This window comes from Polyangium mundeleinium, assembly GCF_028369105.1.
GTDB classification, from domain to species: domain Bacteria; phylum Myxococcota_A; class Polyangia; order Polyangiales; family Polyangiaceae; genus Polyangium; species Polyangium mundeleinium.
In genome coordinates this window covers 2,821,285-2,878,955 of record NZ_JAQNDO010000001.1, presented here as the reverse complement: position 1 = coordinate 2,878,955, position 57,671 = coordinate 2,821,285, and the positions used below count along the sequence as shown (strand labels likewise).

The 57,671-nt window shown below is 69.3% G+C and carries 42 protein-coding genes (1 of these 42 running past the window's edge); 26 read left to right on the top strand and 16 right to left on the bottom strand.

The genetic code is table 11. From position 1 onward, the window contains the following. The 5 genes from POL67_RS11720 to POL67_RS11700 all read left to right on the top strand — a co-directional run. Positions 1-2,725: the 3' portion of a beta-propeller domain-containing protein gene (locus tag POL67_RS11720; protein WP_271917350.1), read on the top strand. 479 nt of this gene lie to the left of the window's left edge; only the last 2,725 of its 3,204 coding nucleotides appear in the window; its start codon lies off the left edge, out of view; it ends in the stop codon at positions 2,723-2,725. 157 nt (positions 2,726-2,882) lie between these two features. Further along, positions 2,883-3,356 (top strand): hypothetical protein, encoded by a 474-nt coding sequence (locus POL67_RS11715; protein ID WP_271917349.1) that lies wholly within the window; start codon positions 2,883-2,885, stop codon positions 3,354-3,356. A 94-nt stretch (positions 3,357-3,450) separates the two neighbouring features. Beyond that, the gene (locus tag POL67_RS11710) at positions 3,451-4,941 is read left to right on the top strand and encodes a serine/threonine-protein kinase (RefSeq protein ID WP_271917348.1); all 1,491 of its coding nucleotides are present in this window, start codon (positions 3,451-3,453) and stop codon (positions 4,939-4,941) included. Continuing rightward, on the top strand, positions 4,938-5,972 hold the full coding sequence (locus tag POL67_RS11705; protein WP_271917347.1) for a tetratricopeptide repeat protein: 1,035 nt from the start codon (positions 4,938-4,940) through the stop codon (positions 5,970-5,972). The genes POL67_RS11710 and POL67_RS11705 overlap by 4 nt, the downstream gene beginning before the upstream one ends. Beyond that, positions 5,969-7,132, top strand: coding sequence for a putative metal-binding motif-containing protein (locus POL67_RS11700; RefSeq protein ID WP_271917346.1), 1,164 nt, complete (start codon positions 5,969-5,971; stop codon positions 7,130-7,132). The genes POL67_RS11705 and POL67_RS11700 overlap by 4 nt, the downstream gene beginning before the upstream one ends. On the opposite strand, the gene POL67_RS11695 is transcribed toward POL67_RS11700, so the two are convergent. The 4 genes from POL67_RS11695 to typA are packed head-to-tail and all read right to left on the bottom strand — an operon-like array spanning position 7,133 to position 15,323. Beyond that, positions 7,133-8,620, bottom strand: a complete 1,488-nt coding sequence (locus POL67_RS11695) for an alpha/beta hydrolase (RefSeq protein ID WP_271917345.1) — start codon at positions 8,618-8,620, stop codon at positions 7,133-7,135. 28 nt (positions 8,621-8,648) lie between these two features. Further along, positions 8,649-12,194 (bottom strand): YhaN family protein, encoded by a 3,546-nt coding sequence (locus POL67_RS11690; RefSeq protein WP_271917344.1) that lies wholly within the window; start codon positions 12,192-12,194, stop codon positions 8,649-8,651. Then, positions 12,191-13,438, bottom strand: coding sequence for a metallophosphoesterase family protein (locus tag POL67_RS11685; protein ID WP_271917342.1), 1,248 nt, complete (start codon positions 13,436-13,438; stop codon positions 12,191-12,193). The genes POL67_RS11690 and POL67_RS11685 overlap by 4 nt, the downstream gene beginning before the upstream one ends. Positions 13,439-13,484: 46 nt before the next feature. Then, on the bottom strand, positions 13,485-15,323 hold the full coding sequence (gene typA, locus POL67_RS11680; RefSeq protein WP_271917340.1) for a translational GTPase TypA: 1,839 nt from the start codon (positions 15,321-15,323) through the stop codon (positions 13,485-13,487). Between the two features lie 117 nt (positions 15,324-15,440). Between typA and POL67_RS11675 the strand changes: the two genes are divergently transcribed. The 3 genes from POL67_RS11675 to POL67_RS11665 all read left to right on the top strand — a co-directional run bounded on the left by POL67_RS11675 (position 15,441) and on the right by POL67_RS11665 (position 18,629). Beyond that, positions 15,441-15,887 carry a hotdog fold thioesterase gene (locus POL67_RS11675; RefSeq protein ID WP_271917339.1) on the top strand — a complete coding sequence of 149 codons (447 nt, stop codon included), beginning with the start codon at positions 15,441-15,443 and terminating at the stop codon, positions 15,885-15,887. 52 nt (positions 15,888-15,939) lie between these two features. Further along, positions 15,940-16,809 carry a 3D domain-containing protein gene (locus POL67_RS11670; protein ID WP_271917338.1) on the top strand — a complete coding sequence of 290 codons (870 nt, stop codon included), beginning with the start codon at positions 15,940-15,942 and terminating at the stop codon, positions 16,807-16,809. Positions 16,810-16,928: 119 nt separating this feature from the next. Continuing rightward, positions 16,929-18,629, top strand: a complete 1,701-nt coding sequence (locus POL67_RS11665; protein WP_271917336.1) for a J domain-containing protein — start codon at positions 16,929-16,931, stop codon at positions 18,627-18,629. 24 nt (positions 18,630-18,653) lie between these two features. Here the strand turns inward: POL67_RS11665 and POL67_RS11660 are convergent, their stop codons facing one another. Further along, positions 18,654-19,361: a hypothetical protein gene (locus POL67_RS11660; RefSeq protein ID WP_271917335.1), complete on the bottom strand. Its 708-nt coding sequence runs from the start codon at positions 19,359-19,361 to the stop codon at positions 18,654-18,656. A 125-nt stretch (positions 19,362-19,486) separates the two neighbouring features. Continuing rightward, entirely contained in the window at positions 19,487-21,379 is a 1,893-nt protein-coding gene (locus POL67_RS53540) for a S41 family peptidase (RefSeq protein ID WP_271917334.1), read from the bottom strand. Positions 21,380-21,680: 301 nt separating this feature from the next. On the opposite strand from POL67_RS53540, the gene POL67_RS11650 reads away from it, so the two are divergent. Next, a complete protein-coding gene (locus POL67_RS11650) occupies positions 21,681-22,520 on the top strand; it encodes a sigma-70 family RNA polymerase sigma factor (protein ID WP_271917333.1) in 840 nt (279 codons plus the stop codon). 1,076 nt (positions 22,521-23,596) lie between these two features. On the opposite strand, the gene POL67_RS11645 is transcribed toward POL67_RS11650, so the two are convergent. Then, complete coding sequence (locus POL67_RS11645) at positions 23,597-24,430, bottom strand: MBL fold metallo-hydrolase (RefSeq protein WP_271917332.1); 834 nt, start codon at positions 24,428-24,430, stop codon at positions 23,597-23,599. A 133-nt stretch (positions 24,431-24,563) separates the two neighbouring features. Between POL67_RS11645 and POL67_RS11640 the strand changes: the two genes are divergently transcribed. Both POL67_RS11640 and POL67_RS11635 read left to right on the top strand, forming a co-directional pair. Beyond that, positions 24,564-25,127, top strand: coding sequence for a YdcF family protein (locus POL67_RS11640; RefSeq protein WP_271917331.1), 564 nt, complete (start codon positions 24,564-24,566; stop codon positions 25,125-25,127). Continuing rightward, positions 25,124-27,463 (top strand): peptidylprolyl isomerase, encoded by a 2,340-nt coding sequence (locus POL67_RS11635; RefSeq protein WP_271917330.1) that lies wholly within the window; start codon positions 25,124-25,126, stop codon positions 27,461-27,463. The genes POL67_RS11640 and POL67_RS11635 overlap by 4 nt, the downstream gene beginning before the upstream one ends. A gap of 122 nt (positions 27,464-27,585) precedes the next feature. On the opposite strand, the gene ppk1 is transcribed toward POL67_RS11635, so the two are convergent. Continuing rightward, positions 27,586-29,829: a polyphosphate kinase 1 gene (ppk1, locus tag POL67_RS11630; protein WP_271917328.1), complete on the bottom strand. Its 2,244-nt coding sequence runs from the start codon at positions 29,827-29,829 to the stop codon at positions 27,586-27,588. A gap of 119 nt (positions 29,830-29,948) precedes the next feature. Between ppk1 and panC the strand changes: the two genes are divergently transcribed. The 3 genes from panC to POL67_RS54525 are packed head-to-tail and all read left to right on the top strand — an operon-like array spanning position 29,949 to position 32,958. Then, on the top strand, positions 29,949-30,857 hold the full coding sequence (panC, locus tag POL67_RS11625) for a pantoate--beta-alanine ligase (RefSeq protein ID WP_271917326.1): 909 nt from the start codon (positions 29,949-29,951) through the stop codon (positions 30,855-30,857). Continuing rightward, entirely contained in the window at positions 30,850-31,515 is a 666-nt protein-coding gene (gene tmk / locus POL67_RS11620; RefSeq protein WP_271917325.1) for a dTMP kinase, read from the top strand. The genes panC and tmk overlap by 8 nt, the downstream gene beginning before the upstream one ends. A 30-nt stretch (positions 31,516-31,545) precedes the next feature. Beyond that, a complete protein-coding gene (locus tag POL67_RS54525; RefSeq protein ID WP_271917324.1) occupies positions 31,546-32,958 on the top strand; it encodes a YecA family protein in 1,413 nt (470 codons plus the stop codon). Positions 32,959-32,964: 6 nt separating this feature from the next. Here POL67_RS54525 and POL67_RS11610 read toward each other — a convergent pair whose 3' ends face one another. Next, positions 32,965-33,324 (bottom strand): VOC family protein, encoded by a 360-nt coding sequence (locus POL67_RS11610; protein WP_271917323.1) that lies wholly within the window; start codon positions 33,322-33,324, stop codon positions 32,965-32,967. A gap of 77 nt (positions 33,325-33,401) precedes the next feature. Next, positions 33,402-35,003 carry a choice-of-anchor J domain-containing protein gene (locus POL67_RS11605; protein WP_271917322.1) on the bottom strand — a complete coding sequence of 534 codons (1,602 nt, stop codon included), beginning with the start codon at positions 35,001-35,003 and terminating at the stop codon, positions 33,402-33,404. A gap of 404 nt (positions 35,004-35,407) precedes the next feature. Between POL67_RS11605 and POL67_RS11600 the strand changes: the two genes are divergently transcribed. Continuing rightward, positions 35,408-36,619 (top strand): vWA domain-containing protein, encoded by a 1,212-nt coding sequence (locus POL67_RS11600; protein ID WP_271917321.1) that lies wholly within the window; start codon positions 35,408-35,410, stop codon positions 36,617-36,619. Positions 36,620-36,772: 153 nt separating this feature from the next. Here the strand turns inward: POL67_RS11600 and POL67_RS11595 are convergent, their stop codons facing one another. Then, on the bottom strand, positions 36,773-37,936 hold the full coding sequence (locus POL67_RS11595) for a tetratricopeptide repeat protein (protein ID WP_271917320.1): 1,164 nt from the start codon (positions 37,934-37,936) through the stop codon (positions 36,773-36,775). Positions 37,937-38,163: 227 nt separating this feature from the next. Here POL67_RS11595 and POL67_RS11590 point away from each other — a divergent pair, with 227 nt between their 5' ends. After that, positions 38,164-38,433, top strand: coding sequence for an HP1242/YdcH family protein (locus POL67_RS11590; protein ID WP_271917319.1), 270 nt, complete (start codon positions 38,164-38,166; stop codon positions 38,431-38,433). Between the two features lie 100 nt (positions 38,434-38,533). Here POL67_RS11590 and POL67_RS11585 read toward each other — a convergent pair whose 3' ends face one another. Then, positions 38,534-39,070 (bottom strand): outer membrane protein assembly factor BamD, encoded by a 537-nt coding sequence (locus POL67_RS11585; protein ID WP_271917317.1) that lies wholly within the window; start codon positions 39,068-39,070, stop codon positions 38,534-38,536. A gap of 32 nt (positions 39,071-39,102) precedes the next feature. Further along, positions 39,103-40,446, bottom strand: coding sequence for a metallophosphoesterase (locus POL67_RS11580; RefSeq protein ID WP_271917316.1), 1,344 nt, complete (start codon positions 40,444-40,446; stop codon positions 39,103-39,105). A gap of 159 nt (positions 40,447-40,605) precedes the next feature. Here POL67_RS11580 and POL67_RS11575 point away from each other — a divergent pair, with 159 nt between their 5' ends. Further along, positions 40,606-42,597 carry a serine/threonine protein kinase gene (locus POL67_RS11575; RefSeq protein ID WP_271917314.1) on the top strand — a complete coding sequence of 664 codons (1,992 nt, stop codon included), beginning with the start codon at positions 40,606-40,608 and terminating at the stop codon, positions 42,595-42,597. Positions 42,598-42,624: 27 nt separating this feature from the next. Here POL67_RS11575 and trmB read toward each other — a convergent pair whose 3' ends face one another. Further along, positions 42,625-43,278 (bottom strand): tRNA (guanine(46)-N(7))-methyltransferase TrmB, encoded by a 654-nt coding sequence (gene trmB / locus POL67_RS11570; protein ID WP_271917313.1) that lies wholly within the window; start codon positions 43,276-43,278, stop codon positions 42,625-42,627. Positions 43,279-43,335: 57 nt separating this feature from the next. Between trmB and POL67_RS11565 the strand changes: the two genes are divergently transcribed. Further along, on the top strand, positions 43,336-45,399 hold the full coding sequence (locus POL67_RS11565) for a DUF8728 domain-containing protein (RefSeq protein ID WP_271917312.1): 2,064 nt from the start codon (positions 43,336-43,338) through the stop codon (positions 45,397-45,399). Positions 45,400-45,417: 18 nt separating this feature from the next. On the opposite strand, the gene POL67_RS11560 is transcribed toward POL67_RS11565, so the two are convergent. After that, positions 45,418-46,047 (bottom strand): hypothetical protein, encoded by a 630-nt coding sequence (locus POL67_RS11560; RefSeq protein WP_271917311.1) that lies wholly within the window; start codon positions 46,045-46,047, stop codon positions 45,418-45,420. Between the two features lie 114 nt (positions 46,048-46,161). Here POL67_RS11560 and POL67_RS11555 point away from each other — a divergent pair, with 114 nt between their 5' ends. The 8 genes from POL67_RS11555 (at position 46,162) to POL67_RS53535 (ending at position 56,786) form a co-directional block, all read left to right on the top strand. Continuing rightward, a complete protein-coding gene (locus tag POL67_RS11555; RefSeq protein WP_271917310.1) occupies positions 46,162-47,103 on the top strand; it encodes an aldo/keto reductase in 942 nt (313 codons plus the stop codon). Between the two features lie 36 nt (positions 47,104-47,139). After that, positions 47,140-47,964, top strand: a complete 825-nt coding sequence (locus tag POL67_RS11550; RefSeq protein ID WP_271917309.1) for a 3'(2'),5'-bisphosphate nucleotidase CysQ family protein — start codon at positions 47,140-47,142, stop codon at positions 47,962-47,964. Between the two features lie 12 nt (positions 47,965-47,976). After that, positions 47,977-49,125 (top strand): NAD(P)/FAD-dependent oxidoreductase, encoded by a 1,149-nt coding sequence (locus POL67_RS11545; protein ID WP_271917308.1) that lies wholly within the window; start codon positions 47,977-47,979, stop codon positions 49,123-49,125. Between the two features lie 10 nt (positions 49,126-49,135). After that, the gene (locus POL67_RS11540) at positions 49,136-49,978 is read left to right on the top strand and encodes an SDR family NAD(P)-dependent oxidoreductase (RefSeq protein WP_271917307.1); all 843 of its coding nucleotides are present in this window, start codon (positions 49,136-49,138) and stop codon (positions 49,976-49,978) included. A gap of 243 nt (positions 49,979-50,221) precedes the next feature. After that, a complete protein-coding gene (locus POL67_RS11535; RefSeq protein ID WP_271917306.1) occupies positions 50,222-51,997 on the top strand; it encodes a HEAT repeat domain-containing protein in 1,776 nt (591 codons plus the stop codon). A 158-nt stretch (positions 51,998-52,155) separates the two neighbouring features. Continuing rightward, the gene (locus POL67_RS11530) at positions 52,156-54,096 is read left to right on the top strand and encodes a sigma 54-interacting transcriptional regulator (protein ID WP_271917305.1); all 1,941 of its coding nucleotides are present in this window, start codon (positions 52,156-52,158) and stop codon (positions 54,094-54,096) included. Positions 54,097-54,249: 153 nt separating this feature from the next. Further along, a complete protein-coding gene (locus tag POL67_RS11525; RefSeq protein WP_271917304.1) occupies positions 54,250-54,819 on the top strand; it encodes a hypothetical protein in 570 nt (189 codons plus the stop codon). Further along, complete coding sequence (locus POL67_RS53535; RefSeq protein ID WP_271917303.1) at positions 54,816-56,786, top strand: sulfatase; 1,971 nt, start codon at positions 54,816-54,818, stop codon at positions 56,784-56,786. Before POL67_RS11525 ends, POL67_RS53535 begins: the two co-directional genes overlap by 4 nt. 12 nt (positions 56,787-56,798) lie before the next feature. Here the strand turns inward: POL67_RS53535 and POL67_RS11515 are convergent, their stop codons facing one another. Beyond that, entirely contained in the window at positions 56,799-57,512 is a 714-nt protein-coding gene (locus tag POL67_RS11515; protein ID WP_271917302.1) for a YsnF/AvaK domain-containing protein, read from the bottom strand. Between the last annotated feature and the right edge of the window lie 159 nt (positions 57,513-57,671).

The following is a 57,671-nucleotide window of genomic DNA, read 5'->3' as shown; positions in this document are numbered from 1 at the left end:
CGACAGCACCTCGGGCAGCACCGTCATGCTCGTCGACATCTCGACTCCGTCGAAGCCCGTGGTGCTCTCACAGTACGCCGTGCCGGGCTACATCCAGACGAGCCGTTACGCGAACGGCGCGACGCAGGACGCGCTCTTCGTCGCCTCGAGCTACTATAACTGGTTCATCAACGATCAGGGCTACTGGGAGTGGATCCTCGGCAGCACCGTGAAGAGCTTCGACGTCGGCCAGACGGCCATGACGGAGAAGAGCGAGCTGCCCCTCGGCGGCTACGTCTCGGCCATCCACGCGGAGAACGAGGTGCTCCTCGTGGCGCGCGAGAAGGACTGGTGGTCATCGCACCAGAGCGACGTCGCGGTCATCGACATCTCCGACAACAGCGGCACGATGGTCAAGCGCGACGAGGTGACGGTCAACGGCTACGTCCGGTCGCAATTCCACATGGACTACCGGAACGATCAGCTCCGGATCTTCTCGGGCCCGCAATGGGGCTGGGGCCAGCATAGCTACCTCCAGACGTTCGACGCGACGAACCTCGACAACGTCACGCCGATCGACACGGTGCCCTTCGGCGCGGACATGAACCTCTTCGCCGCGGTCTTCCTCGACGATCGGGCGTTCGCCGTGACGTACCGGAATTACGATCCGTTCCACGCCTTCTCGATCGATCCGAACGGCCACGCCGTGGAGAAGAGCGAGTTCATCGTCTCCGGCTGGAACGACTTCTTCCGGCCCGCGTTCGACAACACGCGCCTCGTCGGCATCGGTGTCGACGATCAGAACGGCCGCAAGCTCGCCGTCAGCCTCTACAACATCACGGACCTCGAAAACCCGAACCCGCTGGTCGCGCGTGAAGAGGTGCAGGGCGAGGACCACGGCTGGAACTGGTCCGAGGCGAACTGGGATCACCGCGCGTTCAGCGTGCTCCACAACGCGGTGAACGTGACGGCGCCGACGGGCGAGACCGAGACGGGCCTCGTGCTCCTGCCCTTCGCCGGCTACAAGTACGTGAACGGCTCCTATTCGTACGAGTCCGCCGTCCAGATCTTCACGTTCTCGCCGACGACGATCACGCGTCGCGGCCTCATGGACCATCCGGATTCGGTCCGCCGCACGTTCAAGCTCGACGCGACGAACGGGGCGAACCTGTCCGAGACGCAGCTCCGCATCTGGGATCAATCGAACCTCGACGCGCCCGAGAAGGTCGGCGAGCTCGGCGTGGCGCCGGATTACACGAAGGTCTGGGTGTACGACAATTACCGCGCGCGCCTGCGCGGCCCGGACAGCGACGATTACTGGTACTGGTACGATCAGAACGCGAAGGCGAAGATCGACATCATCCGGAACAACGAGCCCGTCGACACCGGCACGCCCGTGGCGACGATCGAGGTCCCGGCGAACGCGAGTTACTACCAGGTGGACGATCTGCTCGTCGCCGTCCATGGCAAGTGGGCCACCTGGCCGACCTTCGAGACGACCATCGAGGTCTGGGACCTCTCGAACCCGAAGAAGCCGGCCAAGGCGGGTCAGCTCGTCACGACGGAGCTGCCGTCCAATTACTACTACTACGGCGACTATTACGGTAGCGGCAACGTCGTCGGGAAGAAGTCGCTCGGGTTCGTCGAGACAAGCACCGTCCAGAGCGACCCAGTCGCGATGGAATATTGCTATGCGTACACGTACTACTGGTCGACGTCCTGCAGGGGCCAGGAGGGCTGCACGTACTTCACGGGCTCGCGCGACTGCCGGACGATCAACGGCCAGGCCGAGTACTGCAGCGGTGGCTTCGCGCAGTGCACCGATCACGCGAACGCGGAGACGACCTGCGTCCCGGCCGACTGGTCACAGGTAGAGGCACAGCAGCAGGGCTACTCGTATTGCTACGGGACCGAGTACGAGGCGGCGCTCTTCCGCACGAAGGCGCAGCTCAAGCTCGTGAATCTCTCGAACCCCAACCACCCGACGCTCCTCGCGCCGATCAACCTGACGCCCGGGCAGGACGAGGAGTTCGTCGCGGCGAGCGGACACGACGACGACATCTACGTCACCATCAAGAAACCGGCGTCCGTGCCCGGCGACGCGCGCACCTACGCGCGGTACTTCCTGAAGCAGATCGACCTGAAGAAGCCCGCGCAGCCGAAGGTCGAAGCCGGAATCAACGTGCCCGGCACGCTCCTCTCGAAGGACGGCTCGACGATCTTCACGCGGGACCCCGTCTGGGGCCAACAGGACATCATCGAGACCGCCGTCTCGAAGCTGAAGCTCCAGGGCAACAAGGCCGAACTCGAGAACAAGCACCATTTCGCGGACCGGTCCGTGAACGCGCTGTTCATCGACAAAGGTGGCAGGCCAGTCGTGTCGCACAACCTCGTGTGGGAGCCCTACAGCTACTACACGAGCCAGAATGACCGGTTCAGCATCCTCAAGCCGAAGAGCGGCAACAACAATACGTTCCAGGTCCTGTCGAACGTGAAGCGCCCGGCTGGCGCGAGCTTGATCAGCGTCGCCGAGCGCCGCGCGTTCTTCTCGCTGAACAGCGGCGTTCTCATGGCGGATCTGGACGATCCGACGACGCCGACGTCCACGGCATTCTTCCCGGGTCAGAACTGGTACTTCAGCGTCACGCCGGTCATCGACGACGACGAGGTGCTGATCCCGGCGGGTCGTTACGGCGTGCACGAGGCCGATCTCGACACGTACAACCTGCTGACGACCGGCAATTAATCCGTCCCGCCCAATACGGCGCTCGCGAGCCCGAAAGGGTTCGCGAGCGTCCCCCCCCACCGGGCGCCCCCCGGAGGCACCCCGACGTTGACACCCCCTGCCCCGTGGCCCCATGATGCGCCGCGACGCACTCCCCCATCCGTGCGTCAGGAATTGTATGAGCAAACGCAAAGAGCTGTCGTACAAATGGGTCATCATCGGCGGCGGCGTCATCATCTCGCTCTACTTCGTGATGCGCCTCCTGCTGCTCGGCGGGGTCGAGACCTCGATCGTCGCGAGCTTTGGCCCCGAGAAGGGCGGCCTCGTCCTCGCCGGCATCGTGGCGTTCGTCTCGTACTTCGTCGGCGGCATCCTCATCGGCATCTTCAGCCCCGGTGAGACGGTCAAGGAGCCCGCCCTCGCGACGTTCATGGCGATCCTGCCGAACGCCATGCACACGGTCCTCTGGCACCTCCAGTACAGCTATCCGCTCGGCGGCGCCCTGATCGGCCTCGCGACCACGTTCGTCATCGGCATCCTCATGGCCGTCGCAGGCGCATGGATCGGCGAGAAGGTCCAGGGCCGGACTGTCGAAAAGCTGCGCGAGGATGGCGAGCTCCCGCCGCCGAAACCCTCGAACGACAGCAACTGAGCGGCGCCTCTCGCTCCTCCCTCCATTTTCCCTTCACACCCCCTCACGACGCTCGCGATCCACGAACGAATCTCGTGGTATCCTGGGTCCCATCGTGACCGTCATCGCCGAGGGACAGCTCATCGCCGGCAAAATCCGCCTCGAGCGCCCGCTCGCACGGGGCGGCATGGGCGCGGTGTGGATCGCCCACCACCTCAAGCTCGACCGGGCCGTCGCCGTGAAGTTCATGGAGCCGGCCCTCGCCGCCTCCGAGACCGCGCGCGCCCGCTTCGAACGAGAAGCGCGCGCCGCCGCGCAAATCCAGAGCGCGCACGTCGTCGAGGTGCACGACTACGGTGTCGAGGGCGACACGCCCTACATCGTGATGGAGCTGCTCCGCGGCGAAGACCTCGCCGCGCGCCTGGACAAACGCGGCAAGCTCGACCTCGCCGAGGCCATCCGCATCACGCAACCGATCACCAAGGCCCTCCGCCGCGCGCACGAGCTCGGCCTCGTCCACCGCGACCTCAAGCCCGGCAACGTCTTCCTCGCCCGTCAAGACGATGACGAGACCATCAAGCTGCTCGACTTCGGCATCGCGAAGGCCGTGTCGCCGGGCACGCCGCAGTCGGGCGACGTCACGCGATCGGGCAACCTCGTCGGCTCGCCGCTCTACATGAGCCCCGAGCAGATCCGCAAATCCAAGGAGGTCGATCACCGCAGCGATCTCTGGTCGCTCGGCGTGATCCTCTACCAGATGCTCACGGGCAGGACGCCCTTCGTCGAGGACGAGGTCGGCGCGGTGCTCGTGGCGATCTGCACCGATCCGATCGCGAAGCCCTCGACGCTCGCGCCGGAGCTCGGCCCCGAAGTCGATCGCTTCTTCGACCGCGCCCTCGCCCGTGATCCGGCGCAACGCTTCCAGAGCTCGCGTGAGCTCTTCGAAGCCCTCGAAGCGCTCACCACGACGAAGCCCGCCTCCGAGGGGAAGGTCGCCGCCAACGCGAAGCCCGACCCGAACGCCGCGCTCGATGCGACCGCCGAGCTTTCGAGCCCGTCGCCGCGCCGCACCGAGAAGAACACCACCGTCGCGCTCGCCGAGACGATGGCCGCGCCCGAGGGTTCGGGCACGCTCACGCTCTCGCCCTCGGGCCGGACGCAGGACGACGAGAGCACCACGAAAAAAGACAAGCAACGGAGGTTCGCCGCCGCGGGGCTCGGCGCGCTCGCGCTCGGCGCGCTCGGGTGGGTGTTCTTCGGCCCAACCGTGACGGCCGAGGAGGCGCGCGTGGATGGCCCGGGCAGCCCGACGTTGCCCCTGCCGCCACCCGTGACCGAGCCCGAGGCGCCCGCGCCGCCGCAGCCGCCGCCCACGCCCGAGGCGGTCCCGAAAGCGACGCCCGAGGCGCTCGCCGAGGTGGACGCGCAGAAACGAACGCCCCCCGAGGCGCCGGTTCGGAACGACAAACCGGTCGTCCCTGCCAAACCCGCGACCCCGAAGACGGGCGCGGACGGCAAGCCCGAGCAGGCGCCGGCCCCGACGACGATCGAGGACGACGAGCTGCTCGGCCTGTCGAAGCCGGCCACGCCGCAACCCCCGCGATGAATCGAGACCGCCGGGTCTCCCTCGCCGGAGCCGCGCTCTTGGCGGCGCTCTTTTTCCCCTCCTCGTCCCGAGCAGACGAACCGCCGACGGCCGAGACGACGACCCCACAGCCCCCGGAGCCCACCGAGGAGGAGGTGCGCGAGGAGAAGCGCGCCGTCGCCCTCGAAAAAGGCCGCCGCGCGATGCAGCTCTTCCGGGCGGGCCAGTACGCCGAGGCGTATCCGCTCTTCCGCGACGCCGACGAGCAATTCCACACGCCGCAGCTCGTGCTTTACATGGCGCGTTGCCAGGACAAACGCGGCAAGCTGCTCGAAGCGCGCGCGCTCTACGAGCGGACGCTGGCCGAGTCGCTGCCAGAGGCGCCCTCGGAGTCGCTGCTCCGCGCGCGGCAGGCGGCGGCCGCGGAGATCGGTTCGGTGCGCCTGCGCATCCCGACGCTCGCCGTCGACGTGCGTGGCCCGCCGCCCACCGAGGTGACGTTGTTCGTGGACGGCGAGCTCTGGCCGATGGACGAGCCGCGCGAGCTCGATCCGGGCAAACACGAGGTCGAGGCGCTCGCGCGGAGCGGCGCGCGGACGACGCGCGAGGTGGAGCTGCCCGAGGGGCGGAGCGTGTCGATCGTCCTGCGCCTCGGCCTCTTCGCGAAGGGCGTGGAGCGGACGATCGAGCCCGCGCCGGTCGAGCCTACGAGGCCGACGTGGAGCATCGTGGCCGCGAGCGGTCTCTTTTCGATCGGCGCGCTGGCGCTGGTGACGGGCGTGGTGATGGGCGGGCTCACGCTCGATCGGCGTGAGCTGCTCGAAACGGAGTGCGTGCAGCAGCGGTGCACGCCCGCGGGTATCGGGGCGTACGAGCAGACGAAGACGTTTGCATCGGTGTCGAACCTGGGCTTCGGCGCGGCGGCGATTGCCGCAGCGGCGGGCGTCTCGGTGCTGCTCTTCGCGCCGAGTACGAAGCCCGCGGCCGCGCGCGGGGCGCGCGTGGAGCTCGACGTCCGAGGCGGCTTCATGTCCGTGCGAGGCGTGTTTTGAGGCGGATCACACTCGTCTCGGTCGGCGCGGCCGTGGGGCTGCTCGGCTGCGAGACGTTCATCTCGCTCGGGGAAGATTACACGCAGGAATGCACCACGCTGACGACGGTGTACCAGGACGCGGACAAGGACGGCGAGGGGAACAAGCACGAGCCGATCACCTGGTGCGGGGAATCCCCGGCCGGATACGTGACGAACGCGCTCGATTGCAACGACGATAGCCCGGACGTGAACACGCGCGCCGCGTCCGATGATCAGTGCGACGGAATCGATCAAGACTGCGATGGGAGAACGGACGAGGATTTTCCTGTTCTCGACTGCACGATCCCGATCACCGACACGGAGAGCTGCCAGGGGCGCACGAAATGCGAAGGGGCGGACGTGCTCTGCTTCGCGCGTTATTTCCTGGACCGCGACGGCGACGGGTACGGCCGTGAGGAGCGCCTCGTCGAGACGGCCGGGAGCTGCGGAGAGCCCCCGGCCGTGGAGGGAGGCGTATGGGTCGCGGAAGGAAACGATTGCGACGACGACGCGCCCACGGTCTACCCGAACGCCGTGGAGCTCTGCGACGAGGTGGATCAGAACTGCAATGGGACCGTGGGGCGTGTCTATCTGCGACAAACCTTTTCGACGGGCGTGCTGAACGCGGGGGCCGCGGAGGAGCGGTGGGGTTCCGGGACGAACAGCGGGTTCGTGCAGGCGGCGCCGGGCGGCGCGGGATGCAAGGGCCCGGAGGACGACGTCACGAGCACGGACGACGGGAGCGTCGTGGGGGTCGGGCTCGGGGCGTGTGTCTCGCCCGGGACCTCGGGCGAGCTCGAATCCCCGATCATGGATACGACGGGCGCGCTCGATTTGCGGCTCGTGTTCCACGAATGGGTCGATTTCACCCCGGAAGGGACGCGTGGTGTCCCTCCGACCGTGACGCTCGCGGTGCAGCAAGGATCCACGCGAACGACGCTGTTTACCCTGGTGCGACCCGGTCCCACGAGTTTGCAACCGACCCCGGGCTGGGCCGAGGTGGAGTTCCGGCTCAACACGGTCACGGGCTCGAACATGTCGCTCGTGTGGTCCTACGAGAGCGGCGACGCGGTGGGCTGGGGTGGATACGCGATCGACGACGTCCTGCTCGTCGATGAAGACTGCAAGGGCGCGCTCTGATCATTTGCAAGTCGTCCCTTTGATCGGGGTCTTCAGATCGACGAGATAATCGGTGGTCGCCTGGTCGATGCAGGTGTTTCCCCGGAGAAACGAGATGTGCCCCGGTCCCTCGCGCGTGAGCAGGACCCCGGAGGAGAGCTGCGCGGCGAGCGAAACCGCCCAGGGATACGGCGTCGCCGGATCCCCGGTGGAGCCCACGACGAGGATCGGCGGCGCGCCGTCCGCGGCGATCGGCGCATTCGAGCGCCAGGGCGGAAACGCCCAGCGCGCGGAGGGCAGCGCCGTGGCGGGCAAATACATCCCGATGCGCGGCGCCTTCGCCTGGAGCTCGGTCGTCAGGGTCTGATAGACCTGAGGATCGGTGGGGAATGCGAGGTCGATCGAGGTGACCCCGTAATAAACCTCGAACGACGGGCCATACGTGCCGTCCGCGCTCCGGGCGACGTACGCGTCCGAGAATTCGAGCAGTCCCGAGCCGTCCCCCGCGGCCGCGAGCGCGAGCGCCTCGGCGAGAAACTGCCATTGTGATTTGTTGTAGAGCGGCTGCGCCACGCCGTAGAGGAGTTCGCCGGGCCCGAGCGCGCGCGTGCCGCCCGGCGGCGCAGGCAGCGGAGATGCCTCGACCGCGGCCTTCACGGCGTCGTACGCGGCCCAGGGGTCGCCGCCCGAATGAAACGGGCACGTGGTCTTCGACGCGCAATCGGCGAGGAACGCTTCGAGCTCGGCCTCGAAGCCGAGGGCCTGCCCCTTGATGAACGCATCCCCGGAGACCGTCGGATCGATCGCGCCGTCGAGCACGAGCGCACGCACGCGCTCGGGAAAGGCCTCGGCGTAGACGGTCCCGAGAAACGTTCCATACGAAAAACCGATGTAGGTGAGCTTCTCGTCGCCAAGGGCCTCGCGGAGGAGATCCATGTCGCGGGCGATGTCGTTTGTCCCGACGAAGGACAACAGGTCGCCGCTGCGCGCCTTGCAAGCGGCCGAGAACGTCTCCGCGCCGGCGAGCAAGGCGACGCGCTCGGCGTCGTCGTCGGGAGTCGGATCGAGCCCGATGAGGGGACCGAGGTCGTCGACGCAATCGATCGTGGGCGTGCTCCCGGCCTGGCCACGTGGATCAAAGCTGACGAGATCGAACCGATCTTTGAGGGGCTGCGGCAAGACGATCTGCGCCCCGCGCGCCCAGCCGACGCCGGATCCGCCGGGGCCGCCGGGATTGACGAGCAAGGAGCCGATACGCGCGGACGGAATCGCGGCCGGGCGGCGCACGAGCGGAAGCGAAAAGGTCCTTCCGTCCGGCGCGTCGTGATTGACGGGCACGGAGAACGTGGCGCATTCGAAGCCGCCCCCGCAGTCCTCCCAGGAAATGGCGGGAACGTCGGGCGCGGGAGCGGGAGCGGGATCAGCGCCGCAGCCGAGAACGAGGGGGGACACGAGAAACGAGAAGGCCCCGGAGAGGCGCCGCGCGGTCATCACCATGACGAGGTTCATGGTACCGCGATTCGAATGCGGGGAGGCTCTAGCTCGCAGGCCGCAACCGAGCGCGCCCGCCGAGCGTGTCGAGGTCGTGCAAGCAAAGCCGGCACGGCGGGACGGCCTCGCGGGCGAGATCCGCGACACGCGCGTGGTGCGTGAAAAAAAGGACCTGCGTCTTCTGCGAGAGCTCGCCGAGGATGGAGAGCGCGGCGCGGGAGCGCGCGTCATCGAAATTGACGAGGATGTCGTCGAGGACGAACGGAATGGGTTCGTTGTGCTCGAAATGGCGCTCCAGGCTCGCCATGCGGAGCGCAAAAAAGAGCTGATCGCGCGTGCCGTCGCTGAGGCCCTCGACGCCGACGCGTTCGCCCGAGGTGCGGACGCATTTCAAGACGGGGCGGCTCTCGTCGCCCTCGTCGTCGCCGCGAATTTCCAGGAACGAGCCCAGGGTGAGCCGCCGGAAGAGCTCCGAAGCCCGCCGCACGATGGGCCCCTGGTGCCGCTCGCGGTAATGCTTGATCTCCTCTTCGAGCAGGCGAAACGCGAGCCGCGCCCGCGCATACTCCTCGACGAGCACGCCCATCGCCGCGAGGTGGCCCTCGGCCTCGGCCGCGGCCTGCGCGGCGCCGTCCCCGCCGTCGACACGCCCGCGGCGCTCTTCGAGCTTGCCGATCTCCTGCTCGACCTTCGCCTTGGCGTCGTTCTTCGCCTGGATCTGCTCGTCCAGCGAGGAGAGCTCCGTCGCGACGTCGTCCCCCGAGAGCCCCTGGCACTCCGCGACGAGGGCCTCGATGCCGAGCCCCTCGCCGAGGTCGAGGAGCTGGCGCTCGATCGGAGCGCGGCGAGCCTTGAGCGCGCGGACCTCCTTCGAGCGATCCTCGGCCTCCCCGAGCTCCGCGAGGTTTTGCGCACGCGCTGCCGCCTGGAGGGCGGCGAGCTCGTTCTCGGCGGCCTTGCGGCGGAGGATCACCTCTTCAAGCTCGCGCCGCTTTTCGTCGAGCTTTTGCGCATCTTTTTGCCGCGCAATCTCGTCCTTCTCGGCCGCGAGGAAGCGCTCGACGACGAGGTTCGCCGCGTGCTCGATCGGCGCGTCCACGAGGTCGGTCGCGGCGGCGCGGGTGATTTCGACGACGCGATCCGCGAAGAGCCGCGCGTCCCGCTCGATGCCCTCGATGCGGCGCCGGCGGTCCCGCGCGTCGGCGCAGCGTTTTTCGAGGTCGCTCCGCAGCGCGAGCACTTCCTCCGCCTCGACCGTGCCCGTCGCCTCCGGCAGGTCCACGCCCGCCATCGCCTCGGCCCACTGGGCCGACCACGCGGCATGCTCCGCGCGCCGCCGCTCCAGCAGAGCTTTGCACTGCGCGACCTGATCCTTCGCGCGCCCGAGATCACGCTCGTGCGCCTCGCGATCCTTCTGCGCCTTCGCTTCCCGTTCGCAGACGGCGCGCGCCCGCTCCATGAGCGCAGGCAAGCCCTTCACGGCGAGCCCGAGCGGGCGGAGGAGCGCGCCGAGCGTCTCCTCGTAATCGGCCGCGAGCGCGCGATCTGCGGCGAGCAGCGCCTCGGCCTCCGCCCACCGCCGCCGATCCTCGACGAGCCGCTCGTACTGCCCGAGAAACCCCTTCATTTCCGCGGGGGAGAGCGGCGCGAGGGAGCTCGCCTTCCACTGCTCTTGCCACTGCCGGCCGAGCTCGTCCCGCGCGGCTTCGAGCGATTGGCGCTCGGCGTCGAGCTCGGCGATCTCCCGAAGAAGCCCTTGCTGCTCCAAGGATCGTTGCGAGACCTTCGCCACCCGGTCTGCCTCGCGGAACAGGCGATCGGCGAGATCGTCCGCGCGCCGCACGCTCGCCTCGTAGTCGAGCACGACGTCGATGCCGGGGCGCGGAGGTCCGCTGCGGAAGGCCGCGACGTCGTCCGCCGTGCGCGTGTGCTCCGCGAGGAGCGCGCGCCGCAGATCGAACCAGGCCGCGTCCCGCCCGCCCCGCGCCGACGCGACGTCCGCCTCCGTGGGCACCGCGCCGCCGCGCCGGATCTGCTCGAGCTCACGTTCGAGCGCCGAGAGCTTGCGCTTGCGATCCGCGAGGGTCTGTCCAAGCGATCGGAGCTCCTCGTCCTTCACGCCGAGCCCACGCTCGAAGCGCTCGATCGTCTCGCGCGCCGGCATGGGCAGGTTGCCGATCTTGTCGAACGGGACGTCGAAGAGCGAGAGCGCGGCGCGCCCCGCCTGCACGCGCTGCCCGAGGCTCTCGGCGGCCCGCGCGCGCTCCTGAATGCGTTTGTCGAGGTCGCCTTCGCGCCGCGCGACGTCGAGCGCGTGCGCGAGCGCCTCCACGTCCGCGGGCGGAGGCAAGGCCGCGCCGCGCCGCTTCTCGTCGTCGAGCCGCTCCTCGGCTGCGCCGAACGCGCTCTCCGCGCTCTTTGCGGCCGCATCGAGCTCGACCTTCTGCTTGACGAGCGAGCGCACGCGCGTGCTCGCGACGGCGGAGAGCCGCCACGCCTCGGCCTCTTCGACGGAGATGGCTCGACCGAGGCGGGCGCAAAGCGCGCGGGCTTCGTCCTCGACCTGCCGCAGCTCGCCGCGCAGCCGGGTCGCGTCGATGCTCGCCTTCTTGTGGCTGCCGATCTCGCCCTGCACCTGCCGCACGAGCGCGCCCTTTTGCAGGAGCGCCGTGGGGACCGCGAGCACGGCGAGCTTCCCTTCGAGCTCGCGCACGTCCTCGCGGAGTTTTTCCTCCCGGGGGCCGGCTTCGTGGATGATGGCCTGCGTGCGGCGGCGATCCTCGGCTGCCGTTTCGGGCAGGACCACGACGTCGCGCCGGGCGTCGAGCGCCGCGAGGATCTCGGCGCGCTCGGCGAGGGGACGGAGCACCTGCTTCACGCGCTGGAGGCGGCGCATGCGGCGCCCGAGCTCGGCGAGCTGCGCGGAGATCTGCGCGGACTCGGCGTTTCGCTCGACGAGCTGCTTGTTGATGTCCTCGAAGTCACGCGCCGACTGCGAGAGCTCCTGCGCGCGCTTCTTCGCTTCCTTGAACTTGTCGATCGCGTCGTTGATCTTCTTCTTCTTGCCGCGTGGCAGGTAGATCTCCGCCGCGCGCCCTTCGAGCTTGCGCAGGAGCGAGGCGACGGTCTGTCCGAGCCCCGCGCCGAAGAGGCTCTCGCCAAGATCGCCCTGCCCCTCGACGAGCTCGCGCCCGCCCTTCACGAGGCCGTCGTGGGAGAGGCCGAACATGGTCTCGAACTGCGCCCGCTCGATGCTACCGAGGAGCTTTCGCAAAAGCGCCTCGTCGAGGGGCTGTCCCGCGGGATCGAGCAACGTCTCCTTGCGGCCCTTGCGCCGGACGATCGCGAGCTCGGAGCCGTCCTCAGCGCCGATGCGGCCGCTGATGCGCAGCTCGGACATCTTGTGCCGGTGATCATCGCTCGTGCGCTCGGGGATGCCGAAGAGCAGGCCGCCGACGGCGCGGAGCGTGGTGCTCTTGCCCGCCTCGTTCGAACCGACGATGAGGTGGAACGCGCGTGCAGGGGAAGAGAAGTCGAGCGCGAGATCCGAGAACGGGCCCCAGCGCAGAAGTTCGAGCGAGAGGATCTTCAAGCCTCGTCTCCCTCTCCGGAGAGCTGCGGCAGGAGGTAGTCCGGCAGCTCATCGACGATGCGCCGGAGGACCGAGAGATCGGTGATCTTCGCGGCGGCGTCCCCCTGGAAGAACTCCTGCGGGAGCTTGCCGACGATGTCCGTGAGCTCCTTGCCAAGCTTGTCGAGCGCGTCGTCGTCGTCGCGGAGGAAGCGCAGCGTCTTCAGGAGCCCGCCGATGGGGTTGTCGTTCTGCGCGAGCGCGTCGAGGTCGGCCGGCGTGCGCGTGCGCAGCTCGACCTTCTCGATCCACGCCTCGCCGAGGTCGTTCGCGAGGCCGCGGATCTCGCCACGCCAGTGTCCGACGTCGCGCACGAGGGCAGCATGCGCACGGCTCGCGCCGGTGAGGACGATGCGGGCGCAGACGACGCGTCCGTCGGCGGCCTCGACCTCGTTCGAGAGCGCGGCGCGGCAAAGCTCGAGGACGTCATCGGGCGAGCGCGCGGGCGAGGCGTCGACCTGGCAGGAGGCCCAGCGCGCGACGTCGAGGACGCGGTGCTCGACCGATTTCACGCGCCCGTCCTCGACCGTGACCAGGCTCGCGCCCTTGGGCCCGGTCTCGCGCGCGTGGCGGCCCTGCAAATTGCCGGGAAACACGATCCAGGGTTTTTCGTGCAAGATCTCGCGCGCGTGCACGTGCCCGAGGGCCCAGTAGTCGTAGCCCTTCTGAACGAGGGACTCGACGCGGCATGGCGCATACGGCGCGTGCCCCTCGCGGCCCTCGGCAGCGGTGTGGAGCAGGCCGATGTTGAAGTAGTCGGATCGCGGCGCGGGGTAGGTCAGCGCGAGGTCCTCGGTCGTCTCGGCGCGGGCGTAGCCGCGGCCGTGCACGGCGACGCCGACGTCGTCGAGGAGCACGGTCTCCGCGCGGGAGGTCGAGAGCTCGTGCACGCCCTCGGGCAAACGTAGGATCTTGCTCTTCGCGTCGTGGTTGCCGCGGACGATGTACACGCGGATGCCGGCCTCGCGGAGGCGCGCCATCTGCCGCACGAAGAAGAGGCCCGTGTTGTAGTCGGTCCAGTCGCCGTCGTAGAGGTCGCCGGCGATGAGGAGGAAATCGACGGCCTCGGCGATACACGCCTCGACGAGGGCTTCGAGCGCCCGCCGCGTCGCGCCGCGGAGTTTGTCCGCGGGCGCCCCCTCGTATCGATCCAGCCCGCGCAGAGGACTGTCGAGGTGGATGTCCGCCGCGTGAAAGAACTTCATCAGGGGCCGCGGAGTTTACCCGCGGCGCCCCGCCTGGTCGATCGATTTACTCGACCGCCTGTGCCTGCTCGATCGCGTCCTCACGCCGATCGCGAAGGTTCACCGCGAGCACCTTCTTCCGCACCCGCACCGCCTCCGGCGTCACCTCGACGAGTTCGTCGGCGTCGATCCACTCCATCGCGGTCTCGATCGTGAGCAGCCTCGGGCTCGCGAGCAGGACGTTCTCGTCCTTGCCGTGGTTGCGGATGTTGGAGAGCTTCTTCTCCTTGATGACGTTGCAGTCCGTGTCGTTCGGGCGGTTGTGCTCGCCGCAGATCATGCCCTCGTACACCTCGACGCCGGGCACGAGGAAAAACGTGCCGCGCGGCTGCAGGTGGTGGAGCGCGTAAGGCGTCGCGACGCCCATGCGATCGGCCACGATGGCGCCCGTGGGCCTGCGCATCATGGGCCCGCCCCACGGCGTCCAGCCGTCGAACATGGTGTTGAGCAGGCCCGTGCCGCGCGTCGACGTGAGGAACTCGCCGCGGAAGCCGATGAGCCCGCGCGACGGGACCTGGAACTCCAGGCGCGCCCGGCCAAACCCGGGGTTCGTCATCTTCACCATGCGCCCGCGCCGCGTCGAGAGCCGCTCGGTCACGATGCCGACGTACGTCTCCGGGACGTCGATCACGACGAGCTCGACAGGCTCCATGGCCTGCCCCTCGATCTCGCGCGTCACGACCTCGGGGTTCGAGAGCTGCATCTCGTAGCCCTCGCGCCGCATCGTCTCGACGAGGATCGCGAGCTGGAGCTCGCCGCGGCCGAGCACGAGGAACGTGTCGGGCGAGTCGGTCGGCTCGACGCGGATCGCCAGGTTCTTCCGCGCCTCGCGCTCCAGGCGATCCTTGAGCTGGCGGCTCGTCAAGAACTTCGACTGCTTGCTCTTGCCCGCGAACGGCGAGGTGTTGACGCCGATCTTCATCTTGATCGTCGGCTCCTCGACGACGATGCGCTCGAGGGCCTCGGGGCGCTGGGGATCGGCGATCGTATCGCCGATGTTCACGTCGAGCCCCGCGATGGCCACCACCTCGCCCACCTGCGCGCTGTCCGCGTTGACGCGCTTCAGGCCCTCGAACGTGAAGAGCGCCTTCACCGCGCCCTTCGTGACCTTGCCGTTCTCGCCGAGGACCACGACGTCGCCGGCCTGCCGGATGCTGCCGCGCACGATGCGCCCGACCGCGAGCCTGCCGACGTAGTCGTCGTGCGTCGTGTTGCAGACGATGACCTGGAGCGGCTCGTCGGGGTCGCCCTCGGGCGCGGGGACACGCGCGAGCACCGTCTCGAAGAGCGGCACGAGGTTCGTCAGCTCGTCCTCGAGCTCGCGCTTGCACTGGCCGAGCTTGCCGATCGCGTAGACCATGGGGAAATCGGTCTGCGCGTCACTCGCGCCGAGATCACAGAAGAGATCGAAGACCTCGGAGAGGACCTCGTGCGGCCGCGCGTCCTGGCGGTCGATCTTGTTGATGACGACGATGAGCGGGAAGCCGCGCTCCAGGCACTTCGAGAGGACGAAGCGCGTCTGCGGGAGCGGCCCCTCGGCCGCGTCGACGAGCAGGAGCGCGCCGTCGGCCATCATGAGGGTGCGCTCGACCTCGCCGCCGAAGTCGGAGTGTCCCGGGGTGTCGACGATGTTGATCTTGACGCCCTTCCAGCGGACGCTCGTGTTCTTCGCAAGGATGGTGATTCCTCGCTCGCGCTCGAGGTCGTTCGAGTCCATCACGCGCTCGGCAACCACCTCGTTGTCGCGGAAAGCGCCTGCCTGACGGAGCATGTGATCGACGAGCGTGGTCTTACCGTGGTCGACGTGGGCCACGATGGCGATGTTGCGGAGATCCTTGCGGGCCATTTTTCGGGGCCGCTCCTAGCACGCGCTTCGTGACGAGGCGAGCGAACCCGGCGGGCCATGCCCGCGCGGCGGCCTGGCAGAGCACGGGCTTTTCCGGCATCGTGCGCGCCGAAAAAAATGTTGGATCTGAACGTCTTTCGGCAGCTCGCCGAGGAGCTCATCCCTTTCAACAAGTGGCTCGGCGTCAAGGTCGAGCACCTCGCGCGGGGCCACGTGACGCTCTCGATTCCGTGGCGCGAGGAGCTCATCGGGGATCCCATCCGACAAGCGCTGCACGGGGGCTTGATCAGCACGCTCGCCGACACCGCAGGCGGGCTCTGCGTCTGGACCGAGATCGAAAATCCGATGCTCGGCCGCGTCTCCACCGTGGATCTGCGCGTCGATTACCTCCGGCCCGGGCGCCGCGAGATGCTGGTCGGCGACGCCACCACGGTGCGGGTCGGCGCGAAGCTCGGCTGGGCCGATGTCCGGCTCTACCACCCGAGCGCCGCGTCCGAGCTCGTGGCGACGGCCCGCGGTGTCTACGCGCTGAAGACCCCGAAGCAGCCCAACCGAGACACCTGACGAGCAAGCATCCTCTTGGCCATCGGCAGGCAGGCGAGGGTATCCTCGTCCCATGCGACCTTTGACCCTGGCGCTCGTCGCCTGCCTCTCGGGCGCCGCATGCGCGACCGCAGCCGGGCAAGCCTGGGTGCAAGGCGAAGGCGAGCCCGCGCGAGAAGCCGAGCATCGTGGTTGGTCGGAGACGCGCGGAGCGCGGGCCGGGTTTCTTGGACAGGAGAGCGCTCCCGTTCGAACGCCGCTCGCGCCGCCTGACACCACGCCCGCGTCCGCTCCCGCGTCGAGCGCCGAGGAGGTCGTGAGCATCACGGCGCAAGGCTCGGCCGCGGGGCCCGCAGCGGCGTTCCGCAACGGCGAGCGCTTCCGCAACACGTACTACGACTTCCCCAAAGAAGACGCGGGCCCGAAGGACGCGACGATCTACGACGCGAGCTGCAAGCCGCTCACGAACGTCACGCAAGACTTCCACGATCGCGTCTGCGTGCAGGGCAGCGGCCGCCTCTCGACGGGCGAGACCGTGAGCTTCGCGAAACGCGACTGCACTTGCGCCGCGGTCTGCCCGCGCACAAGCCAGAAGATCTGCTTCGAACGGCTCGACCCCGCCCGCTTCCCGACGGGCCGCGGCGCCCTCGGCAAGCCCATCACGCCGCTGCGCTCGGTGGCCGTGGACTCGTCGGTGATCCCGCTCGGGACCGTGCTCTTCATCCCCGAGTTCAAGGGCGTGAACTTGCCCGAAGGCGGGCGCCACGACGGCTGCTTCGTCGCCGAGGATCGCGGCATGAAGGTCGTGGGGCGTCAGATCGATGTCTTCACCGGAGATCCCGCCGCGACGATCCGCTTGAACGCGCTCGTGCCCTCGAACCGCGGCGTACGTGTCTACGCAGACGACGCGCGCTGCCGCTCGCTCGTCGCCCGCGGGCCCTGACGAGCCACTTCGCAGCCGCGCCAACCATTTTCCAGACGCCCGCGAAATCCACACGGTCACCGGAGTGCCCCGTTGCGCCCCCGCGCGCACCCTGGCACGCTTCGGCCGAGTCGCCGCGCATGGCTGCTTCGCCCCCTGTCCCCACGACCGGAATGCCCTTCGTCGTCCCTCCGGGGCTCGTACCGACGGCGGAAGCAAACCTGGTGCAGACGCCGCTCCTGCACCTCTACGTGTACCTGCTCGACAAGGTCCTCTCGGGGACGCTCGTGCTGACCACGAAGACGGGCGCGCGCGCCGCGGTGTCGTTCGACGAGGGAACACCGACGCGCGTCATGGACGCCGCAGGCACGCGGTACGCCGAACGGACGCCGCTCGAGCGGGCCATGATCAAGCTGTGCGAGATCGAGCCCGAGACACGGTACGCGTTTTACGCGGGGCACGACCTGCTCGCGGAGCGGGGCGCCGAGGTGCCGCGCGTCGAGCCGCTCGCGGTGATCATGGCCGGCGCCCGCGCGTGCGTCGGGGCGCCGCAGGCCGAGGCGACGCTGGGCCGGATCGAAGACGTCCCGATGGGGATCGCGAGCGGGGCGACGCCGGAGCGGTTCCGGCTGACGCCCGAGGAGCGCGCGCTCGTCGAGCGGCTGCGCAAGCAACGGACGACGCTCGTCGACCTCGCCAGGACGAGCGGCGTGCCCCCGCGCATCGTGCGCGGCGTCGTGTACGGAATGACGATCACGCGGCACCTCGATTTCGGCGGCTCCACGCGCCCGCCCGTGGGGCTCGAGCGCGTCGCCGCCGCGCGCGCCGCGATGGTCTCCGACCCAACAGGGTGGCGGCCGACGACGGGCACGACGGGCCTGCAGCACGTGGATCAGACCGGGACGCGGCCGCGGGACGAGGTGTTGCGCGCGGCGGAGACCAAGACCGGTCCGCTCCAGGCCGTCCGGCGCGAGGGGACCGGGCCGCTCCAGGCCGTCAAACGTGCGCCCGACATGACCGGACCCGCGCCGGCGGTCCAGCCGCAACCAGCGCCCCCGAACAACGAGAAGCGCCGCGCCGAGATCGAGGCCAAGCTCGCCTCCGCCCCGAACGAGGACCATTTCCAGATGCTCGGCGTCCCGCGCGAGGTGACGTCGACCGACGTTCGGAACGCCTACTTCAAGCTGGCGCTCGTGTACCACCCGGACAAACTTCCGAGGGACCTGCACGACCTCAAGCCTCGGGTGGCGCGGCTCTTCGCGTCCATCAACGCGGCCTACGAGGCGCTGAAGGACGACACGGGGCGCGCCCAGTACATCGCCTCGCTCGATGCCGGCACGGTCGACGAGCAGGCCCAGGTCGAGCGCGTGGTGAATGCGGCGCTCGAATTCGAAAAGGCCGAGGTCTTCCTGCGCAAGAACGACCTCGCCTCCTGCGAGGCCTGCGTGCGGCGCGCCGTGTCCGCCGATCCCGAGCAACCCGCCTATACGGCGTTGCTCGCCTGGGTGGTGGCGAGCCGCAGGCCGCTCCCGCCGGTGCCCGAGGAGGGCAAGACGAACAACGTTTACGACGACTGCATCACGCAGCTCGACGGCGTGCTCAAGGCCGAGCCCGATTACGAGAAGGCGCTGCTTTATCGCGCCAGGCTGCTCAAGCTCGCCGGGCGAATCCACCAGTCCTACCGGGACTTCAAGCGCGTCACGGTGATCAGCCCGAAGAACATCGAGGCGACGCGCGAGGTGCGTCTCTACGAAATGAGGCACCCGCCCGAGGACGACGGGCCCGGCTCGAACCCCGCAGGTCGGGGGCTGCTCGGCAAGCTCTTCCACAAGAAGCGTTGAGCGTCCCCCGGGGCCCGTGGGCGTTCAGCCGCCGGGGCAGGTGACGAGAATGCCGCCGTTCGGCCCGCTGTCGCAGGAGAACTGCACACACGGGTCGTTCAAGCACGCGCAATTCGGCGTGTCGCCACACGCAGCGGGGATCGGCGCGCACTGGAAGGAATCGGGGTCGTTTCCGACGTCCGACGTGGTCCTCTGGCAATACTCCTTGGCCTTGTTGCAGAAGCCATGACCGCAGGAGAAGACCTCGGTCGACGGCGGCTCGCAATTGCCGAGGTCCGAGACGTCCATGCCCGCCTGGGCGGCGTCGCAGGGATTGCCATACACCGTGCCGTCGCACGCGCAGGTCGGGAAATAAGCGTCCGGGCAACCGGACGGGCGCGGTTTGCAAATGCCGGTGAGGTCGGTATCGCCACATCGATCATTGGGGTAGTCGCACCACTCGTCGGGGCCACACACGGTCCCGGCGAACCCACCACACGGCGCGCCGCTGCTGCCGCCGCCGCCCATACCGCCGCCGCCGCCCATACCGCCGCTGCCGCCCTGTCCACAGGATGCAGCACCGCAACCGCCGCTGCCGCCCTGACCCCCGCCCGCGCCGCCCGCGCCGCCCGCGCCCCCGCCGCCCCCGCCGCCCGAGCCATTGTTCGAATCGACGAACGAGATGGCGCAACCGCCGAGCAGGAAAACGGAAAGCGAAGCAACGCCCAACCAACCATGCAAAGCCAATCGCATCACGGCCTCCAGACACGCCCTTCAGCAAGCGTAATGCCACAGCGTATCACGTTCTTTTGAGGCCCACCGCGAATGCAAAGGCAGGCCGCAGAGTCGCGACGTTGGCCCAGCCTGCGCCAAAACGATCAGCGCGCGGCGGCCACGGACGTCCCGAGCGCCCGCAGCGCGCGGCACACCGTCTCGTCCCGGCAAGGACCGACACGCCCGCCATGCAGCGCCCACGGCACCTCGCGCACGAGCCCAGGATCCCGCACGTCAGGGCCGCGCCAAGGCTCGAGCGCCCGCGCGAGCCGCGCCTCCCGCTCGGTCGCCGCCGGGAGCGACAACGTGATCTGCGGCGATATGCCGACTTTCTGGACCGGCGCGCCATCCGGCAAAGAAAAGAGCAATGTCGTCAAACGAAGGACACCCGCGCGCGCCTCGTCGTCGAGGTATTCCTGCGCGCATCCTTTGCCATACGTACGGTCTCCAATGACCACGCCACGTCGATAACTGGCGATCGCCCCCGCGATCATCTCCGCCGCGCTCGCGGAGTCGCCGTCCACGAGCACCGCGAGCGGCCCCGCATACGACGCCTCCGCAGGCACCTCGGGCGCGCGCTCGACCTCGACACCACCATCACGCCGGCGCATTGGAAAAAGCGCCGCGCCGGGGAGGAAATGGCCGAGCGCCGCCATGGCGCCGTCCGTCGAGCCCCCGCCGTTTGCGCGCAGGTCGAGGAGCACCCCGCGGATGTCGCGCGCCGCGCGGACCCGCGCGAGCGCCGCCCCGATCCGATCGCCGAGGTCGTCGGGGACGTCCGCGATCGTGACGATGGCGACGCGACCGTCCGCATACCGGACGGCGTCGAAAGGTAGCTCCGAGGGTTCGGCCGGAGGCGCGGGGCCTTCCCGTGGAGGCGCGGGCGTGACGACGAGCTCCATGGGCTGCGCGACGTGCGGCCGGAGGATCGTCACGGACGCCGGCGGCCCATGCGGCGCGCCTTCGACGAGCGCGGTTTGCTCGGCCTGCTCGACGCTCATGCCCGCGAGCGGCACGCCCCGCACGGAGAGCACGACGTCCCCGTCGAGCAGCGGCGCGAGCGCGCCCCGATCGATCCGGATGCCGAGCGCCGTCCGCGTCATCTCCGACCAGAGGCGCAGCGGCGGGTTCGTCTCGAGGTCGAGGTCGTAGATCGAGATCTCCTCGTCGAGCGGCGCCCACGCGCCATGCGCGTCGAGCTGGGGCACGTACGCGCGCACCGCGGCCGCGATGACGACCCGGCCCCACGACTCGGCCGTGAGATCCGGGAAGAGCCGCTGGCCCGCCGCGGTGACGAAAGGATCGAGCGGCGCGCCGTACGCGGCCCGCGCGGAGCCGACCTCGCGCCCAAGCTCCCGCGCGAGCTCGCGACCATTGCGCGTGATCGGCCCGTCCTCGAAGGGCGCCGCGGTCACCGTGCGCCAGACCTCGGCGGGCGAGCGATGCGGAGCGCGGCCTTCGGGGCGGCCATCGCGCAGGCCCTCGTCGAAGGCGGCGCGCAGCGTCTTCATCCAGGTCGCGAGCGACGCGCCGATGACGTCCGCCGCAGCGCAGGGGCCTCCATTCGGCGCCGCTTCGAGCTCCCGCAGGAGCCGCTCTCCCTCGCGGCGCACGAGCGGCGCGACGGGCGCGTCAGGCGCGACGGACCAGAGCCCGTGGGGGTCGAGCCAGTCGACAACCCCATCGGCAAACTTTGCGGCTTCGACGTCGGTGACCGGCGCCGCGAGGTTCGTGCGGACCTGCGCGAAGATGGTGCGCGCGGCGTCGCAGGAGAGCGCCGCGGGCGCGCCCGTCGGAAGGACGAGGCCGCCGTCCGAAGGCGCGCCGCACTCCACGCCGAGGGCCTCTTCGTCCACGACGTCGAGCGTGCGCAGCGACCAAAGGGCGATGCCGCGCGCCGCGGCTTTCGGAGGCTCGGCCGGCCGCTGCGCTGCGATCGCGACGATGGCGGTGGCGGCTGCGAAGTACCACGCTCTGGTTGCGAGACGCCTGCCCACGTGTGTCTGGAGAGGATGTACCACGCCCGAGGCGCGGGGGTGAAAACGGCGTGCGAACATCTCGAAGAACGAGGCGGGCGCGTGGCTCCCGCGACCCCGGGGACACCCGCGCCGATTCACGCAACCGTTTCGCGCCCCCGGGGCGGTCCGTGACGTTTGCGCGAAACGAGATCGCCTTGTTTCAGGAAAGAGCCTGATTTGCGCGCGGCATCGGCCCTGCATTGGCGAGCCGCGCGCCTTCCCCATCCCGCCGTCGAGGAGGCAGCGGGAACGCCCCGGGGCGCGAGGAGTCCTCATGGCCGTGAGCCGAAGTCCCACCGTCTTCGCCCACGCTCCGCGCCAGCGCGAGCTCGACAAGCGCGAGCCCTTGACGCCCGAGTCGGAGCGCGACCTCGCGGAGCGCTTCCGAAGCGGTGACCGCAACGCGGGTCGCCGCATCGTGGAAGCATGTCTGCCCTTCGTGATGACCATCGCCCTCGAGTACCGGCGCTGGGGCATCCCGATCGAGGACCTCGTCCAGGAAGGCAACATCGGCCTCTTGAAGGCGGCCGAGCGCTTCGACCCGTCACGCGGCTGTCGGCTCGTGACGTACGCCGCGTACTGGATCCGCGCCGAGATCCGCGAGCACGTGGCGCGCGGCTACCGGATCGTGCGGCTCGGCTCGTCGAAGAGCGAGCGGCGCGTCTTGCGCCTCTACCGCCGCACGCACGAGCGGGATCCGGACGTCCTCGCCGCGCAGAGCGGGCTGCCTCGGGAGCGCGTGATGGCGCTGCTGCCGCTGCTCATGGCGCGCGACGTGAGCCTGGACAAGAAGAACCCCGAGGGCGACGCGCCGCTCGATCGGCTCGCCTCGCCGCTCCCCTCGCCCGAGGATCAAGCCTGCGAGGACGAGGCGCAGCGGCAGGTCGCCACGGCGCTGCGGCAGATCGTCACGGAGCTGTCGCCGCGCGAGCAGAAGATCGCGAAGGCCCGCTGGCTCAGCGAGGACCCCGCGACGCTCGAAGAGCTCGGCGCCGACTTCGGCGTGAGCAAGGAGCGCGTGCGGCAGATCGAGGAGCGCGCAAAGAAGCGCGTCCGCGCGCGGCTCACCGAGCTCTTGCACCAGCAGGAACGAAGTCGCCCCCCTCTCCTGGCCGGCTGAGCATGGGTCTCATCGTGAAGCCGCTTCGCTGGGGCTTTGCCCCAAACCCCACCCGGGGCTGTCCGCCCCGGGACCCGGACCAGCCAGGGGCTGGACCCAGTCTCGATGAACTGCGCTTCGCGCAGCTCATCGAACAGGCCCGGTCAAGACCGGCAGCGACGTTGCCAACCGAGACAGGCGCGCGGCCTTCCAGCGGGCCGGTGGCAAGACCATGGGGGGGTTCGCTGGCGTCGGTTCGATGAACTGCGCGATGCGCAGTTCATCGATGCGGCCGTGTCTTCAAGCTTGGGGGCCGAGCCAAAAGGCGACGGGGACGTGTGTGCGAGAGATGGGGGGCATGGTCTGAAGAGACGACGTCGAGCCTCCGGAGGTACGAGGCCGTGCCTTGGAGGTACGAGGCCGTGCCTTGAAGGTACGAGGCCGTGCCTTGGAGGTACGAGGCCGTGTCTCTGGGGCGTGTGCTCGAGCCTCCGGAGGTACGAGGCCGTGCCTTGGAGGTACGAGGCCGTGCCTTGGAGGTACGAGGCCGTGTCTCTGGGGCGTGCGCTCGAGCCTCCGGAGGTACGAGGCCGTGCCTTGGAGGTACGGGGGCGATGGAAGGCGCGGCGGGCCCGTGGCGTCGAGAGATGGGCACGATGTAGGGAGACCACGGGCTCATCGCCGAAGACCTACGGCCCCGTGCCGTTTGGAACGTGAGGCCACCGCGTCACGACACGACGTCATGCGACGAGGTGTTGCCCGCCGACCTGTCAGCGCTGCGGCCTTTGGTTGGCAGGGTCATCCCTGGTCTTGACCGGCAGCGGCGTTCCCCACCAAGACAGCCGCGCTGCGGCTTCTGCTGGCAACCTGGCTTCTTCGTCGGCCTGTTTGAAAAACTGCGCACCGCGCAGTTTTTCAACCCTGGGTCCAGCCCCTGGCTGGTCCGGGGTCGAGGGGGCGGACAGCCCCTCGCGGGGTCCGGGGCGGCGCCCCGGCGGCGGCGCTTCCCGGATGAGACCCATGCTCAGCCTGGCCGGAGAGGGGCTGGGGAGGAGGGAGATCCTTCGACCTCCAAGGGAAACCGCGCCTGCGGCCCCTCAGATCTCGATGATCATGCCTTCTTTGGCCGCGATCGTGTTCGGGAAGAGCTCCCGCGCGCGGCGCTCCTTGTCGCGGACCATCGCGTCCGTTTGAAGCGGATCGTGGTGGTGCAGGATGAGCTGCTTGACGCCTGCGGCATGCGCGAGCTCGCAGCCTGCGACGAACGTCGCGTGACCCCAGCCCGTCTTCGGGCCGCCGCCGACCTCGCCTGCGTACTCCTCGGGCGTGTACATCGCGTCGAAGATCAGGATGTCCGCGCCCTGCGCGAGCTTGCGGAGCTTCGGATCCACGATCGCGTAGTGCTCCGAGTCCGTGACGTAGACGATCGACTTGCCCTCGTGGTCGATGCGGTATGCGTAGACGCCGTTTGGGTGGTTGCCGCGTGCGTTCGAGACGCGCACGTCTTGCTTGCGCCCGATGGTCACGACCTCGCCCTCGTAGAGGTCGCGGAAGGTCATGTTTGCGCCCATCTCCGAGAGGTGGACGGGGAAGCTCGGGTAGTCCATCTGGCCTGCGAGCGTCTCCTCGAGCGTGCGCGAGACGTTGAGACCGCCGAAGAGGTGGATCGTGTTCTTGCGGATGAAGGCGGGTGTGAAGAACGGGAAGCCTTGGATGTGGTCCCAGTGGACGTGGCTGAAGAACATCCACGCCTCGAACGGCATCTCCCGGAGAAGGCTTTGCCCGAGGAGGCGCAGACCCGTACCCCCGTCCAGGATGATCAGCGTCTCGCCGGCCCGCACTTCGTAGCAGCTCGTGTTGCCGCCGAACTCGACCGTGTCGGGTCCGGGCGTGGGGATGCTTCCGCGGACACCCCACATCTTGAGTCGCATCCTGATCGCCCTTCCGGCCCCCGCCCTTGGTCCGATTCCCCGTGATAAATGCCTTCCGGGCGCAACGTCAAGCGAGAGGTGGCCCTTACGTGACTTTCTGGCGAGCGGCGTCGGTTCGGCTATCGTCGGCCCGATGCCGGAGCGCGCAGATGCCATCGTGGTCCTCGGATGCCGCGTGCTGCCGTCGGGTCGGCTCACGACCGCTGCGTCACGTCGCGCTGCGAAGGCCGCGGAAGCGTATCTCGCGGGTGTCGCGCCCCACATCGTGACGAGCGGCGGGCGTCGCTGGGGCGCGCAGATCGAGGCGGAAGCCTTGCGCCGAGCGCTGGTCCGTGCGGGGGTGCCGGAGCAGGCCGTGACGACCGAGCTCTGGTCGCTCACGACGCACGAAAACGCTGTGTTCTCGGCCGAGATCCTGCGCCGGAGAGGCGCGCGACGCGTGCTCGTGGTGACGTGCGTCTGGCACGTGGAGCGCGCGATCCGGAACTTCCGCAAGGTCGGCGTCGACGCGTGGCCGCTGCCGTCCGAGGGCGTGCGCGCCGGGGCCCTCCGGCGCGTCTATCGACGCGGGCACGAGCTCGTCTGCACGTGGCTCGATCAACGCGCGCTCCGGCGCGCGCACGCGCTCGTTCGCGCCATGCCGAGGCCCGCCTCCCGTGTGTCCGGCGCGCCGAGCGCCGAGGAGAACGCGCGATGAAGGTGCAGGGTTCGAGGCGAAGTCGCGCAGGCCGCGTGATCGGCGTCGTCGCCGCGCTCGGCGCGTGCAGCCGCGGAGAGCCCACGACATCGAGCACGAGCGACGCAGGATCCGACGCAGGGAGCGACGCGGCGGTGGTCGTGGACGAGGCGAAGCAGCGGCAGGAAGCGCTGCTCGTCGCGGAGCAGCGGCGCACGGCCGCCGAGATCACGAGCTCGGATCAGCAGAGCCGTGACGTCCTCGTGCGGCGCGCGGCCGCCCGCGCGCTCGCGCGGATCGGCGGCGAAGACGCGAAGCCTGGGCTCTTGCGCGCGCTCGTGGACGAGGATCCGGAGGTCGTCACGTGGGCGGCGTACGGGCTCGGTTCGTCGTGCACGCCGAGCGACGAGGCGACGACGGTCACGGCGCTCGTGGCGCGGTCTTTATCGATCGGCGGCACGAACGACGCCGCCCCTGCGAAGGGATCACCTCCCGTCGAGGGACGCGCGAACACGACGTTCGATCCACGCGTGGCGATCGCGCGGGCCGTGGGCCGCTGCGGGGCGGTGCAAAGCGAGCCGACGCTGGTCGCGTGGCTCTCGGGCACGGAGATCCAAGCCTCGGCCGCGGCGTTCGCGCTGGGAGATCTCGCCATGGTGAAGGAGCGGCTCCGCGAGGAGACGCTCGCGGCGCTGCTCAACGTCGCGGCCGGCAGCGCGTCGTCGCCGCCCGCGCCCGAGGGGCTCTTCCCCATCGGCCGGCTCGAAAACGTGCCGAACACGGTGACGACGCGCCTGCGGGAGGTCGCCGGCGCGCGCCTCGCGGAGCCCGGTCCGTACAGGATCTTCGCCGTCCGCGCGCTCGGCCGTGCAGGCCCGGAGGCCGCGGCGGATCTCGGACGCGTGCTCGCCGGAGCGACGCTCTTCACGGCAGCCGAACGCGCGGAGGCCGCGCGCGCGCTCCGTCGGCTCGGGACCGCGGGACAAACCATGCTCGCGTCCACGTTGCCCGCGCTCGTACCGCCGGGCGGCGCTGTCGCGCTGACCGCGCTCGGCGAGGAGATCGGCGTCCTTCTGGCCACGCTCGACGCGCTCGAACCGACGAACAAGGCGAAGAAGTGGCTCAAGGATCTGGCCACGATGGAGCCGCCGCCCTCGGCGCCGGTCACGGTGCTGCGGCGTCTGTCCTGGATCCGGTGCAGCGCAGCGACGGTGCTCGCAGGCGCCGACGTGCGGGATCCGTTGCTCACGCGGTGTGACGTGACGGCCGCGCTCGCAGCGGGCGACGGCGCGGACGCAGGGGCGAAGGCGCCGGGGCAGCCGGGCTCGATCGGCGCGCGGGCGATGGTGAAGGTGCTGGATCGCGCGCCGATCGAGGGATCGAGGCGCACGGTGTTCCTCACGCACGCGAAAGGCGGTGATCTGCGCGCGCGAGAGGCCGCGATCGAACTTCTCCCGACGCACGAGGAGCTCGCCGAGGACGCCGGGCCGCTGCTCGAATCCGCGCTCGCAGCCCCGGAGCCGGGCCTCGTGTCGACGGCGGCCGGGGTGATCGCGCGAAAGCCGAACCTCGCGGCCGAGCCCGAAAAGCGCAAGAAGAAGGCCAAGAAGAAGGGCGAGGAGGAGCAGGCCGCGGAGGAGATCCCGCTGCGCGCGCCTTCACCTGCGATCGTGAAGGCCATCGTCACGGCGCTCGGGCGCGCCGACGTGGAGAACGATCCGGAGCACGTAAGCTCGATGATCGAGGCCGCGGGCGCGCTCGGCTTGAAGGAGACGTTGCCGCGTCTCGAGGAGCTCTGCCGTTCGTCGTGGCCGGAGCTCCGAAAGCGCGCGGCGAAGGCGATCGGGCTCGTCTCGGGCAAGCCGGAGACGCCGTCCTGCCAGGCGCCGCCGGGCGGAGGGCCGAAGCCGCCCGAGCTCGACGCGCGCGCAGCGGGCAAGGTGACCCTCACGCTGGAGACCGACGTCGGCGAAGCTTCGCTCGTACTCGACGCCGACGTCGCGCCCGTGGCGGTCACGCGCGTCGTCGACCTCGCGCGCGCCGGGTACTACGACGGGATGGTCGTGCACCGTGTGGTGCCGGGCTTCGTCACGCAGCTCGGCGCGCCCTTCGGCGACGGCTACGGCGGGCCGCCGGGCAAGGCGCCGCTGCGCTGCGAGACCTCGCCGATCGCGTTTGATCCGCTCACGGTCGGCGTCGCGCTCGCGGGCCGCGACACCGGGTCGAGCCAGATCTTCGTGACGCACGCGAGGCAGCCGCACCTCGACGGCCAGTACGCGTGGATCGGCCGCGCGACGGGGCCGTGGAGCTCGTTCGTCGACGGAGACCTCGTGCACAAGGTCTCCGTCAAACCCTGAAGAAGGTTCGGTAGAGCGCCGAAGAGGCGCTCTGCTCGATCGCGCAGCGAGCGAGCCTCGGGGGAGTGAATCGGCCGGGCTTTGCCTGGCCGAGAGGGGGACGCGAGGCGTCCCCCTCGGGACTAAGACACCGGGTTGTGCTTCTTCTTCTTGCCGTTCTTGCGGCGTAGCTCGTCGCCGCCCTCGCCGTGGCCCACCTGGAAGATGTGGAACCGGCCGCCCCGCGCGAGCACGTCGGCCGGCTTGAGCCGCTCGCGCGCGAGCTCCATGAACCGCTGCTGCGAGCGCACCGTGGCCGCGCCCGTGGGCGTCGCGACGCGCGTATAACTCCCGTCGGCGTTGAGGGCCCACGTCTTCGCCGTGTCGGCCGCGAGCGTCGCCAGCATGTCCTCGGCGCGGGTGCGCGCGGCCGGATCGAGCAGCGGCACGAGCACCTCCACGCGGCGGTGGAAGTTCCGCGGCATCCAGTCCGCGCTGGAGAAGTAAAACTCCTCGCTTCCGCCGTTCGCGAAGCGGAAGACGCGCTTGTGCTCCAGGAACCGGTCGATGAGCGCGCGCACCTGGATCCGCTCCGAGAGCCCTGGGATCCCGGGGCGAAGACAGCAGATGCCGCGGACGAAGAGCCGGATGTCGACGCCGTGCTGGCTCGCCGTGTAGAGCGCGTCGATCACGTCCACGTCCACGAGCGCGTTCATCTGCGCCACGATCTCGGCCTTCCGGCCCGCGCGCGCGTGCTCCGTCTCACGCGCGATGAGCCCGAGGATCGCCTCGTGCAGCCCGAGCGGCGCCACCACGAGCCGGTTCCACCTCGGCGGCGCGCTGTAGCCCGTGAGCAGGTTGAAGAGCGAGGTCACGTCCTCGCCGATCTCGCGGTTCGCCGTGAAGAGGCCGAAGTCCGTGTAGAGGCGCGCCGTGTGCGGGTTGTAGTTGCCCGTCGAGAGGTGCACGTAACGCCGGAGTTTGTCCTTCTCCCGCCGCACCACGAGCAGCGCCTTCACGTGCGTCTTCAGCCCGAGCAGGCCGTAGATCACCTGCGCGCCGCTCTGCTCCAAGGTCCGCGCCCACTGGATGTTCGACGCCTCGTCGAAGCGCGCCTTGAGCTCGACGATCGCCGTCACCTGCTTGCCGTTCTCCGCGGCCCGCGCGAGCGCCTTCACGATCGGCGAGTCGCCGCCGGTGCGGTAGAGCGTCTGCTTGATCGCGAGCACGTTCGGATCGTCGGCCGCGCGCGAGATGAACTCGACCACCGGATCGAACGAGTCGTACGGGTGGTGCAACGGCACGTCCCGCTCGCGGATCACCGCGAAGGGATCCTCCACGTCGCGCAGCGCGCTCGGCACCTGCGGCGTGAAGCTCTCGTCGCGCAGATGCCGATCGTCCTCGCCCACCACGGAGACGAGATCCACGATGCTGAGCGGGCCCGAGACGCGGTAGACGTCGAGGTTCGGATCGATGCCGAGCGCGCGGCAGAGGCGCTGCACGCTCGCACCCACGCCGCCCCCGACGCCGATCTCCACACGCACCGCGTTGCCGCGATCGCGGCGCCGGAGCTCGGCCTGGATCGTCTCCAGGAGATCCTCGCCCTCCTCCTCGTCGATCTCGAGATCCCAGTTGCGCGTGACGCGGAACGGGTACGTCCCGCGGAGGCGCGAGACCGGGAAGAACTCTTTCACGTGGCGCGCGATCACGTCCTCCAGAAGGACGAACGCCCGGCCGCAGCCGTCGACGCGCACGCGCATGAGGCGGCTCAGCATCGGCGGCACCTGGATCACGCCGAAGCCGGGCTCCTCGCCCTCGTGCTCGCGGCTGAACATGATGCCGAGGTTGATGCTCTTGTTGCGCAGGTGCGGGAACGGATGGCCGGGATCGATCGCCAGCGGCGTGAGGATCGGGAAGATGTCGGTGCGGAACCGCTCGTCGAGCACCGCGAGCTCGGCGGCGTCGAGCTCCTCGGGTCGCACGATCCGCACGCCGACCCGGTGCAGCGCCGGCAGCATCTCCGTGTTCCAGAGCCGATAGGCGCTGTCGAAGAGCGCGTGCGCCCGCGCGCTGATGGCGAGGAGCTGCTCCTGCGGCTTCATGCCGTCGGGCGGGACCTCGGTGATCGTGCGGTGCGTCTGGGCCTGCAGGCCCGCCACGCGCACCATGAAGAACTCATCGAGGTTCGAGAAGAAGATGCCGAGGAACTTCAGCCGTTCGAAGAGCGGCACCTCCATCGAGGCGGCCTCGGAAAGGACGCGGGCGTTGAACTCGAGCCACGAGAGCTCGCGGTTCAGATACTGCGTCGGATCCGAGTCGCCCGCGGCCGGGACCAGGGACGAATGGCGAGCAGCGACATCGGGCGTGGAAGGTGTCTCGAACGTCACGATGATTTCAGTCTAGCCTACCCGATCGCTGGGGTCAGTCGATCGACCCGAAGAGAAGCGAGGGCCGTGGAGGTCGCCTGCCTCCTTGTGGCCAGCGCTTTCTGCTAGCGTGGCGCGCCATGGAGATCTGGCGCGCTCCCATGGAGTTCCGGCGTGCGTGTGACGAGGCGCGGCAGCGCGGCGCGCGCGTCGGCCTCGTTCCCACGATGGGCGCCTTGCACCGCGGCCACCAGACGCTCATCGAAGAAGCCCGCAAGCGCGCCGATTTCGTCGTCGTCTCGATCTTCGTGAACCCCACGCAGTTCGGCCCGAACGAGGATTTTTCCCGCTACCCGCGGGACCTCGAAGGCGACGCGAAGAAGTGCGCGGAGGCAGGCGCGCACGGCATCTTCGCGCCCGCCCCCGCCGACATGTACCCGCCCGGCGACGAGACGCGCGTGCATGTCGGCGCCACCGCCGCGGGCCTCTGCGGCGCGCACCGGCCCGGCCACTTCGAGGGCGTGGCCACGGTCGTCACGAAATTATTCGCGCTCGTAGGACCTTCCCTCGCGCTCTTCGGCCGCAAGGACTACCAACAGCTCAAGGTGATCGAGCGCTTCACGCGGGATCTCTTCCTGCCCGTCGAGGTGGAGGGCGTGCGGACCGTGCGCGAGCCGGACGGGCTCGCGATGTCGTCGCGCAACGCGTACCTCTCGGCAGAAGCCCGCGCGCAGGCGCTCGCCCTCCCGCGAGGCCTGTCGGCCGCGGCGCGCGCGTTCGCCGCGGGGGAGCGTCGCGCCGGCATGCTCACGGCGCTCGCGCGCGGGCACATCACGCCCGTCGCAAGCGCGATCGATTATGTGGACGTGGCCGACGCGGATACGCTCGCCGTGCTCGGCCCCGAGGCGCACACGCCGGATCGCGTGCTGCTCGCGGTCGCCGTCCGCATCGGCGGCGCGCGGCTCATCGACAACCTGGTGCTCGGCGAGGATCCGAGCCCACTCGGGCTCGACGAATCGAAGGAAGGAGACGAGGAACGCCATGCGTGAAGCCGAGGACGGAAACGACGGGTTGTTCGTCGTCTTCGAGGGCATCGACGGCGCGGGGACGACGACACAGGCCGTGCGTTACGGCTCGTTCTTGCGCGGCCGGCGAAGGCTCGCGCACGTGACGCGCGAGCCGAGCGGCGGGCCGATGGGCTCGCTCCTCCGGCTCGTGCTGACCCAGCGCGTGAACCTGCCGTCGAGGCACCGCGACTCCACGATGGCGCTGCTCTTCGCGGCCGACCGGCTCGATCACATCGAGACCGAGGTCGCCCCGCACCTGCGCGACGGGTACGTGGTCATCTCGGATCGCTACGAGCTTTCGAGCATCATCTACCAGTCGATCGGGATCGAGGACGAGGGCGCGCGCGCCGACATGATCGCCTGGATCCGCCACTGCAACCGCCACGCCCTCAAGCCGGACATCACGGTCGTCGTGGACGTCGATCCGGAGGTCGCCGCGCAGCGCAGGCGGGCCCGCGGCGGCGCGAGCGAGCTCTTCGAGGAGCCGGAGCTCCAGGCCCGCCTCGCCCGCGCCTACCTCGAAGCCGACAAGATCATCGGCGGCGATCGGCTCGTGCACGTCGACGGCAACGGCGACGTCGACGCCGTCACGGCCGCGATCATCCGCGCGCTCGAGCCGTACGTGAAGGAAGGCCCCTGATCGAGTCACGAGCTTGAGCGCGAGCTTCTCATGACGCTCACCGGACACGCGCATCACTTCCTCTCCCGGCTCGACCGGCTCTCGGTGCCGCACCTCGACGTCGCCCTCTCGCTCTACCGCGACGATCCTCTCCTCCGGCACATCCTGGACACCGCGCGTGTCCCGGCGGGCATGGAGCGCGTGGCCATCTCGCTCGCGGATCCCGAGAAGGGCCCGTTCCTCATCGTCACGCGCAGCGGCAAGTTCGTCACGTGCCTCGGCGAGGGGATGAGGGCCACGAACCTCCACGTCATCACGCGGGGGCGGCTCGACGCGATCACGGAGAACGTCATCACGTGGCGCGAGCGCACGAACCGCTTCCTCAACTCGACGGGCAACGCGACCGAGCTCATGCGCGCGCTCTACGAGCGAGCGCAGTGGCTCACGCGCGAGCAATTCGAGGGCATCGCCGTGTGGCAACCGTTCCTCGCGCTCGAACTCTTGAAGTGGATGCTCGAGGAGGCCAAGGCGGTCGAGCACATGCGCGATCTCCTGCTCCGCGAGGTGCCGAAGAACGGCAAGCTGCACCCGCGCTGGGACGAGACGCTGCACGGGCTCTGGTGCCGGACGTGGACGCTCGGGCACCTGTCGGTGCTCGCCGCGATGGACGGCAACGCGCCGTATCAGGAGCTGCCGGCGCCCGGGCGCAACGCCATCTCAAGGCTCGCGTACGCGCGCACCGCCGTCTCGCAGGGGCTGGTCGGCAACGCGCTCCGCGGCCTCTGGGGTGCCGCGCGCCTCGGCGAGGATCTGTTCGCGTACTACAAAGAGGCGCATGAGAAGGCCGACAACGTCATCGAAGTCGCCGACAGCGCGTTCACGCTCGCGGCGATCGGCCTTCGCTACCCGGCGCTGCGCGCGGAGGTGAGACAAGCGCTGTCGCCGAGCGCCCCCGTGCCGGAGGGCAGGGGCCACCTCGTGTCCGTGCGCAGAGCGCTCACGAACATCTTCCTTTCCGACGACGAGGACCCGACCGATCTCCCTGCCCGGCTCGCGAGCGTCGGAGCTGAGCTCGCGGTCACCCTCGGAAAGCGCACCCCTCCCTCGTCGCCCTACCATTTCAAGGACGCCGCGGACGCGCCGCGGGACCTCGCGCGCGGCACCCTCCTCCTCATCGATGGGTGCTTCCTGGCAGACCAACAGTTCCTGCCGGTGATGATCATGGCGCTCCCGTGGCTCGCGCGCGCGAAGCCCGAAGAACTCTACCTGCCCGCCGACTACATCGCCGCCGTCCGCGCCCCCTACGAGCCGGAGTATGCGCTCACGCTCCTGCGCCAAGACCGCCGCAGGCTGAAGAGCTTCCGCGCGGCGGAGGCCAAAGCAGAGCAGACGGGCCCCACGCGGAGCGCGCCGTGCCCCTGCGGGAGCGGGAAAAAGTACAAGCGCTGCTGCGGCGATCGCTGACGCGCTTCACGGCGTGTGACAGACCGCCTCGATGTTGTGCCCGTCCGGATCCAGGACGAACGCGCCGTAATAATTCGGGTGGTACATGGGGCGGAGCCCGGGCGGACCGTTGTCCTTGCCTCCGGCGCGGATCGCGGCCTCGTAAAACGCGTCGACCGTCTTGCGATCCGCGGCGAGGAACGCGACGTGCTGGCGCAACCCCACCTCCCCCGCGCCGAGCCAGAAATCGGGTTTGCCCTTTTCCCCGAGCCCGACCACGCCGGGGAACTCCATCATCACCGCATAACCGAGGGGCGCGAGGGCGGCCGCGTAAAACGCCTTGCTCTTCTCCAGATCACGAACGCCGATCGAAATGTGGTCAATCATGGACGGCATCCTACCCGAGCGAAGGAACCATGTCGCCACGAATTCCTTCGCTCGGGCGCCCCCCGACAAACGCCCCGTCAGTACGTGGCGGAGGAGGGCACAGGCTCCGGCGCGGGCGGGTCCGCCACCTCGCAAACGGCGTTCGCGATCGTCACGTCGTCGAGGTTCCAACCCGAGACCGTGAACACGCCGCCGTTGCCCACCTCGAAGCCGAAACGCACGCGAAGGGCCGGATTGCGGTACGCCGTGAGGTCGTACGTCATGAGCGTCCACGCCGCGTCCTTGAGCGCGGGCGGTCCGCCCGAGTTCCACACGGAGACCCACGTGCTGCCGTCGAAGACGTCGACGGTGTTCGTCATGTACGGCCCGTAATCGCTGTTGAGCCACCGGTAGAAGGAGAGCCACAAAGAGCCCGTACCGCTCGTGTCGATCGCGGGGCTCACGAGGTACTCGGGCGGATGAACGGACTCGGCCGCATACCCTCCGATGTTGACGCCTGCGATGCCGTTGTCGGCCGTCGACGTGCGGTCCGTGTCCGGATCCTCCGAGCCGTGGGACGCGTTGCCCGGTGAGGCCTTCGCGGGGCCGATCTGCCACTCGCCTTCGAGCGTCCAGCCAGCCGTGTTGTCCGCGAACGTCTCGTGCAGGTACACGACGTACCCCTCGGCCTTGCCACCCGTGCACGACCCGGCCGAGCACGTCTCGCCCAGCGTGCACGCGTTGCCATCCTCGCAGGCTCCGCCCTCGTTGACCGGCACGGCCACGCAGGCGCCCGCCGCGTCGCAGACGCCCTCGTTGCAGTCGTTCTTGGCGGACGCACACGCCACGCCCGGCGTCGGCACCCGCTGACAAACGCCCGACGCGTCACACATCCCCGTGTTGCACTCGTTGGCGACCTCGCTGCACGAAAGGCCCGCGCCGCGCGGCACGCCTCCGCACGCCCCCGTGGCGGCGTCGCAAACGCCCGTGTTGCAGTCATCGGCGGCGCCCGTGCAGTCCTTCGGGCCTCCTCCCTGGCAAATCCCTGCGGCGCAGGTCTTGCCCGTCAGGCAAGGGTCGCCGCCTTTCTCGCACGCGACACCCTCGTTGCCGGGGACGGGCTCGCAGCCGCCGGTCTGGGGGTTGCAGACCGCGACGTGACAATCGTCGGGCACGGGCGCGAAGTGACAGCTCTTCGGCGTCCCGACGCAGGCGCCGCCCTTGCAGGTCGCGGAGACCGTGCACGGGTCGCTCGACACGCACGGCGCTCCATCGAGCGCGGGCCCTTCGTCGCACGAGGCCGTGGCCTCGTGGCAGGTCACGACCGAGCAGGTCGCGGCCTCGATGCCGCAGGAGTTCGGCCCGCCCCCGACGCAAACGCCGCCCTGGCAGCTATCGCCCACGGTGCAGAAGAGGCCATCCTCGCAGGTGGTCCCGGCGGGGCGCGGGACGACGGCGCAGCGCTTCGTCGCCGCGTCGCAGACGGACACGAGGCAAGGCGGCGTGTCGATGAGCGAGCAATCCACGGGGCAGTCCATCGCCCCGAGCGAGGCCCCGCCTTCGCCGCCGCTGCCCTGCGCATCGCTTTCACCGCCGCCGCCCTGCCCACGTTCGGCATCGGATACCTGCCTCGCGCACCCCGCGGCGACGAAGCTCACGGACACGGCGAGAATGCGCCCCCAATTCATCCATTCCTTCATCGTCGACCCACCTCTCTGCCGCGGCGAGACCCGAATCCTCGCCCGTGCGGCGCGGCGGCGCACCCTTGTCCGGAACGTCGCGCGTAGCCGCGACGCACCAGTTTTTCCAAATTGAACGTTCAAGATCGCAATCAGACGTCCCCCGATTGCGATCCAGACCTCGGAAGGCCATCATTTCGACGAATGCCGCTCCTTCGATGCCCTCGTCGAAACCCATCCTCCATTCGCGGGTGCTTGCCGCGCACGTCCGCGCCGTATACATCGATCTTGCTCCGTCGTCGCCCCCCGAGCGCCTCGAATGATTCGAGTTCACGGCCTCCCGGCGGCGCAAAGCTCCCCGATCGGTGATGGATTACGAGGCACCGAGCGGATGGTCGTCCTTCTCCAGATTCCCAGGAGTAAACATGTTTTTCCGCGCATCCCGCATTACGAGCACCACGCAGGTCGGACATTTGGGGCGCTCCCTCGCCTTTGGCGGCCGAACCCCCAAGACCCTCTGCGCCTTCGCGGCGCTCTGCGTCTCCTCGCTCGGCCTCGCGTGCAGCGCGTCCGGGGACCGTAACGGGCAAGCCTCGAACGGCGTGGAGGAGACGAGCGGTACGGGGGGCGGCGGAGGCGCGAATCCGGGCAGCGCCACCGGCACGGGCGGCGACATGTTCGATTTCGACGGCGGCATGATGAGCAGCGGCGCAGGCGGGGAAGAGGCCTGCGCGCAGACCGGCGGGAAGGCCGAGCCCGTCGAGCTCGATCTCGTCATCCTGCTCGACCGCTCCGGCAGCATGTACGGCCAGAACTGGAACGGCGCGACAGCGGCGATCAAGCAATTCGTGGAGGATCCGGCCTCAACGGGAATCAACGTTGGTATCCTGTATTTCCCCGTGGATACCCCGGCGGACGGGCTCGTTTGCAACAAAAACCATTACGACGACCTTTCCGTCCCGATCGGGACCCTGCCAGGCAACGCGCCGGCCCTCGTCCAGTCGATCAACGGCGAGAGCCCGAACGGCGGCTCGACGCCGATGTACGGCGCGCTCGAAGGCGCGCTCTTCAATGCGACCGCCTACAAGGACGCGCACCCGAACCACAAGGTCATCCTGGTCTTCGCGAGCGACGGCGATCCCAATAGCTGCCCCGGAAACCAGAACGACATCCCGAGCATCGCGGGCCTGGCGAAGGCCGCCCTCGATTACAACGGCGTCGAGACGTACGTCGTCGCCATCAACGGCGCGAGCGTCTTGAACCTCGACCAGATCGCCGCTTCCGGCGGGACCACGAAATCCTACGACATCACTGCGAACGTCTCCCAGTTCGCGCAAAAGATGACCGAGATCCGCACGAAGGCCCTCGCTTGCGAATTCCTCGTCCCCGAGCCGTCCGGCGGCGAGCCGCTCGAGCTCGACAAGGCTTCGGTCAAGCACACGAATGGCGCGGGCATCGAACAGGAGATCCCCCACGCCACGAGCGCCGCCGACTGCGGCGTGGGCCCCGGCTGGTATTACGACGACCCGAAAACGCCGCAAAAGATCCTGCTCTGCCCGGCCTCCTGCCAGGTCGTCCAGGCGGATCCGGACGGCAAGCTCGACATCCTCTTCGGCTGCAAGCCCGACATCCATTGAAGAGAAGCGTCGCCGGGCCCTCGTGCCCGGACGCACCTCTCGTCCCGAGGAGGACGCCTCGCGTCCCCCTCTCGTCCAGGCAAAGCCCGGACGATTCACCTCCCGAGGCGAGCTCGCTTCGCAATCTCGCAGAGCGCCGAACGGTTCGGCGCTCTACGGCTTCTTCTTCAACGCCTCCAAAGCCTCGCGGAGCTCGTCCTCGGTGAACGGGAGCCGCTCGAGCGCCGCCTTCTCGTCGGCAAGCGCGAGCTCGAGCGCCCGCTGCGCCTCCCGCGCCCGCCCGATCCATGCCGACGCCTCTCCCGTCCGATCGCCGAGCCGCACCGTCCCCTCCATCATCTTGAGCCCCTTCTCCAGGAGCACGCGGTAGCGCAGCCGCATCGCCCCTTCGAAGAGCTGCTTCTTGCGAAGCGTGTCGGCCGCCGCGGGCGGAGGCACCCGCATCACGTCGCGGTGCAGCTCCTGGTAGAGCTGCCCCACGCGGTAACCCGCCATCGCCGACCAGTGCGCGTCCAGGCTGCGCATCGCCTCGGTGTACGCCCCCTGCGCGTCGAGGAGCCCCTGACAGCGTTTTTCGAGCGTCTCGGCGAAGTTCGCGGGCATGGGCTCGAACTTGATCGCCTCGCTCCGCTTCCGCCGCACCTCGCCCACCGCGAACCAGAGCTGCGCCAGCTCGATCGGCGGCTTGCCCGCCTCGCCCAGCCGCTCACGCTCCACGAGGTCCCGCGCCACGGAGATCTCGCGCGCCGCCTCCTCCACGAGGTCCTGCTCCACGAGCCCCAGCGCCCGCGCCCCGCGCGCCTCGATCACCTCCAGCACCGCGAGGTCCTGCCGCGCGACGAGCTTCTCCGCCACGGCGACGAGCTCGCTCCAGCGCTCCAGGTGCGCGAGCGCCCGACCGAGACGAAAGAGCGCGCTGCGCTCGAGCGCGTGGCCCGGGAAGCGCCGGACGAGCTCCCGCAGCCGTGTGGCCGAAGCTTCCCGCTCCCCGAGCGCCTCGTACCCGACGGCCGCGTTGTAGAGGCTCGCCGCTCCGATCTCACCGTCGGGCGCGTGACGCTCCAGTTTGTCGAAGACCTCGGCCGCCTCCCGGTGCTTTCCGCCGAGCAGGAGCGCCTTCGCGCGCTCGAACTCCTGCACCAGCTCGGCATCGGTGTACGGCGAGACCACGACGGGCGAGACCTCGATCACCGGTCCGCCGTCGGCCTTCGGCGCAGGCTGTCGAACCTCCGGGCGAGGTCCGGACGAACCACACCCCACGAGCAAGCCGGCGAGAGCGAGAGCGACAGCGAGGCGCGTGTGCGTGAAAAAAAACATCCCTACCCCAACCGCTCGGCCCCTGGTTTCTCGTGTCTCCAACACCGGAGACCACCACTTCCGCGCGCCCGCGTGGATCGGCCGGAGGCGACGCGGACGAACCCGACCGGAGTGGAAACGTCGACTGAAGAAGCACATGAGCCACGCGGAAAGGGGATCCGGGGCCGCGCATCCTAGGGTACCTTGAAAACATCGCGCGCGGCTCCCCGTCCTCGGGGGCCGGCTCGATGATGGACCAGCAAGCGGGGCTCATCGCAGCAAAGGACGGGAGCCCTCACCTGGAGGTGGGCATGATGAAGCGGGAGATCGAGACCGATTCCGATGCCGAGCGGCTGAACCATGCAGAGATGCGCCATCGGGAGCTCGAAGCGCGCCTCGCCGAGCTCGGGCGGCACGCATACCTGACGCCCTCCGAGCAGCTCGAGATGGCCGAGCTGAAGAAGCAAAAACTCAAGGCGAAGGACGAGATTCACGCCCTCCGCCGGGGACCGTCCTGACGAGGGACGACCGGACGCGAGAGAGACCCTTCGAAACGAACGAGAGCGCCGATCGGCAAGTCCGATGCGGCGCTCTCGGCGTTTCAGGCCTCGGTGAACTCTACTTCGGCGCCGGGGCCGCGGGCGGGGCCGCGTCGGGCTCGGCCTTCTTCTCGACGGCGCCTTCGCCCTTCTTCGTGTCGTCGACCTTGTCATCGACGCTCTCGATGCCGCCGTACACGTCCTTGTTGAGATCCGTCAGCGCGTCTTCGAGCCGCTTCTTCTCGTCGCCCGAGAGCCCGCCCGGCGTGTTCTTCTCGGTGGCGGCGGCGACGGCGAGCCAGTGGCGCGCGTTGTCGCGGTAGCCGCGGCGCGGATCGGCCACGCCGCCCGGCACGTTCGCGGCGAGCGTGAGTCCCGCGAGCCGGTAGTCCGTCATGCCGCGGAGGTACGCGTACTTCGCCTGCTCGGCGTCGGAGAGCGAGTCGATGTCGGGCTCGAGCACGCGGAAGAGCGCGAGCGCCTTCTCGTACTGGTTCTCCTCGTAGTGCTTCTGCGCCCGCTCCAGATCCTGACGGTACGTGGCGCATCCGAACAGCACGCTGCCGAGGAGAGCCAACGCGGACACGGTCGAGACGAGCGGGGCCAAACGAGGCATGCGCGGAGGGTATCCCCGGGCTTGGCCGGGGATCAAGTATCTCCCGCGGACGAAACGCGGCGTCGCGCCCCGAGGGCCCCGAGCGCGGCGAGGGCGACGAGCGCCCGGGCCCCGCCCGCATCCCCCGACGTGCTCCCCGGAACGGCGCAGGTGCAGGCGGTGCTCGCTCGGGTCGTCGCGGGCGTGGCCGCGGAGCCGGGCTTCTTCTCGTCGGATGTGCAGGACCAGCTCTCGGTCCCCCGGTAGCTGCACGGCTCGATCACGCTCCCGCTCGCGCGGCGGGCGAGGACCTTCACCTCGGGGCCATCGACCGCGAATTCGAGGAAGTGATGCACCGACTCGAAGTGCTGCTGTTCCGGGGCGCGGCTGCGTTGCTGGTAGAGCGGCGCGCCCGCGCCTCCCGACACGATGTACTTGAGCCCCTGCCCCTCGCCGCGCTCGTAGATGTGGTCGTGCCCCGCGATCACGAGCTCCACCTTGTTGTCCCGGAGCATCGGGATGATCCCTTGCGACGCGAGGCGCGCGTTGCCGCCGTGATAGCCGCTCGAGAACGGCCCGTGGTGCATCACGGCGATCCGATGCACGAGGCCCGGCTCGTGGAGCGCGCTCGCGAGCTCCGCGCGCAGCCACTCCTTTTCGTCGCCGGTCCACGTATCCATCGCATTCAGCAGGAAAAACCGCGTGTTCGCCCAGCGGAACGATCCGTAGAGGTGCGGGCGCTCCCGCCCGTCGGTCTCGGTCGCCGCGAAGTAGCGGAGGAAATTCACCTGTCCCGTGGGATCGGGCGCCGTGAGCTCGTGGTTGCCGACGGCGACGAAGATGCATCGGTTCGCGAGCAACTTGCCTTCGATGCCGAAGAACTCGTGCCACTGCGCCTCGTTGTCGCCGTCCTGGACCATGTCGCCCGTGTGCACGAAAAAGTCGGCGGGCGCGGCGTCGATGGCCCGCGCCACGGCCGCGTGCGCTGCGGCGTCCGAGCGGCTATCGCCATACGCGACGAACTTGAAGGGGCGGCCATCGGCCGGCGCCGTGGTGAAATCCACGGGCTTGCTCTCCACGTCGCCGACCTTCACGCGGTACGCGTACGTCGTCGCGGGCGCGAGGCCCTCGACGCGGATCGCGTGGAAGCGCTTCTCCGATTCCGATAGCTTCGACGACGCGAACCCCGCGGGCCCCGTCACGAGGACCGTCGCCGGCTCCGGCGTCGAGAGTTCCAGCTTGATCGTGACGGCCGTCTGGCCGAGCGCTTGCAGGTACGGTCCCTTGCGGATCGAGGCCGCCTCGACTGCGGCCGAGGCCCCGAGCAGCGCCGCCGTGATGGAAAGCGCGATGGTGATGCGAGGGAGGGCGCGCGGGCGCGAAGGCGACGGGGACACGACGCTGCCTAGCATGGATCTTGCGCTCATTTCCAGCAGGAGGCCTCTCGACCACGACGGAGGGTCGTGAGGGCGCGCGGCTGGAAGAATCCGTCGACACCGGGAGTGACCATGTCATGATGCTGCGCCGTAGCCTTAACGGACAGACGGGATTACGGAATGGTGCAGCGCGCGGGCGGAGAGGACGACGCGGGGTTCAACCTGGCCTCGCTCCCTGAAGAGAACCTGCCGCGCCAGTTCGGCAAGTACACGCTTCTGCGTCGGCTAGCCGCCGGCGGGATGGCGGAGATCTTCCTCGCCTTGCACCGCTCGGTGGCGGGCTTCGAGAAGCTCATCGTCATCAAGCGGATCCTGCCCTCGATGAACAACGACCAGGCGTTCATCGAGATGCTCCTGCACGAGGCGCGTGTCGCCGCGACGATGTCGCACCCGAACATCGTGCAGACGTTCGACGTCGGGCAGGTGGACGGGACGTACTTCATCGCCATGGAGCACATCCACGGCGAGGACATCCGCTCCATCGTCCGCGCGATGCGCAAGAAGGGCCTCACCGAGTTCCCGCTGGAGCACGCCGTCGCGATCGGCCTCGGCACCTGCGCGGGCCTCGCCTACGCGCACGAGAAGCGCGACCTCGAAGGCAACCTCCTGCACATCGTGCACCGCGACATCTCGCCGCAAAACATCGTCTGCACGTTCTCGGGCGACGTGAAGATCGTCGACTTCGGCGTGGCCAAGTCGAGCTCGCAGGTCGGCGAGGACACGAAGGACGGCCAGCTCAAGGGCAAAGTCCCGTACATGTCGCCCGAACAGGCATCGGGCGGTGACGTCGACTGGCGCAGCGACATCTTCGCCGTCGGCGTGCTGATCTTCGAGCTCACCACGGGCAAACGTCTCTTCAAGGGATCGAGCGAGTTCGAGACGCTGAAGCTCATCTGCGAGAAGGACTATCCGCGCCCGAGCCAGGTCAAACCCGGCTACCCGCCCGCGCTCGAGCGCATCGTGATGAAGTCGCTCGAGAAGAAGCGCGAGGATCGCTACCAGAGCGCGCGCGAGATGCAGAGCGACCTCGAATCGTTCGTCCGCGAGGAGCGCATCCCGGTCTCGCAGATCAGCCTGACGCAGTGGATGCAGTCCCTGTTCCAGGACAAACTGGAGCAGCAGAAAGAGGCGCTGCAGGACGTCAAGCAGCTCGCCGACATCATCGCCATGCAGCACAGCCCCTCGATGTACGAGGGCACGGTGACGGGCGGCGGGGGCATGTCGGCGACGGGCGCGTCGCCGCAGCCGAAGCGTTCGAGCGTGGGGCTCTGGATCGCGCTCGCCGCCGTGGTCCTCGTTGGCGTGGGCGGCTTCTTCTACATGCGCAAGCAGGCCGCCGAGCGTGAGGCGGCGATGCGCGCCGATGCCGAGAAGGCGCAGGCGGTGCGCGCGAAGGAGACGAAAGGCTCGCTCGACATCAAGTGCGGCGCGGACGAGGGTTGCTCGATCTGGATCAACGGCGAGCTGCAGAAGCAGGTCACGCCGTCGAAGGTCGAGGGCCTGCCGGTCGACAGCGAGATCAAGGTCAAGCTGACGAAGGAAGGCTTCGAGGCGCACCGCGAGTCGATCACGCTGAGCGAGCAAGAGCCGACGCGCGCCATCCAGGCCGTGATGAAGACCGGATCGGTCACGGTGGTGCTGAAGATCGATCCCCCCGCGACGGTCTGGCTCGACAACAAGCAGTTGAAGGGCGTGGTCGAAAAACTCGAAGGCCTCTCCGCGGGCGAGGAGCACAAGATCGTCCTCCAGCTCTCGGGCTACGCGCCGAAGACGATCACGTTCACCGCCGAGCAGGGCGAGACGAAGGTCATCCAGGAGCGGCTCGTGAAGGCCGATCCGAACAGCGCCGCCACAGCCGCTGCGGGCACGGGCAGCCCGAACGCCGCGGGCGGCGGAGGCGGCGGCAGCGGCAAGGTGCGCGTCACGTCGAAGGGCGGCTTCTGCAACGTGACGATCAACGGCGTCGGCTACGGGTCCACGCCCGTCGAAGCCGTGGTCAACGCGGGCACCGCGCGCATCACGTGCAAGCCCGACGGCGGCGGCGCGTCGCAGTCGCAGGCCGTGCCGGTGAAGGCCGGCGAGGTCGCGCGCGCGGCCTTCAAGCTGAACTAGTCACGGTCGAGACGCGCCGAGACGAAGTCAGCGCGGGCGGCGGCGATACCGCAGACGCGTCACGGGCAGCCCGTCCGCGATGGCGTGGTGCTCGCGCGGGCTCCGCGCGTTGTACGGGTTCTCGACCATCCGCGCCGAACCCGGCTCGTCGCCGCTCGGCTCGAACACCTCGTGCGCGCCGACCTGCGCTTCGTACATCTCCGCCCGCTCCGCGACGTCCGTCTGCACGTAGAACGCGCCGCCGTCCCGCAAGAGCCGCGCGATCGAGTCGAGCAGGCCCGGCCCCATGACGAGGCGCTTCGCGTGCTTCTTCTTCCACCAGGGATCGGGGAAGTGCATGAAAAACGTGTCGATCGAGGCATCCGGCCCGAGCCGGGAGAGCGCCTCGCGCGCGTCCGCGTTGAGCACGCGCGCCCGCGCCCCGAGGCCCTGCTTCTTGAGCCGATCGTCCACGATCGACGACCATTTCAGCCGGATCTCCAGCCCGAGCAGCCGGCTTTCGGGCGCGGCCGCCGCGCGCTCGAAGAGGAAGCCGCCGCGGCCGGGGCCGATCTCGATCTCGATGGGCCCCTCGCCCGGCAGGATCGAGCCGATGTCGACCGGTCCCTCGTCCGGGAAGCGAGCGGCGTGAGCGTACGGATGGTTGGGGCGCGGCCGGAACACCATGGCGGGCGCAAACAAGCACAACGTCGGCCGGATGGGTAGCGGGCCTTTGACGAGGTCGGTATGGTCGCGCCCGTGACGCCTCGGGACGTGGGCAAACGCCTGGCCCCTTACGCCTTTCCCTTCGTGGTGAGCTTCGCCCTCGGCGCCCTCGCCATCCGCGGGATCCTGACCCGCGCCGGCCGCCCCGCGCTCCCGCTCGACGACGCCTTCATCCACCTGCAGTACGCGCGTCGCCTCGCCGAAGGCCACTTCTTCTCGTACGTGCCCGGCGAGGGCTACACGACCGGCGCGACGAGCCTGCTCTGGCCGATCGTCCTCGCGCCGTTTCACCTCCTCGGCCTGCGCGGGCTCTCGTTCGTCTGGGCTGCATGGCTGCTCGGCACGCTCGCGCACGCTGCGCTCGCCGTCGAAACTGGGCGCCTCGCGCATCGCCTCGCCGGCCGCGCCGCGGGCGCCGGCGCCATGATCATGTGCCTCGGCTTCGGCGCGTTCGCCTGGTTCGCCTGGAGCGGCATGGAGACCATCCCCTTCGCGTGGATGCTCATGCGCACGGCGCGCGTCGCGGCCGCGTACTGCGAGCCGGATCCTGCGTCCCCTGCGCCGGGCCGTCGCCAGGCGATCGAGGTCGCCGCGCTCGGCTTGCTCACGCCCCTCGTGCGCCCCGAAGGCGCGGTCGCTTCGGCGCTCGCCGTCCTCGCGCTCGCGTCACGCCCGAACGGCGAGGGCAAACCGCGGCGCCTCGTCGCGCTCGTCCCCGCGATCGGCCCGCTCCTCGTGCCGCTGCTCCACCTCGTGATCGCGGGCCACGCGGCCTCCGCGACCACGATGGTCAAGTGGCTCCCGGCGAACCCGGCCTACGACCGCGCCGGCATGATCGCGTTCCTCCAATCGAACCTGCGCACCCTCTGGCAGAGCGTGCTCGACGGCGGCGAGTGGTCCGCGGTCTTCGTCCCCGAGAACCTCCTCGTCCCCACGCTCCTCGGCGCCCTCGCGCTCGTCCATCGCGCGCACCGCGGCGCGCTCCCGATCCACGGCACGTTCGTCCTCGCGATCGTCCTCGCGACGGCGCTGCCGTGCACGTACCTGAGCTTCCTCTGGAACCGCGTCCGTTACGTCTGGCCCTTCTACGCCGCGCACTTCGTCCTCCTCGCCTGCCTCGCCCGCGAGATCGGCGACCTCGCGCGGCGCTTCGTCCGCGCGCGCGCGCCCGTCACGCCGCTCGTCCTCGGCCTGTTCACGGGCGCCCTCGTCACCAAGCTCCCGTGGACGCTCTCCGACCTCGCGACGAGCGCGCGCGCGATCGATCACCAGCAGGTCACGCTCGGCTTCTGGGCGCGCGAACATCTCCCCGCGGACGCGCGCATCGGCGTGAACGACACGGGCGCGCTCGCCTACGTCTCCGACCGGCGCACCTTCGACGTCGTCGGCCTGACGACCGAGGGCGAGTCGCGCTACTGGACGTTCGGCGCCGGCTCGCGCTTCGAGCACTACGAAAAGCTGCCCGCCGAGCGCCGCCCCTCGCACTTCATCGTGTATCCGCAGTGGATGGCCTGCCCGCCCGTGCTCGGCGAGGAGCTGCACCGCGAGACCGTGGTTGATCAGTCGATCCTTGGGGGACCCACGATGATCGCCCACGAGGCGCGCTGGGATCTCCTCGGCTCGGGGGCGCTGCCGCGCGCGGCGACGCCGAAGGGCGCGCTCGCCGACGAGATCGACGTCTCCGACCTCGAGTCCGAGGACACACACAGCTACGCGCGCCTCGGGGCGTCGGACCAGGACAACGTGGCGGTGATGGCCGAGCCGCCGCGGCGGGACGACGCAGGATCGGACGAGACGACGCCCGCCGCCGAGATCGCCGACGCGGGCCGCATGCGCCGCTCCCTCGACCGCTTCACCGCGACCCTCGCGCAGGGCCGCGCGGCGTCGCTCGTCCTGCGCGCCTCGGCCGACACCGACGTCGAGCTCGTCGTGCGCGCGGGCGGCATCGAGATCGGCTCGGCGCGGCTCCCGGCCGGCGCGTGGGTCGAGCGTGTCGTGGAGATCCCCCCGGATCGCGTATGGGCCCGGACCGAGATCGAAGTCACGCCGCGCGAGGCGGGCGTGTTCCATGCGTTTCACTACTGGCTTTACCAGTGACGCGCCTGCCTCCGCAGATCACGGCCGGTCCAGATCATGCGTGGCGTTCACGCTCACCACGCTCTCTGCCACCGTCGCGATCGCCCGCCTCACCGCGCCCGTCGCGAGCCGCTCGGGCCGCGCGGGCGCTATCGCCGCGCAGAGCGCCAGCGCCGTGACGTAGAGCGCGCCCATCACGGTGAGCAGCCGACGCGTCTCGTTCGGGATCCGCACGCGCTCCTTGCCCGACGCCTCGATCGCCACGAGCCGCGCGCGGATCTGCACCGGCCCGAGCACGATCACCGCCCGATCGCCCTCGTCCACTTCCAGTGACACGGGCCCCGTCACGAGTCGGCCGAGCCCATCTTTTCCGTGCGTTCGTCCTCGCGCGCGCGGCGGCACGTGGAGCACGAACTGCCCTTCCCTGACCTCGGCCACGACCACGGGGTGGCCTCCGTACTCGGTCATCGGGATCCGCGCGACCGACTCCGGGACCTGCCCGATCCAGCACGCACCGCCATCGAGCACGTGGCGCACGCCGAGCACCTCGGTGCCACGCAATGCGACGAGCTCGAGCGCTTTGTGTGCGCCTTCTGCCGCCTCCACATCCCGACCTTCGGAGGTCTTCTCGCCCTCCGTCCTCGACGCGAAAAACGGCTCCTTCGCCATGGTGCCCTCGTAAACCTCCCTGGTTCCGGGGCGGCTCGATCGGGAGCCCGGCGCGGGCGAGGGCTCGCGCCATGCACGATGGACGGACACCGCCGTACGTTGTAAATGCAGGCCGTGCGAAAGCGGCCTCTCGGCAAAACCTCCCTCGAAGTCTCCGAGCTCGGCCTCGGCACGTGGGGGCTCTCGGGCGACGGTTACGGGCCCGTCGTCTTGCCCGAGGTCGATCGTGTCCTCGATCGTGCCGTCTCCTCCGGCGTGAACCTCTTCGACACCGCCGACGTGTACGGCCGCGGCGCGATGGAGAAGAAGCTCGGCGCGCGCCTGCCGAAGGACACGACGTACGTCGTCACGAAGATCGGCACCGACCTCGAAGCCTCGCCTGCGCAGAAGCGCTTCGATCCGAGCTACCTGCGCGTCGCCTTCGAGCGCTCGCGCGAGCGCCTCGATCGCAGCCCGCTCGACGTCGTGCTCCTCCACAACCCCACCGAGCAGGCGCTCGCGCGGACCGAGACCGTCGCGTTCATGAAGGAGCTCGAAGAGCGCGGCCTCGTGCGCGCCTGGGGTGTGAGCGCCGGATCGGTCGAGGTCGGGCGCGCCGCGATTCGCGCCGGGGCCAAGGTCCTCGAGCTCGCGTACAACGTCTTCGTCGCCAAGGATCTCCACGCGCTCTCCGCGGATGTGAAAGAGCACAACGTCGGTGTCCTCGCGCGAAGCGTCCTCGCCCACGGCTTGCTCACCGGCCACTGGAGCCCCGAGCGCGAGTTTTACGCCGGCGACCACCGCGTCGATCGTTGGAGCCAGAAAGAGCTCGCGAAGCGCATCCTGCAGCTCGACGCGCTCCGCCCCTTCTCCAAGGCCGAGGACGTCGGCACGCTCCGCTCCGTCGCCCTTCGGTTCGTCCTCGCGAACCAGCTCGTCTCCTCGGCGATCCTCGGCCCCCGCTCGGTCGCCCAGTTCGACCAGCTCGAACGCGAGGCAGGCGAACCGCCGTATCTCAAGGACACCGTGATGGTCGAGCTCGCCGCGCGGCTGAAGGCCGTGGGCGTCGAGGTCTGACGGAGCCCGCGCAGAAACACCATGGAGAGCGCCAGCATGGACACCGAGCTGGAGACCGTCCTGTCCATCGCCCGCGAGGCGGCGGAGATCGTCCGCGCGGTCTACCGGACGGCCTTCGCCGTCGAGATGAAGGGCCCGAACGATCCGGTCACGCGCGCCGATCGCGAGGCGAACACGCTCATCTGCGCGCGCCTCGCCGAGACGTTCCCCGGTGACCCGATCATCGCCGAGGAGACCCCGCCCGAGACCGCAGCCGAGGCGCGGCGGATGGTCCAGAGCCAACGCGTCTTCTTCGTCGATCCCCTCGACGGCACGCGCGAGTTCGCCGACCGGAACCCCGAGTTCGCCGTGATGATCGGCCTCGCCGTGGGCGGCCGTGCGACGCTCGGCGTGGTCGTGATGCCCGAGTCGGGCGAGGCGCTCTGCGGCCGCGTCGGCGCGTCCCCCGTCGCCTTCCTCGAAGCCTCGGACGGCACACGCCGCCCGCTTCGTGTCACCGATCAGCGGGATCCCTCGAAGGCGACGTTGATGGTCTCGCGCTCGCACCGCCCGCACCTCACCGAGCCGTTCGCCAAGCGGCTCGGCGTCCACCGCGTCGTCCCGTGTGGATCCGTCGGCGTGAAGGTCGCGCGCGTCTGCACCGGCGAAGCCGAGATTTACGTGCACGGCGGCACGGGCGTGAAGCTCTGGGACACGTGCGGCCCCGAGGCGATCCTCGTCGCCTCGGGCGGCCGCTTCTCGGACCTCGACGGCACGCCGATCGACTACGCGTACGGCGGGCTGAACCTCGAAAACGGCCTCGTCGCGACGAACGCCGCGCTCTACGACACCGTGATCGAAGCCATCTCCGCTTTGCGCTAAGCTCCGCCTACCATGCGCGACCGAGCCAGCGTGGTGATCGTGGGGGGCGGGATCATGGGCCTGTCCGTCGCCTGGCACCTCGCGAAAGACCACGGCATCACGGACACGGTCGTCGTCGAGAAGGGCTACCTCTGCGGCGGGGCGAGCGGCCGCAACGGCGGCGGCGTGCGGGCCCAGTTCGGCAGCGAAGAGAACATCCGGCTCATGCAGGAGAGCATCCGCATGTGCCGCGACTTCGCGGCCGAGATGAAGATCAACGTCTGGTTCCGCCAGGGCGGCTACCTCTTCCTCGTCCGCAACGAGCGCGCGCAGAAGAACCTCGAAAAGAGCGTGCGCGTGCAGAACGAGTGTGGCCTCGCGACGCGCCTGCTCGAACCGAAAGAGGCCAAGCGCATCGTGCCCGAGCTCGACATCGAGGGCGTCCTGCTCGCGAGCTACAACCCCGACGACGCCGTCGTCTTCCCTTGGCCGTTCGTCTGGGGTTACGCCGAGTGCGCGCAGAAGCTCGGCGTCGACATCGAGACCTTCACCGAGGTCACGGGCTTCGAGACGCGCGGCTCACGGATCGAGGGCGTCGTGACGAACAAGGGCACGATCCGCACGAACCGCGTCGTCAACGCCTGCGGCGCATGGAGCCCGCTCCTCGCGGCCCTGCTCGACGTCGCGCTGCCGAACCGCCCGCACCGCCACGAGATCTGCTCGACCGAGCCGCTCAAGCCCTGGCTCAAGCCGCTCGTCGCGGACCTCTCGAACGGCCTGTACTTCTCGCAGTCGATGCGCGGCGAGATCGTCGGAGGCATCTCCAACGAGGACGTCCCCGAGGGCCTCGACATGGGCTCGTCCCACCGCTTCCTCGCGCTCTACGCGCGCGCCCTCACGCGCACGGTGCCTCTCCTCGGCCGGGTGAAGGTCCTGCGCCAGTGGGCGGGCTGCTACGACCTCACGCCCGACGCGAACCCCATCGTGGGCGAGGTCGATACGATCGAACATTTCTACCAAGCCTCGGGCTTCATGGGCCACGGCTTCATGATGGCGCCCGTGATGGGCAAGCTCCTCGCGCAGCACATCGCCGAGGGCACGAAGCTGCCGCTCTTCGACCGCTGGAACCTGCGCAGGTTCGCCGAGGGCAAGTTGCTCTCGGAATCGATGATCATCGGCTAAACTGCCGCGCGTGGCAGAGCTTGTCCTGATCACGGGGACGTCGAGCGGCATCGGTTTGTCGGCGGCGATCGAGTGCGCGGCGGCGGGGCACAAGGTCGTGGCGACGATGCGCGACCTCGCCCGACGCGAGGCCCTGGAGAAGGCCGCGAAGGCGCGCAACGTCTCGCTCGACATCGAGCAGCTCGACGTGACCTCGGCCAACGTGGGCGACAAGATCCGCGAGCTCGTCCTCAAGTACGGGCCCTTCTTCGCGCTCGTCAACAACGCGGGCATCGCGATCGGCGGACCCTTCGAGGAGCAATCGGAAGAAGACGTGCGCCTCCAGCTCGAGACGAACGTGCTCGGCCTCATGGCGACCACGCGCGCGATCCTCCCCTCGATGCGCGGCGCCGGCCGCGGCCGCATCCTCAACGTGTCGAGCACCTCGGGCCGCGTGGCCATGCCGTGCCTCGCGATCTACGCGGCCACGAAGCACGCCGTGGAGGGTTTCAGCGAGGCGCTGCGCTGGGAAGTCGAGTCCTTCGGGATCGACGTCCTCGTCGTCGCGCCCGGCACCTTCCGCACGCCGATCTTCTTCGAGAACCTGAAGCGCGGCGCGCACGTCGCCGACGAGGGCCCCTACGGAGCGCTCATCCGCAGGATCGAGGATCTCGCCATCGGTGGAGCGCGGCGCGCGCCGCCGCCGGACGAGGTGGGTCGCACCCTCGCGCGCCTCGTCGGAGCGCCGTCTCCCCCGTTCCGGACGATCGTCGGTCGAGACGGGCTCACGATGACGACCCTACGCGGTGTGATGCCTGACCGTTTATTCGCGCTGGGGCTCCGCCGAGCGCTCGCGCTTTCGCGGGTTCGTTGACACGTCGAGCGACCACGCATAGCGTGCGGACCCTAGATCGCAGGCGAGTTGGGTCGCTTTCTGTAGTCATCCGGGGGACTTGGCCTTCCGGGGAACGCAACCCGCTGGTCTTCGGCAACGCGCTGTCATTCGTTTCCGCTCGCTAGTGGCACCGTGGTCGTCGTGATGCGGGGGGCATCTAGGACCCATCCAACGCACGACCGCCGTGCCAAGGCCGCTCCTGAGGGAACGCCGGAGGAAGACATGGTCCGCACTGCACGCCGAATTTACCCCACCCTTCGTTCGCTCCTCCTGGGGGCCGTATTTGCCTCGGGGGTGACCGTCGCCACGAGCGCCGTCGTTGGCTGTGGGGGGGATGAGAACGACCCCCTGACGCACGTCAAGAAGCTCTCGGAGCCGGCCACGCGCGTGCCTGCCGTGAGCCGCCTCGTCCAGTTCTTCGAAGACGCGATGACGAAGGACAACAAGGACAGGAACGGTCCGAACGTCAAGCCGCTGCTCGACAAGATCGTCGAGCCGATGTCGCAGATCTGCGCGAACGGCGATCTCGACGAGAAGACGCAGTCGAAGGTCGTCAAGTTCCTCTCCGACGCGCGTGATGCCCGCGGCGCGCCGTGCCTCATCAAGACGCTGAAGGACTACAAGCCCGACAGCACGGAAGAAGACGTGCGCGCCGCAGCGCGCGGCGTCGGGCCGATGAAGGCGAAGGAGGCGGCGGGCCCGCTCTTCGAGGCGTTCTCGAAGCTCCGCCACTCGAAGCCGAAGGCCTCGCTCATCACGCGCGACGTGCACGACGCGCTGCTCGAGCTCGCCGAGCCCTCCTGGGAAGGCGACTGCGTCAAGAAGATCGAGGTCCCGATCGCCGACCGCAAGGACATCAACGTCCTCAAGGACCAGTTCTACTGGCAGATCACCTGTGCCGAAATCCTCGGCCAGCTCAAGAGCGCGAAGGCGGTGCAGCCGCTCATCAAGATCGTCCTCTCGCCCACGAAGGCGGACGCGCAAGCGACGGCGATCTACGCGCTCATCAAGATCGGCAAGCCCTCGATCGAGCCGACGGTGAAGCTCCTCCAGGGCGCCGACGCCGATCTCGTGAAGTACGCGAAGGAGGAGTTCCTCCTCGCGAACAAGGGCGAGGACGGCAAGGTGCCCGAGGCCGCCACGAAGCAGGCGGACACGGCGCACGTCGCGCCCTCCGCGCTCATCCTCGGCAGCATCGGCCGCGAGGAGGCGGTGCAGCCGATGATCGACGCGATCGCCAAGGCCGACGACACCGGCAAGGTCGTCATCGCCCGCGAGCTGCTCAAGCTCCCGGCCTCGGAGACGAGCCTCAAGGCGGTGCAGGGCGTCTACGAGAAGACCTCGATCACGATGACGATCCCGCCCGGCGTCGGCGCGCGTGATCAGCTCCTCGAGACGATGGGCTACCTCTTCGACGCGAACCTCGTGCCCTGGATGGTGAAGAACGCGCTCGACGCGAAGGGCGAGGACGCCGACCTCGAGCCGATGCGCGCCGCGACGCTGCTCACGGCGATGAAGCTCATGAAGGCCGACCAGATCCCCGAGGTCGACAAGCTCTTCAACTCCAAGATCAACGGCCCCGATGGCAAGCCTTCCACGCTCGGCAAGGGCTACGAGAAGGAATACAAGACGGCCACCGACCTCCTGAAGGAGTGCGGCGACAAGCTCGACTGCTACTACGGCAAGCTCGCGGATCCGAACTCGCACGTCGGTGACAAGCAGTTCGTCGGCATGAAGAGCGCGTACATGGTCGGCGTGCTCGGCGGCGATGCCGCGCGGCCGAAGCTCGTCGAGCTCCTGCCGAAGATCAACAACGCGGCCGCGAAGTTCATCTCGGTGCAGGTGATCGACCGCCGCTCGGCGAAGGGCGACGCGACCATCGCGGGCCAGCTCCAGAAGATGGTCGACGAGGCCGAGGCGACGAAGGACAGCAACAAGATCGCCGCGGTCAACCCCTTCAAGACGGTCATCTACCGCTTGAACGCGCGCGGCCAGTAGACTGGAACTCCCACACCCCCCTGCCCCCCTCTCCCTCCGGGAGAGGGGGGTTTTGTTTTCGAAGCCCGCGGGGTTTTGTTTGCGCGGGTCGGTTCTTCGCGGGCCCGGGGGTTTTGTTTTCGGCGCGGGTAGAACCAAGCGTAGTATCCCGCCGCTTTATGCTCGTGCTGGAGGTAACGCAGGGGATCGCTGCGGGTCGAACGTTCGAGGTCGGCGAGGAGGTCGTTCGCATCGGGCGCGCTCCATCGAACGACGTCGTGCTCGAAGACCAGCACGTCTCCGGGGAGCATGCGCGCATCGTCGTCGGCGCCGATCGCGCCGCGCTGCACGACCTGCGCTCGACGAACGGCACGACGCTCGTCCGGAGTGACGAGCGCAAGCGCGTGACGCCCGAGACCGGGCCCGTCGAGCTCGAGTCCGGCGACGTCGTCGAGCTCGGCACCGGCGACAACGTGGCCGCGCTGCGCGTCACCCTCTCCGACGACGGCGACAAAGCCCGCGTCGTGCAGATCAAGCCGATCGAAGAGATCGTCCCCGCCGCCGCGGCGATCGAGCGTGATCCCGGCCTGCTCTCGAAGCTCTACGCCGCGCAGAAGCGCATCGGCGCGGGCAGCGATCTCGATCAGGTCCTCATCGAGGTCGCCGACGCCTCGCTCTTCCTCGTCCCGAGCGCGACGCACGCCACCGTCATCCTGCGCGACGACGAAGACGGCCGGGATCCCGGCGCCGCCGCCTACGTGCCCGTCATGACCCGCGTGCGCCTCGCGAACGGCGCGGGCGGCCCGCCGCGCGGCCCCGTGCCCGTCGCGCGCAGCGTCTATCGCAAGGTCGTCAAGGAGCGCGCCGCTGTGCTCGCCGCCGACGCGCCCACCGACGTCGGCCGCACCGAGTCCATCATGGGCGCCTCCATCCGCAGCACCATCGGCGTCCCCCTCTTCCGCGGCGAGGACATCATCGGCGTCCTCCAGATCGACAACCGCAGCGCGCCCGGCATGCTCCACGCGCACGACGTCGAGCTCCTCGGCGTCCTCGCGTACAACGCCTCGCTCGCCGTTGCGAACGCGCGCCTCATCAAGCGCCTCGTCTCGGCCGAGGAGCGCTTGCAGAAGGAGAACACCTTCTTGAAGGGCCGCGAGGAGAAGCGCCGCGGCGGCAAGGACGTCGTCATCATCGGCCAGAGCGAGCCGATGCAGCGTGTCCTCACGCAGATCCAGAAGGTCGTGAACACGCGCGTCACCGTCCTGCTCGAAGGCGAGACCGGCACGGGCAAGGAGGTCATGGCGGCGCGCATCCATTACGGCTCGAACCGCCGCGACAAGCTCTTCGTCGCGCAGAACTGCGCCGCGCTCACCGAGACGCTCCTCGAGAGCGAGCTCTTCGGCCACAAGAAGGGCTCGTTCACGGGCGCGACCGAGGACAAGAAGGGCCTCTTCGAGATCGCCGACGGCGGCACCCTCTTCCTCGACGAGATCACCGAGACGCCGCTCTCCTTGCAATCGAAGCTCCTGCGCGCGCTGCAGGAGGGCGAGATCCGCCCCGTCGGCGCCACGACCCCGAAGCACGTCAACGTGCGAATCGTGACCGCGACGAACCGAAACCTCGAAGAAGAGGTCCGGAAGGGCCGCTTCCGCGAGGATCTCTACTATCGCCTGAGCCAGTTCCCGCTCCGCCTGCCGCCGCTCCGCGAGCGCCGTGAGGACATTCCGCTGCTCGCCTCGCATTTCCTCCAGCGGTACGCCGAGGAGCTCGGCAAGCACGTGGGCGGCTTCAGCCAGCAGGCGATGGAGCTCATGGTGGCCTACGACTGGCCCGGCAACGTGCGTGAGCTCCAGAACGAGGTCCAGCGCATCGTGATCCAGCTCGATCCCGGCGCGTTCGCCACGCCCGACCTCCTCTCGCCGCGAATCCGCCAGGTCGAGGGCCTCGTCAACCGCGCGGGCGTCACGCGCGGCACGCTCAAGGACATGATGGACGTCGTGGAGAAATACCTCCTCCTCGAGGCCCTGCGCGATCACAACAACAACAAGACGAACGCCGCCAAGACCCTCGGCATCACGCGCGAGGGCCTGCACAAGAAGCTCCGCCAATACGGCATCTGATCCAGCGTATTGCCGGGACAACCCCCGCAGGTTTGTCGCGCAGGGATCTGTCCGGGCCCCATGCCTCGCGCCCCGCGCTCCGTTCGTCGGGGCCCGTCGTGGGCACGCCGGCCTTGAGGGGGAAGCGTACCTCGGTTACGCTTGCTCCCAACGATGTACAGCATCGAGAGCCACGTCGGCAGGCTGATCGAGGTCCGGTTCTGGTCGCCGGTCGGTGAGGGAGAAGCCATTGGCTGGCGTCGTGATCATGACGCCATGCTCCAGTCGGTGCTCGGGAGCTACATCGTCTTCGTCGATTTGAGCGACGCGAACGTCTTCCCGCCCGACATGGTGGAGGCGTACGTCGCGACGATGCGGAACGAGCCGCGCCTGCTCCGCGCGGCCCTGGTCCTCAGCGCGAGCCCCACGCTCTCGCTCCAGATGCAGCGAATCCTCCGCGACGCCTTCCACCCGCAGCGCCGCGCGTTCCGCGAGGTGCGTGAGGCCGAGAACTTTCTCGGTGACATCGTGAGCCTGCCCGAGCGGGCGCGGCTGCGCGAGGTCATCGAGCGGCGCGAGCAGGGCGGCCCGATCAGCGCGCAGCCGGTGAGCACCGGCATCCCGCAGAGCGCGGGCACGCCGCCGAGCCTGCGGGGTCCGGTCAGCGGACGCACGCCGACGCCGGCCACCGTGCGGATTCCGGTCATCCCCCGTTCGCCCTCGGGCGGCCACGGCGACGGGTGACCTCGCCGCACGCTTCCTCGCGGGGGACGCTGCTCGCGGCGCTCTCCGCGGGGGCCACCGGGGGCCTCGGGGCCACCCTCGCCGACGCAATCTTGCTCGTCCTCCGCTCGCGCACGCCGCCCGCGCCCTTGCGTGAGATCGCGGGCGCGATCGCCGCCGCAGGCGCCGCCTATCTCGGCGCGGGCTTGCTCGGCGGCGCCGCGTTCGCCCTCGCGGCCGTCCTCGCGCGAAGAGGTGCCTCCACGCCCGATTCCCCCGAGGCGCGCGCCCGGCGTGTCGATCGGCTCACCGCGCTCCTCCTCGTCGGTGGTTTGTCCTTGACGCTCATCGCCGTGACGAACCACGCCACCACGCTGCCGGCCACGCTCAAGCGGCATGTGTTCGTCGCGGCGGGCGTGCTCCTCGCCGCGGCGGCGTTTGCCCTCGCGTTTGGCCTCGCGCGGCGCGCCGTGGACCTCGCCCTCTCCCTCTTCGCGGCCCGGCGCTGGGCCCTCCCTGTCCTCCTTGCCACGGGCGAGCTTGCCGCGATCCTCTCCTTTTTGCGCGCGCCGTATTCGCAGCAGACGTACGTCGCGCTCGTCGCCGCCTCGTTCGGGGTCGCCTGCCTCGCCTGCATCTCGCTCCTCCGCCGCATTTCGCGCCGCGCGCAGGCCGCCCTCTCCCTCGGCGCGCTCGCCTGGGTCGCCGCGATATCCATCACGGGCACCTCGGCGCGCGGCTACCACCTCCTCCGCATGGGCCGCACCTTGCCCTCGGCCTTCCTGCGCGAGCTGCCGCGCCTTCGCCCCGAGCCTTTCGCCGACGAGCTCACGCGCGCCGTCACCCTCGCCACAGCCCCGCCGCCCACGACCCCGGCAGTCGCAGAGCCTCCCGCGCCGAATGCCCCCACGACGCGTGACGACATCCTCCTCGTCACCATCGATACCCTCCGCGCCGATCGCCTTTATGGCCCGGCCGGGGTCATCGATACCCACATGCCTGCGTTTTCCGCGCTCGCGGCCGAGAGCGTCGTCTTCCGCCACGCCTACGCGTCCGCGCCGGCCACGATTGGCGCCGTCACGCGGATCATGACGGGCAAACCCGAGCGCGACCTCGTCCACCTCGCCGTCCGCAGCAGCGTCGCCGCCCCGCTCTCCCCCGATACGAACACGGTTGCGCGCCGCCTCGGCGCCCTCGGGTACGAGACCGTCGCCCTCGTCGGCGGCCGCCTCATCTCGTATTACCCTTCCCTCGCGCTTGGTTTTTCCCGGGTCGTCGAGGAAAACGGCCGCGCCCCGCTCCGCGCGCCGGACCTCGTGGACGCGTTCACCCGCATAGCTTCCCGCCCCGACCGCCGCGCGCCCCTCTTCACCTGGATCCATTTCATGGAGCCGCACGATCACGCGCAGCTCCCGCAGCCGATCCCCACCGGATACGCCGAAGCCGTCCGCCTCGTCGACGCCGAGCTCGGCCGCCTCGTCTCCTTTCTACGCGCCTCGCCCCGCTGGAGCGCGACCACGCTCCTCGTGCTCGCGGATCACGGCGAAGGGCTCGGCGAGCGGGGCCTCGTCCATCACGGCCTCGCGCATCCGCTCCACATCACCATTCCGTTCGTCGCGCGTTTTCCCGGCGTTGCGCCGCGGGTCGAGGCGTCCGCCGTGGGTCACGTCGACGTGGCGCCCACCCTCCTCGCCGCGGCGGGCGTCCTCGACGCGAATCTCCCCGGTCGCCCGTTGCAGGTTTCTCCTGGGGGCTCGGAGGGATTGACGCGCTCGATTGTCTTCGAGAACGTGGGGTATGCCGAGACGGCGATCCCCATGGAGATCGGTGTCGTCCGCTTTCCGTGGTTTTATTCGTTCGACGTCCGCGCGCGGCGGAGCGTGCTCGTCGATCTCGAAGCGGATCCCGAGGGGTACTTCAATCTCGCAGACGAGCGCCCCGAGGAGGCGGCTCACCTCGCCGAGAGCCTCGCCGGTTCGCTCCGCTGACGCCGCCTGCCTTCACGTCCCCGTCTTGCGCAGCGGCACCTCGTGTGCCTCCACCTCCCCTTCCGAAATGACCTCGGCCACCTCGCGCCGGATCGTCGCGCTCACCGGCGCCTCGGTCTCCTCGGTCGCCCGCATGACGACGATCTCCTCCGTCACCACCGACCGCTTCTGGATATCGACCACCTCCTCGCGAATCGGAATGACGATCGATTCTTCCTGAAATTCCTTCCCCGCGCTGGCGTCGCTGCGCGCGCGCTCTGCGGCGACGGGCACGCGCTCGACCGTCACCACCTCGCGCTTCACGGGCACCGAGAGCTGCCGCTCCTCCGTCACCACGTCTTTGTGAATGCGCACCTCCCCCACCTGCTCGGTGTGTGTCGTCGCCTGCACCTGTTCCTCGTGCAACGACAACCGGGCAGCCTCCTCCGTCCGCTCGGCTTCTTCGAGCCGCAACGCGGACTGGAGCGGCTCCTGGTGCGTCAGGCCGCGCGACGAAAGCACCCCGCCCTCGATGCTGAGCTCTTCCCGGCGCTTCAAGAGCACGAGCGTGTCTTCGCGGACCTCCGCGATGTCATCGCAGGAAATCATGTAATCTTTCGGGAAGAAAAATCCTTTCTCCACCACGAAGTCGTCCGCCTGGACCGACACCACCTTGCCGAGCTTGTGCCCGTCCACGGTGCGGACCTCCATCCCTTCCCGAACTTGATCGACGAACGGGTTCGCCATGATGCGCGCCTCCTTCGCAAAGGGTTGCGACCGATCGATCGCACGCGAAGACCGTGGTCCGCGGCGACCGTTCCGGGTGGAAACTGCAATGCGCGTGCCCGCAATGGGGACGGCCGGGCACGCGTGACGGGCGGGCCCATGCTCGACAGACGACGTCGG

Bases quoted from the DNA above. Each gene is read 5' to 3' on its own strand.
- POL67_RS11715 (WP_271917349.1), top strand. From the start codon at position 2,883: ATGAGCAAACGCAAAGAGCTGTCGTACAAATGGGTCATCATCGGCGGC.
- POL67_RS11705 (WP_271917347.1), top strand. From the start codon at position 4,938: ATGAATCGAGACCGCCGGGTCTCCCTCGCCGGAGCCGCGCTCTTGGCG.
- POL67_RS11695 (WP_271917345.1), bottom strand. From the start codon at position 8,620: ATGAACCTCGTCATGGTGATGACCGCGCGGCGCCTCTCCGGGGCCTTC.
- POL67_RS11685 (WP_271917342.1), bottom strand. From the start codon at position 13,438: ATGAAGTTCTTTCACGCGGCGGACATCCACCTCGACAGTCCTCTGCGC.
- typA (WP_271917340.1), bottom strand. From the start codon at position 15,323: ATGGCCCGCAAGGATCTCCGCAACATCGCCATCGTGGCCCACGTCGAC.
- POL67_RS11675 (WP_271917339.1), top strand. From the start codon at position 15,441: ATGTTGGATCTGAACGTCTTTCGGCAGCTCGCCGAGGAGCTCATCCCT.
- POL67_RS11670 (WP_271917338.1), top strand. From the start codon at position 15,940: ATGCGACCTTTGACCCTGGCGCTCGTCGCCTGCCTCTCGGGCGCCGCA.
- POL67_RS11665 (WP_271917336.1), top strand. From the start codon at position 16,929: ATGGCTGCTTCGCCCCCTGTCCCCACGACCGGAATGCCCTTCGTCGTC.
- POL67_RS11660 (WP_271917335.1), bottom strand. From the start codon at position 19,361: ATGCGATTGGCTTTGCATGGTTGGTTGGGCGTTGCTTCGCTTTCCGTT.
- POL67_RS11645 (WP_271917332.1), bottom strand. From the start codon at position 24,430: ATGCGACTCAAGATGTGGGGTGTCCGCGGAAGCATCCCCACGCCCGGA.
- POL67_RS11640 (WP_271917331.1), top strand. From the start codon at position 24,564: ATGCCGGAGCGCGCAGATGCCATCGTGGTCCTCGGATGCCGCGTGCTG.
- POL67_RS11635 (WP_271917330.1), top strand. From the start codon at position 25,124: ATGAAGGTGCAGGGTTCGAGGCGAAGTCGCGCAGGCCGCGTGATCGGC.
- panC (WP_271917326.1), top strand. From the start codon at position 29,949: ATGGAGATCTGGCGCGCTCCCATGGAGTTCCGGCGTGCGTGTGACGAG.
- tmk (WP_271917325.1), top strand. From the start codon at position 30,850: ATGCGTGAAGCCGAGGACGGAAACGACGGGTTGTTCGTCGTCTTCGAG.
- POL67_RS54525 (WP_271917324.1), top strand. From the start codon at position 31,546: ATGACGCTCACCGGACACGCGCATCACTTCCTCTCCCGGCTCGACCGG.
- POL67_RS11610 (WP_271917323.1), bottom strand. From the start codon at position 33,324: ATGATTGACCACATTTCGATCGGCGTTCGTGATCTGGAGAAGAGCAAG.
- POL67_RS11605 (WP_271917322.1), bottom strand. From the start codon at position 35,003: ATGAAGGAATGGATGAATTGGGGGCGCATTCTCGCCGTGTCCGTGAGC.
- POL67_RS11600 (WP_271917321.1), top strand. From the start codon at position 35,408: ATGTTTTTCCGCGCATCCCGCATTACGAGCACCACGCAGGTCGGACAT.
- POL67_RS11595 (WP_271917320.1), bottom strand. From the start codon at position 37,936: ATGTTTTTTTTCACGCACACGCGCCTCGCTGTCGCTCTCGCTCTCGCC.
- POL67_RS11590 (WP_271917319.1), top strand. From the start codon at position 38,164: ATGATGGACCAGCAAGCGGGGCTCATCGCAGCAAAGGACGGGAGCCCT.
- POL67_RS11585 (WP_271917317.1), bottom strand. From the start codon at position 39,070: ATGCCTCGTTTGGCCCCGCTCGTCTCGACCGTGTCCGCGTTGGCTCTC.
- POL67_RS11575 (WP_271917314.1), top strand. From the start codon at position 40,606: ATGGTGCAGCGCGCGGGCGGAGAGGACGACGCGGGGTTCAACCTGGCC.
- POL67_RS11560 (WP_271917311.1), bottom strand. From the start codon at position 46,047: ATGGCGAAGGAGCCGTTTTTCGCGTCGAGGACGGAGGGCGAGAAGACC.
- POL67_RS11550 (WP_271917309.1), top strand. From the start codon at position 47,140: ATGGACACCGAGCTGGAGACCGTCCTGTCCATCGCCCGCGAGGCGGCG.
- POL67_RS11545 (WP_271917308.1), top strand. From the start codon at position 47,977: ATGCGCGACCGAGCCAGCGTGGTGATCGTGGGGGGCGGGATCATGGGC.
- POL67_RS11535 (WP_271917306.1), top strand. From the start codon at position 50,222: ATGGTCCGCACTGCACGCCGAATTTACCCCACCCTTCGTTCGCTCCTC.
- POL67_RS11530 (WP_271917305.1), top strand. From the start codon at position 52,156: ATGCTCGTGCTGGAGGTAACGCAGGGGATCGCTGCGGGTCGAACGTTC.
- POL67_RS11525 (WP_271917304.1), top strand. From the start codon at position 54,250: ATGTACAGCATCGAGAGCCACGTCGGCAGGCTGATCGAGGTCCGGTTC.
- POL67_RS11515 (WP_271917302.1), bottom strand. From the start codon at position 57,512: ATGGCGAACCCGTTCGTCGATCAAGTTCGGGAAGGGATGGAGGTCCGC.